The sequence below is a fragment of the Bacteroides sp. K03 genome (assembly GCF_019734355.1).
GTDB classification, from domain to species: Bacteria; Bacteroidota; Bacteroidia; order Bacteroidales; family Bacteroidaceae; genus Bacteroides; species Bacteroides nordii.
Genome location: NZ_JAASHC010000004.1, coordinates 172,787 through 230,457, shown reverse-complemented (window position 1 = coordinate 230,457; position 57,671 = coordinate 172,787). Strand labels below are relative to the sequence as shown.

Annotated in this window: 42 protein-coding genes and 1 tRNA gene (1 of these 43 cut by a window edge); 21 read left to right on the top strand and 22 right to left on the bottom strand. The window is 41.6% G+C overall.

The features are described from left to right. The first annotated feature begins 3 nt into the window (after nt 1–3). The 10 genes from HCG69_RS05590 (at nt 4) to HCG69_RS05545 (ending at nt 21,617) form a co-directional block, all read left to right on the top strand. Nucleotides 4–1,038, top strand: a complete 1,035-nt coding sequence (locus HCG69_RS05590) for a FecR family protein (RefSeq protein ID WP_221649220.1) — start codon at nt 4–6, stop codon at nt 1,036–1,038. A gap of 96 nt (nt 1,039–1,134) precedes the next feature. After that, complete coding sequence (locus HCG69_RS05585; protein WP_221649219.1) at nt 1,135–3,468, top strand: M60 family metallopeptidase; 2,334 nt, start codon at nt 1,135–1,137, stop codon at nt 3,466–3,468. 25 nt (nt 3,469–3,493) lie between these two features. Continuing rightward, nucleotides 3,494–4,663 carry a discoidin domain-containing protein gene (locus HCG69_RS05580; RefSeq protein WP_221649218.1) on the top strand — a complete coding sequence of 390 codons (1,170 nt, stop codon included), beginning with the start codon at nt 3,494–3,496 and terminating at the stop codon, nt 4,661–4,663. Between the two features lie 159 nt (nt 4,664–4,822). Then, on the top strand, nt 4,823–8,200 hold the full coding sequence (locus tag HCG69_RS05575) for a TonB-dependent receptor (RefSeq protein WP_221649217.1): 3,378 nt from the start codon (nt 4,823–4,825) through the stop codon (nt 8,198–8,200). A 14-nt stretch (nt 8,201–8,214) separates the two neighbouring features. Then, nucleotides 8,215–10,059 carry a RagB/SusD family nutrient uptake outer membrane protein gene (locus HCG69_RS05570; protein WP_221649216.1) on the top strand — a complete coding sequence of 615 codons (1,845 nt, stop codon included), beginning with the start codon at nt 8,215–8,217 and terminating at the stop codon, nt 10,057–10,059. Between the two features lie 143 nt (nt 10,060–10,202). Further along, nucleotides 10,203–14,660, top strand: coding sequence for a polysaccharide lyase family 8 super-sandwich domain-containing protein (locus HCG69_RS05565; protein WP_221649215.1), 4,458 nt, complete (start codon nt 10,203–10,205; stop codon nt 14,658–14,660). 85 nt (nt 14,661–14,745) lie between these two features. Beyond that, complete coding sequence (locus HCG69_RS05560; protein ID WP_221649214.1) at nt 14,746–16,095, top strand: glycoside hydrolase family 88 protein; 1,350 nt, start codon at nt 14,746–14,748, stop codon at nt 16,093–16,095. 683 nt (nt 16,096–16,778) lie between these two features. Continuing rightward, complete coding sequence (locus HCG69_RS05555) at nt 16,779–17,888, top strand: glycoside hydrolase family 105 protein (protein WP_221649213.1); 1,110 nt, start codon at nt 16,779–16,781, stop codon at nt 17,886–17,888. Nucleotides 17,889–17,930: 42 nt separating this feature from the next. Then, the gene (locus tag HCG69_RS05550) at nt 17,931–20,021 is read left to right on the top strand and encodes a glycoside hydrolase family 2 protein (RefSeq protein WP_255585462.1); all 2,091 of its coding nucleotides are present in this window, start codon (nt 17,931–17,933) and stop codon (nt 20,019–20,021) included. A 54-nt stretch (nt 20,022–20,075) separates the two neighbouring features. Next, nucleotides 20,076–21,617 (top strand): Gfo/Idh/MocA family protein, encoded by a 1,542-nt coding sequence (locus HCG69_RS05545; protein WP_007487418.1) that lies wholly within the window; start codon nt 20,076–20,078, stop codon nt 21,615–21,617. A 118-nt stretch (nt 21,618–21,735) separates the two neighbouring features. Here the strand turns inward: HCG69_RS05545 and HCG69_RS05540 are convergent, their stop codons facing one another. From HCG69_RS05540 to HCG69_RS05495, 10 genes are all read right to left on the bottom strand, one after another. Next, nucleotides 21,736–22,197, bottom strand: coding sequence for a low molecular weight protein-tyrosine-phosphatase (locus tag HCG69_RS05540; protein WP_221649211.1), 462 nt, complete (start codon nt 22,195–22,197; stop codon nt 21,736–21,738). Nucleotides 22,198–22,236: 39 nt separating this feature from the next. Then, nucleotides 22,237–24,036: a DUF4091 domain-containing protein gene (locus HCG69_RS05535; protein ID WP_221649210.1), complete on the bottom strand. Its 1,800-nt coding sequence runs from the start codon at nt 24,034–24,036 to the stop codon at nt 22,237–22,239. A 34-nt stretch (nt 24,037–24,070) separates the two neighbouring features. After that, nucleotides 24,071–26,527, bottom strand: a complete 2,457-nt coding sequence (priA, locus tag HCG69_RS05530; RefSeq protein ID WP_221649209.1) for a primosomal protein N' — start codon at nt 26,525–26,527, stop codon at nt 24,071–24,073. A gap of 242 nt (nt 26,528–26,769) precedes the next feature. Beyond that, the gene (locus HCG69_RS05525) at nt 26,770–27,354 is read right to left on the bottom strand and encodes a porin family protein (protein WP_221649208.1); all 585 of its coding nucleotides are present in this window, start codon (nt 27,352–27,354) and stop codon (nt 26,770–26,772) included. A 74-nt stretch (nt 27,355–27,428) separates the two neighbouring features. Further along, the gene (gldN, locus tag HCG69_RS05520; protein WP_221649207.1) at nt 27,429–28,541 is read right to left on the bottom strand and encodes a gliding motility protein GldN; all 1,113 of its coding nucleotides are present in this window, start codon (nt 28,539–28,541) and stop codon (nt 27,429–27,431) included. A gap of 27 nt (nt 28,542–28,568) precedes the next feature. Continuing rightward, a complete protein-coding gene (gldM, locus tag HCG69_RS05515) occupies nt 28,569–30,065 on the bottom strand; it encodes a gliding motility protein GldM (protein WP_221649206.1) in 1,497 nt (498 codons plus the stop codon). 12 nt (nt 30,066–30,077) lie between these two features. Further along, the gene (gene gldL, locus HCG69_RS05510) at nt 30,078–30,857 is read right to left on the bottom strand and encodes a gliding motility protein GldL (protein ID WP_221649205.1); all 780 of its coding nucleotides are present in this window, start codon (nt 30,855–30,857) and stop codon (nt 30,078–30,080) included. A 2-nt stretch (nt 30,858–30,859) separates the two neighbouring features. After that, nucleotides 30,860–32,296, bottom strand: a complete 1,437-nt coding sequence (locus HCG69_RS05505) for an SUMF1/EgtB/PvdO family nonheme iron enzyme (RefSeq protein WP_002558116.1) — start codon at nt 32,294–32,296, stop codon at nt 30,860–30,862. Nucleotides 32,297–32,310: 14 nt separating this feature from the next. Further along, nucleotides 32,311–33,276: a PorP/SprF family type IX secretion system membrane protein gene (locus HCG69_RS05500; RefSeq protein WP_002558117.1), complete on the bottom strand. Its 966-nt coding sequence runs from the start codon at nt 33,274–33,276 to the stop codon at nt 32,311–32,313. Between the two features lie 407 nt (nt 33,277–33,683). After that, a complete protein-coding gene (locus HCG69_RS05495; protein ID WP_221649204.1) occupies nt 33,684–35,117 on the bottom strand; it encodes an aspartate ammonia-lyase in 1,434 nt (477 codons plus the stop codon). Nucleotides 35,118–35,281: 164 nt separating this feature from the next. On the opposite strand from HCG69_RS05495, the gene HCG69_RS05490 reads away from it, so the two are divergent. The 4 genes from HCG69_RS05490 to HCG69_RS05475 all read left to right on the top strand — a co-directional run bounded on the left by HCG69_RS05490 (nt 35,282) and on the right by HCG69_RS05475 (nt 40,449). Then, nucleotides 35,282–36,592 (top strand): anaerobic C4-dicarboxylate transporter family protein, encoded by a 1,311-nt coding sequence (locus tag HCG69_RS05490; RefSeq protein ID WP_195448956.1) that lies wholly within the window; start codon nt 35,282–35,284, stop codon nt 36,590–36,592. Nucleotides 36,593–36,627: 35 nt separating this feature from the next. After that, nucleotides 36,628–37,689 carry an L-asparaginase 2 gene (gene ansB / locus HCG69_RS05485; protein WP_221649203.1) on the top strand — a complete coding sequence of 354 codons (1,062 nt, stop codon included), beginning with the start codon at nt 36,628–36,630 and terminating at the stop codon, nt 37,687–37,689. A 109-nt stretch (nt 37,690–37,798) separates the two neighbouring features. Then, on the top strand, nt 37,799–38,986 hold the full coding sequence (locus HCG69_RS05480; protein WP_002558130.1) for a porin: 1,188 nt from the start codon (nt 37,799–37,801) through the stop codon (nt 38,984–38,986). A 197-nt stretch (nt 38,987–39,183) separates the two neighbouring features. After that, on the top strand, nt 39,184–40,449 hold the full coding sequence (locus HCG69_RS05475; protein WP_221649202.1) for an ATP-binding protein: 1,266 nt from the start codon (nt 39,184–39,186) through the stop codon (nt 40,447–40,449). A gap of 290 nt (nt 40,450–40,739) precedes the next feature. On the opposite strand, the gene HCG69_RS05470 is transcribed toward HCG69_RS05475, so the two are convergent. From HCG69_RS05470 to HCG69_RS05455, 4 genes are all read right to left on the bottom strand, one after another. Beyond that, nucleotides 40,740–40,961: a DUF2795 domain-containing protein gene (locus HCG69_RS05470; protein ID WP_002558131.1), complete on the bottom strand. Its 222-nt coding sequence runs from the start codon at nt 40,959–40,961 to the stop codon at nt 40,740–40,742. Nucleotides 40,962–41,033: 72 nt separating this feature from the next. Further along, entirely contained in the window at nt 41,034–41,597 is a 564-nt protein-coding gene (locus tag HCG69_RS05465) for a cob(I)yrinic acid a,c-diamide adenosyltransferase (RefSeq protein ID WP_221649201.1), read from the bottom strand. A gap of 50 nt (nt 41,598–41,647) precedes the next feature. Beyond that, nucleotides 41,648–42,277: a hypothetical protein gene (locus HCG69_RS05460; RefSeq protein ID WP_221649200.1), complete on the bottom strand. Its 630-nt coding sequence runs from the start codon at nt 42,275–42,277 to the stop codon at nt 41,648–41,650. 142 nt (nt 42,278–42,419) lie between these two features. Next, nucleotides 42,420–43,106, bottom strand: a complete 687-nt coding sequence (locus HCG69_RS05455) for an energy transducer TonB (protein ID WP_221649199.1) — start codon at nt 43,104–43,106, stop codon at nt 42,420–42,422. Nucleotides 43,107–43,324: 218 nt separating this feature from the next. Here HCG69_RS05455 and HCG69_RS05450 point away from each other — a divergent pair, with 218 nt between their 5' ends. The 3 genes from HCG69_RS05450 to HCG69_RS05440 all read left to right on the top strand — a co-directional run bounded on the left by HCG69_RS05450 (nt 43,325) and on the right by HCG69_RS05440 (nt 45,502). Next, the gene (locus HCG69_RS05450) at nt 43,325–43,882 is read left to right on the top strand and encodes an NUDIX hydrolase (RefSeq protein ID WP_221649198.1); all 558 of its coding nucleotides are present in this window, start codon (nt 43,325–43,327) and stop codon (nt 43,880–43,882) included. 23 nt (nt 43,883–43,905) lie between these two features. Then, nucleotides 43,906–44,919 carry an energy transducer TonB gene (locus HCG69_RS05445; protein ID WP_221649197.1) on the top strand — a complete coding sequence of 338 codons (1,014 nt, stop codon included), beginning with the start codon at nt 43,906–43,908 and terminating at the stop codon, nt 44,917–44,919. A 103-nt stretch (nt 44,920–45,022) separates the two neighbouring features. Then, on the top strand, nt 45,023–45,502 hold the full coding sequence (locus HCG69_RS05440; protein ID WP_221649196.1) for a DUF3836 domain-containing protein: 480 nt from the start codon (nt 45,023–45,025) through the stop codon (nt 45,500–45,502). 217 nt (nt 45,503–45,719) lie between these two features. Here HCG69_RS05440 and HCG69_RS05435 read toward each other — a convergent pair whose 3' ends face one another. The 3 genes from HCG69_RS05435 to HCG69_RS05425 are packed head-to-tail and all read right to left on the bottom strand — an operon-like array spanning nt 45,720 to nt 49,675. Further along, a complete protein-coding gene (locus HCG69_RS05435) occupies nt 45,720–47,306 on the bottom strand; it encodes a hypothetical protein (RefSeq protein ID WP_221649195.1) in 1,587 nt (528 codons plus the stop codon). 3 nt (nt 47,307–47,309) lie between these two features. Next, entirely contained in the window at nt 47,310–48,344 is a 1,035-nt protein-coding gene (locus HCG69_RS05430) for an HlyD family secretion protein (protein WP_221649194.1), read from the bottom strand. Between the two features lie 11 nt (nt 48,345–48,355). Further along, the gene (locus HCG69_RS05425) at nt 48,356–49,675 is read right to left on the bottom strand and encodes a TolC family protein (RefSeq protein WP_221649193.1); all 1,320 of its coding nucleotides are present in this window, start codon (nt 49,673–49,675) and stop codon (nt 48,356–48,358) included. A gap of 383 nt (nt 49,676–50,058) precedes the next feature. Here HCG69_RS05425 and HCG69_RS05420 point away from each other — a divergent pair, with 383 nt between their 5' ends. Next, nucleotides 50,059–51,609 (top strand): alpha-galactosidase, encoded by a 1,551-nt coding sequence (locus tag HCG69_RS05420; protein WP_255585459.1) that lies wholly within the window; start codon nt 50,059–50,061, stop codon nt 51,607–51,609. A 70-nt stretch (nt 51,610–51,679) separates the two neighbouring features. On the opposite strand, the gene HCG69_RS05415 is transcribed toward HCG69_RS05420, so the two are convergent. Both HCG69_RS05415 and HCG69_RS05410 read right to left on the bottom strand, forming a co-directional pair. After that, nucleotides 51,680–52,054 (bottom strand): ASCH domain-containing protein, encoded by a 375-nt coding sequence (locus HCG69_RS05415; RefSeq protein ID WP_221649191.1) that lies wholly within the window; start codon nt 52,052–52,054, stop codon nt 51,680–51,682. 74 nt (nt 52,055–52,128) lie between these two features. Further along, nucleotides 52,129–52,212, bottom strand: a tRNA-Leu gene (locus HCG69_RS05410). A gap of 158 nt (nt 52,213–52,370) precedes the next feature. Here HCG69_RS05410 and HCG69_RS05405 point away from each other — a divergent pair. Together HCG69_RS05405 and HCG69_RS05400 are read left to right on the top strand one after the other, a co-directional pair. Next, nucleotides 52,371–53,453, top strand: coding sequence for a mannose-1-phosphate guanylyltransferase (locus HCG69_RS05405; RefSeq protein WP_025868293.1), 1,083 nt, complete (start codon nt 52,371–52,373; stop codon nt 53,451–53,453). Between the two features lie 162 nt (nt 53,454–53,615). Next, nucleotides 53,616–54,791 carry a DUF418 domain-containing protein gene (locus tag HCG69_RS05400; protein ID WP_221649190.1) on the top strand — a complete coding sequence of 392 codons (1,176 nt, stop codon included), beginning with the start codon at nt 53,616–53,618 and terminating at the stop codon, nt 54,789–54,791. Between the two features lie 64 nt (nt 54,792–54,855). On the opposite strand, the gene HCG69_RS05395 is transcribed toward HCG69_RS05400, so the two are convergent. From HCG69_RS05395 to HCG69_RS05385, 3 genes are all read right to left on the bottom strand, one after another. Next, nucleotides 54,856–55,254 (bottom strand): HIT family protein, encoded by a 399-nt coding sequence (locus tag HCG69_RS05395; protein WP_221649189.1) that lies wholly within the window; start codon nt 55,252–55,254, stop codon nt 54,856–54,858. 51 nt (nt 55,255–55,305) lie between these two features. Continuing rightward, the gene (greA, locus tag HCG69_RS05390) at nt 55,306–55,770 is read right to left on the bottom strand and encodes a transcription elongation factor GreA (RefSeq protein ID WP_007487469.1); all 465 of its coding nucleotides are present in this window, start codon (nt 55,768–55,770) and stop codon (nt 55,306–55,308) included. Nucleotides 55,771–55,950: 180 nt separating this feature from the next. After that, on the bottom strand, nt 55,951–57,102 hold the full coding sequence (locus tag HCG69_RS05385) for a thioredoxin-like domain-containing protein (RefSeq protein ID WP_221649188.1): 1,152 nt from the start codon (nt 57,100–57,102) through the stop codon (nt 55,951–55,953). 196 nt (nt 57,103–57,298) lie between these two features. Here HCG69_RS05385 and pnp point away from each other — a divergent pair, with 196 nt between their 5' ends. Beyond that, on the top strand, nt 57,299–57,671 hold the beginning of the coding sequence (pnp, locus tag HCG69_RS05380; RefSeq protein WP_221649187.1) for a polyribonucleotide nucleotidyltransferase. Its footprint extends 1,754 nt past the window's final position; 373 of the gene's 2,127 nt are visible here — the first part of the coding sequence; the start codon lies at nt 57,299–57,301; its stop codon lies off the right edge, out of view.

Below are 57,671 nucleotides of genomic sequence, written 5' to 3'. Positions count from 1 at the left end.
TATATGAAAAGGAACATCCCATGGGATTTAATTATCTCTAAATTAAAAGGCGAATTAACTGCCAGTGACGAACAACTCTTTGAAAAATGGTTGTCTGTTGCAGAACATAAAGGACTTTTTGAAGAACTTCAGGAAGTCTGGAAGCAGGTACGCGCCAAAGCTGTTGGTTATACGGTCGATACAGATTCATGCTGGAATGAATTAATGCGCCGTATGAATGAAAAAGAACAAACAGAGTCCTTGAACAAACCCAAAGATGAAGGTAATAAAACTACTGATAACAAGCATAAAGCTATAATTTTCATGCGTAAGTATGTAGCCGCAGCTTGTATTCTGGCCGTTTTATTTGCATCTGCCTCTTTTTATTTCGGCATAAAAGTAGGACGCCCGGAAGTAGCTCAACAAACTTATACCAATTGGGGAGGGAAATCAAAAATCGTATTGCCTGACGGAACAACTGCCTGGGCCCATTCCAAAACATCATTAAGCTATAATACCAACTTTAAGGTAAAAGAAAGAGTGGTAAATGTAACCGGGGAAGCCTATTTTGATGTAACTCACGATAAAAACAATCCCTTTATCGTACAAATGGACGGTGTTAGAGTTGTGGTGCATGGAACTAAATTTAATGTGGAGGCTTTTCCCGAGTCAGATAACATCTATGTCAGTTTACAAAAAGGGTCTGTTTCTTTAGAAACGGCAAAAGAGCAACGAATGTTACGTCCCGGTGAAATAGCAACTTATAATAAGCGCAATCAAGGAATACAAATTGAAAAAGGGAATGTAAATCTAGCGGTTTCCTGGGCTAATGATCAGATCATATTCCGGAATAAAAATTTAGAAGAGATTTCCCTATTTCTTTCAAAATGGTATAATGTGAAAATCAACCTTTCGCCTAAAATAAAAGATCAGTTCAGATACACATTTACGTTACGTCATGAACCTTTGGAAGAGATCTTGCGAATAATGTCACGTATACATCCGATAGAGTATTCGTTTGACGAAGAAAATGTAGTAACTATCGACAAGAAAAAATAATTCATTAATAAATTAACCGATTGCCGAAAAGGCCTAACTCGAGTAAAGCCTTAAACGACAAGCCATTAATTAACCTTTTTAATCTTTTAAAAAACGATGACTGACATTTATAAGAAAAAATGTAGGCTTTGTTCATTAGGTATATGGAACATAGCTTTGGTATTGTTTGTACTCTTATTCACATCTTGTAAGGATGATGACACAGATCCGGGACGTGAAGGTTGGATAAGAGTCTTACCTCTCGAATTAAATATCCCGGCCAGTGGAGGAAATCAGGATGTTTATCTTGTAGTTACGGACGATGTAGTTTTAACTGACATACAATATTCTGTTGTAGGTGAAGGTAAAGATTGGTGCTATCCGGAAATAAAAGATAATCTACTGAAAGTTACCATTGAACCTAACTACTATGAAGAACCACGCGCTACAGTTATCGCCCTTACTTACGGAGATCTAAGAAGAGAAATCCCTGTTAGTCAGGCAGCTTCTACCGGTTCAGAAGACATTAAAATCAAGGTAAGTGCAGCAGAGGCTACCACCGAAGAAGTCGTTGAAGAGCCACGTGGCATTATAAATACATTCGACGGTGACTATAGCAGTTACTTCAATTCTAAATTCGGTGCATATACCAATTGGCCATTCCTCATCACCTATACATTGGAAGATTGTACGGTATTGAATTACATTATTTATCATCCCCGTACCGATAACGGTACTAAATACGGAGCATTCAACGACTTTGAAATTTGGGTATCTACAGAAGAAAATCCTGAATTTGTGAAAGTAAAAGAATGCACAATGGAGACAAATTACACGACTGCTACCATACTAAATCTGGATGAGCCAGTAAAGAATGTGAAACAAGTACGATTTGTCATCAATGCCGCTCATAATAACCGCATCAGTTGTGCTGAAATGGAATTCTTCCGCGTAAGTGCAAACAAATATGATTATACCAAGGTATTTACTGATAATACTTGTTCGGAATTGCGTGAAGGTATTACCGAGACTGATATCAGAAAAATGCCGGGCGAAACATATAAAAAACTGGCAACTGCTTTGTTGAATGGTTCATATAACCCGGAATACAGAGTCGCCGAATATCGCCCGTATCAGAATCCATCTGTAATGGCAGCTGTAAATAAAACATCTACTTATAGTTTGCGTGATAATCCTACTGGTATCTATGTAGAACAAGGTGAAGAACTAACAGTACTTGTTGGTGATACAAAAGGTCAGAATATCTCTATGGTGGTACAAGATTTGACATTAGGTTATAATAGTAGCAAATCTTATGCATTAAAAGAAGGACAAAATACAGTAAAAGTATTATCCGGCGGTTTGATTTATATCCAGAATCTGACAGACGAAAAAATCCCATTGGTATTGGAAACAGAAGCAGACAAACAGGCTGCTGCTGCCAAAACAGTGAAGATTCACTTTCCATTCGCTAAAGTAAACGGTTATTTTAATGCACAGACCGGAACACAAGCCGAATTTGAAGAAGTATTGCGCAATGCCAAATATCAGGATATCGATGTCTTGGGCAAATATGTACACATTACCTGGACAGTGAACGATTACAAAGAAGCCAATACACCGATCCTGGAAGTAATGGAGCTGATGGATGAAGTCGTTCGTCTGGAATGGGATTTCATGGGACTGTTCAAATACAATAAACTATTTGGTAACCGCATGTACCTGCATGTGGAATACAACAGCAAGAATCCATATTCAGCAGCCAACCATACAGCCTACCTGCCAAGCTACAAAGGAGTATTCTGTACCACTACAGAATTGAAAAGCCGTGTTTGGGTATTAGGTCATGAGATTGGCCATAGTAACCAGACTCGTCCGGGATTGAAATGGACAGGTACTACTGAAGTCACCAATAATATCTATGCCAATTACGTCAGAGGTGCATTCGGAAAAGGCTCCAGATTAATGGATCAAGATAAGCCGGGTATGACCGTTTACGAAGAAGCCATTCAACGTATTATTGAAGCTGAACAGCCCCACTGCCTGGACAATGCATCTGATGAATATTACGTAAAACTGGTACCTTTCTGGCAATTGAAGCTTTACATCATGGATGTATTGGGACAAGAAGACTTCTATCGCGATTTGTATGAACATTATCGCACAACTCCGGATCTGGATACTTCAGTTGATACACAAGGTATCTTGCAATTAGACTTTGTTCGTCAGGTATGCAACAGAGCCAAAGTAGACTTCCTGGATTTCTTTGAAAAATGGGGGTTCCTCCGTCCCGTGGATAAAACGTTCAATGATTACGGTAACAAGAACTTCACAGTAACCCAGAAACAAATCGACGACCTGAAAGCGGAAATCCGGGCAAAGGGTTACAATAAAGCACCGGAAAATTTATACCTGATTACTGATGAGAACTTTGAATCGTATAAAAAATAAAATCTGAATCAAATTTTTTATAATAATGAAAACATTGAGATATATAACTAATAAATTGGCATTGGTGCTGACAGGAGTCTTACTCCTGTCAGGCATGGCAGCCTGCGATGACAAAGATGACAACACAGGTATAAAAGTGAACCGCATGATGGTAACGGATGTACCGGATGAAGTAATTTCTTTGATAGAAGGCGACACTTGGAATACGAAAGTCACTACATTGCCCGAAGGCGCGATAGATGCTGATGAATATACATACCGATACACTACCGGAAACGACAAGGTATTCACCGTTGATGAAAATGGCGTGATTACTGCTACCGGAATAGGTGAATCCGTGCTAACCGTATGGTCTGTTAACAATACAGATATGTGGACTACTTGCCTTGTAAAAGTGGAAAAACGTATTTATCCGGTTACCTCCATCACCATTCCCGAGAAGTATCAAAAGTACTATATGGGCGTGGAATCTACTTTCAATCTAGGTGGTATAGTGACTGTAAACCCAGACAATGCAACTACTCCTGATGTAGTTTATTCATCTTCCGACGCCATGATTGCAGAAGTAAATGAGTATGGTGAAGTGTATACCAAAGCTTTAGGAGATGTTACAATCACTGTAAAAGCCGTAGATGGAAGTAATGTAAGTGCAACTTGTGAGATTTATGTACGTGATATTGATCACTCAAACTTACTGGATCGCGCCAACTGGACTGTGACTACCTCTCATGATTATTTTGCTGACGGAGTAATAAATGGCGCTCCCGAATGTTTGATCGATGACGACGAAAAGAGTTGTCTGGCATTGGTTAAACCAGGAAAGCTTACAATAGGTAAAGATGAATCGGTTTTCTTTGTAATCGACATGCAGACTCCGCAAAACTTCGACTTCTTTGTATTACGTCACCGTACTTATCAAAATACAACCGCTAACCTCCGTGTTACAAAAGTATCTGTTTATGGAAGTAATGACGGAGAAAACTATACGGAAGTTATAAAAGAAGCTCCGATAGCCACTGCAGCTACAATTAGTAGTGTAACTGTCGATCTACCGGAAAATGTAAGTTACCGTTACTTCAAATTAACTTACGATGGATGGAGTAATAGCGGTAATACAATCCAAATCTCAGATTTCAATATTGGTAATAAGAAATTTATGGACTATACTCCCGAAGACCATTCACCTGAAAAATAACCTCGGAAGGAAAATCCCCCTCCAGTGAACTTCAAGGGTGGTGTCAACCCATTGCCCACCCTTGAATATTCAATCAATGATTAAGGGAATGAGTAGGCTTAAATCTTTTAGGCCAAGGCTCTTATTGCACTTCATAGTTAACTTATAATTTCAAAAAATATGAATTTAAAGCACTTTGCATTTTTATTATTACTGTTCGTTTGTATTAATTTAGGAGCACAAACGAAGGAGAAGCAGATTAGTATCAGTTTCTCAAACATACCACTATCCGAAGCTATGGCTCGTATAGAGAAAGCAAGCGGATATACCTTCTTTTATGATGCAAAACAGACTAATCTTCAACAGAAAGTTAGTTTACATGCTGATAAGGAACCCATTTCTATTGCCTTGAAAAAAATGTTTTCCAAGACTGATTTAAATTTCGAAGTAACAAGTACACAGATTGCTTTGTTTCCTAAGAAAGAGATCAAAAAACCGGGGCAAGCAGTCACCATTCAAGGTAAAGTGGTGGACGAAACAGGTGAACCTATCATTGGTGCCAATGTGGTAGTAGACGGAACGACTAATGGGGTAATTACCGACTTAGACGGTAATTATACCCTATCGGCTCCATACAACGCAGATTTGAAAGTCTCTTATATTGGATATACTACACAAGTAGTAAAAGCCGGTCGTACATCGGTGGTGAAACTGAAAGAAGACTCAAAAGTATTGGATGAGGTAGTTGTAGTAGGTTATGGAACAATGAAGAAACAAGACCTGACAGGTGCCGTAAATTCATTGAAAGGTGCCGATTTAGAAAAGGAACAACACCAGACAATTCAAGATATGCTTCGTACCGGAGTGTCCGGTTTATCTGTAGGAGTAGAAACTGATACTAAAGGTAATAGTGCCATGATGATCCGTGGAAAAGGAACTATCGGTGCTTCTACAAATCCTTTGCTGGTTTTAGACGGAGTAATCTACAGTGGAGAAATGACTGATATTAATCCGAACGATATTGAACGTATCGATGTATTAAAGGATGCCAGTTCAGCTGCTGTATATGGTGCACAAGCGGCCAATGGCGTTGTATTGATTACTACTAAAAAAGGTGGTGGCAAAAAACCAACTATCAATTTTAACGCAACATGGGGAGCTTCTTTCCTTACGTCTGTACCAGAAGTATATACAGGACAGGATTTTGTAAATTTCCGTCAAGACGGGATAAAGAGTATCTACTCTCAATCAGGTAAACCTTCAAATTACTATGATAACCCTTCCAATCTGACAAATACCGAATTAGCCCAATGGATGGACGGAGCATCAGGAAATCCAACAGAAGTATGGCTGAACCGCTTGGAGATGACCGGCACAGAAATTGAGAATTACATGGCTGGAAAGACAGTAGACTGGAGAGACCAGATTTATCAGAAAGCTGCTTTACGACAAGACTATACTGTTAGTATTTCCGGTAAGAAAGAAGATATGTCTTACTATTCTTCTTTAAATTATCTGAAAAACGAAAGTAATACACGTGGATCCGGATATAGTGCAATTCGTGCTCGTGTAAATCTGGAAAATAAAGTACAGTCATTCCTTACTTACGGTATAAATACACAATTTACCGCACGTGATGAAGGATATATCGGAACTACCTCCGGTTACTATAATGCATTGTCGCCCTACGGAAGCCTGTATGAAGACGACGGAACAACTTTGAAATATTATCCAAATGATAATAATAATGGTATCAACCCTCTGCTGGAACAGGCATATAAAAGCAAAATTAATAATATATATAATCTTAACTCTTCAATATATCTGAAAGTTAATCTGCCTTTGGGTTTCTCATTGCAAACTACTTATTCACCACGATTTGAATGGACAAATAAGTTGGAACATACCTCTGCCGATTATCCAAGTTCTACAGATAATGGAAAATCATCCCGTCAGAATATCACAGATTTCTACTGGCAATGGGATAATATGTTGAAATGGAATAAGGAATTTGGTAAACACTCATTTGACTTTACGGGATTAGTAAACTGGGAAAAATTCCAACGTTGGAATAATACAATGGAAAATTCACATTATCAACCCAGCGATAATCTGGGATTCCATGGTATTGGTTATGGCACAGACCCTGTAACAAAAGCGGATGATATCTATCGTACAGGCGCAGCTCTAATGGGACGTTTGCATTATGCATATGCCCAACGTTATATGGTCACAGCTACAATTCGTCGCGACGGTTATTCAGCTTTTGGTATGAGTAATCCTTATGCAGTATTCCCCTCTGTCGCTTTAGGTTGGGTATTCTCTGAAGAGAAATTCCTTAATAAACCGAGTTGGTTTGAGTATGGAAAACTTCGTTTCTCATGGGGTAAGAATGGTAATCGCAGCGTTGGAACTTATGATGCACTAATGAACCTGGATCCTCGTAAATATTTCTATATTGACCCCGTTACCGGTTCAGTGGTCGACATTAATACGTTCTATTGCTATCGCATGGCAAACAGTGACCTGAAATGGGAAACAACCGTATCCTGGAATGGTGGATTAGACTTCTCTTTCTTAGGCGGCCGTCTCTCAGGAAGCGTGGATGTGTATAAGAAAAAAACAACCGATTTGCTGAACGATCGTCAATTGCCAAGTCTGATTGGTTACAGTAGTGTGAAAGCCAATATCGGAGAAATACAAAATACGGGTATAGAATTATCCTTGAGTTCTACTAATATCCGTACAGCCAATTTAACGTGGCGTACTACTTTCAACTTAGCTTACAACAAAAATAAAATCAATCATCTGTATGGTATCATGGAAGATATCAAAGATGAAAATGGCAACGTAATCGGACAGAAAGAGGCAGATGATATCCAGAACAAGTATTTCATCGGACATGCATTGGATGAAATCTGGGGATATAAGTTTATAGGAGTATGGCAACAAGACGAAGCTGAAGAAGCAGCTAAATATAAACAAATCCCCGGAGACCCCAAAATACTGGATGTTGACGGAAACTATAAATATGATAATGATGATAAAGTGTTCCAGGGAAATGAAACACCGAAAGTACGTTGGAACATGCGCAATGAATTCACTATCTTCAAAAACTGGAATGTATCATTCAGTATGTACTCTTATCTGGGACATAAAAAGTCTCTTGACTATTTTACCAACAACAATGCACTTTTGACTGTGACAAACTCTATTAAACGTCAATATTGGACACCTGACAATCCTATTAATGACTATCCGCGTCTGAGAGCAACTTCTCCGGGTGGAATCTCCTACTCGATCTATAAAAATAGTTCATTCCTTCGTCTGGATAACATTACGGTAGGTTATACCTTCCCAAAAGAGATGTTGAAACGTGCTAAAATCGAGGCTCTGAATTTGAATCTGACAATGAAAAACGTAGGATACATCACTGGTTTCCCAGTATATGACCCGGAATATCAATCGAAAGTACCTACAGGTACTCCTAACCAAACGATAACCGGTAACCCCAATATACCGAGAACTATTTACTTTGGTATCAACTTAACCTTATAAAAACTTGTACATTTATGAAACTAATAAATAAGAATACAATCATTTCGGGTATGTTTGGATTTACCCTGTTGGTCAGCAGTTGTTCGGACTGGTTGGATCCAAAACCTTTATCATTCTTTACACCGGAAAATTCATTTAATTCATATGAAGGAATAAAAACCGGTGCTGACATGTTGAATCGTGACGTTCGTTACTTCGATTTTTATCCTACTTCAGGTTCAGCAGACCCATGTATCTTATCTGAATATTTCTTCTCGGATATGGGAGTCAATGCGCGTACCGATGCTTCAAATGCACCAATGGATCTGATAACTCAAATTACCCCAAGCGCTACTCTAACAGGAAATGGCAGCCAGATTAATAACTATTGGACTTACCTGTATAAAGGAATTAAAGATGCCAATACGTTGATAACACGTGCCGAAGATGTGGAATTTGAATCGGAAGCACAAAAAAAGGAAATTTTGGGTACGTTGTATTTCCATAGAGCTTTCCGTTATTACCGCTTGGTACATCAGTACGGCGATATTCCGTTTATAACCGAAGAAATCACAGTGCCTCGATACGACTTCTACACTACCAAACGTGAAGCGATCTTGCGTCAACTAAAAAACGATCTGGACGGAACAGTGGAATACATGTCTAACAATGTTTATATCGGACAAGTGAGCCAAGCAGCTGCTTATCATTTACTGACCAAAATAAACCTGGCTTTAGGTGAATTTGATGATGCAGTAAAAAGCGCTTCTGCAGTAATAAATGACGGGGTGCATTCTTTGATGAAAGAAAGATTTGGAGTAGATAAGAATGATGCTACTAAAGATGTGGTATGGGATTTACATCAATCGGCCAACAAACGCCTGCCGGAAAACAAAGAGGTACTCTATATCGTATTGGATGATTATGATATGAAAGAAGCACGTTCTGCTGCCGGTTTGGAAATCAAACGCCAGTTACTTCCGTGGTATTCAGCAGCAGGTATGATTATGACACCTGACGGTGAACAGGGATTTGTGGATAATGACGAAAAGAAGAATCCTTATTTGCTGCAATATGGACGTGGTGTATGTACCTTGCGTTCTACCTGGTATCATCAAAGTATGATTTGGACACTGGACGACACAGACTACCGCCATAAAGAAGGTAATTGGATAAAAATGACCGATTTGAAGTATAACAATCCGGCTTTGGTTGGCAAGAAATGGTATGATCAGCCTTTGCGCATGTACGACGATAACGGTAAATCATTAGTATCCGATACAATTCGTTGCTGGGCAGGATGGCCTCACTACAAAAGTAATATAGCAGACCAAAAAGAATCATGGTGGCGTGGCGGATGGGCCGACTGGTATGTATTCCGTTTGGCAGAAACTTATTTATTGCGTGCAGAAGCTTATACCTGGTTAAATAAAAAGGATCTGGCAGTTGCCGACCTGAATGAGGTCCGCCAAAGAGCCGGTGCAAGAGCTTTAGACCAAAGTGAAGTAAGTATCCGTCAGATCCTGGACGAACGTGCCCGTGAGCTCTTTTATGAAGAGCCACGTAAATGCGAGCTTACACGTATCGCCTATATCTATGCACAGACAGGTATTCAGGCAGATAATGGTAAAACTTACTCAGTGAAGAACTTTACGACAGACAATTTCTTCTATGATCACATTATGTCCGTTACGGATTTCTATAACAAAGGGGTAACAGCTAAAAATGGTCGTACATATACTATAGCACCCTATCATGTACGCTGGCCTATCGCTTTGACAGCTACCTCCACCAATGTAGAAGGACACATCAATCAAACCCCTGGATATGCCGGTTCAGAAAACAATATAGAACCGCTGGATATCTCGTTTGATGAATAAACTATAAAAATCTATCTCTCTATGAATATTTAACCAGAATATCCTCGCGTCTCTTTTGTCGGCCGGCATCAGGTCGTAGAGGATATTCTCTTTACACAAGTTTGTTAACGACATTCTAAATTCTCTTATAAATTTAACTTATTATGAAACACTTACTTACTACTCTTTCATTAGGGGCCTTGCTGCTTATGGGTGGGCCTACTACTGTACAAGCAGAGAAAGTCACCGTGCCATTAACAGAAGATGGTGCATGGTCTTTTAACTCTCAGCCCAGTGCCGTTTATTACAACGGAAAAACTTATTTTACCTGGATTAGTTCCAGTAAGGCATTAGTTGTTGCGTCTTACGATCACACAACAGGAGAAACCAAAGAAAAGGTTGTATCTACCGGTTATTCGGATGATTTCTCGTCTCCTGCTATTACAGTAAGAGGAAATGGGCAGTTACTACTTTTCAGTTCAGACAATAAGAAAGAAAATGGCTTCTATAGTTGGTATTCCACCAATGCGGAAGACATTACAGAGTGGTCCAGTTCTCAAAAACAGACTGGATATGGAATCAGCTCCACTACTCCTCACATGATGGGAAATGATCTGGTCGTATTCTGGCGTTCAAAAAACAATATAGGTTACTCTCTATTTGCAAATGTAGCCGATAAAACCGGAAATTTACCTACAGTTAAAACAAGAGCAGGATTTATCGGCTCTGATATCGGAAATGTATACGCAAACCGCGACGAAGTTCCGCAAATGCGTACTTGCCAAGCTGCAGATGGCACTATACACATGGTTGTTACACACTTAGGCACCGGTCTGACTTATAAAAACAGCACAGTTCATTATCTGAAGATTAATAAAAATGCCGCAGGAGACAAATTAGAATTCAAAAAGGCGGATGGCACTGCGATCTCCGGTATGAATGTCACCGAGTCTAAAAGTAGTGAACTGGATGTTATTGCCAAAGGAGAGGATACCAACAAGGTATGGGCATATGATATTGCACTCGATGCCAACGGTAATCCGGTAGTATTGTACGATGCTTTCACAGCCGCAGCAGATGGTACTACAACAGGACACACCTACTATTATGCCCGCTGGAATGGAACTGCATGGGAAAGTACAGCAATTACCACCGGAGACGGAGTTCCTATGAGCGAATACAAAGCGGTTGAGGGAAATACTTTTAAAGCCAAATCTTACCAAGCCGGAGGTATCTGCTTCGGAGCAAATGATTTGAATACTGTTTACCTGTCAAAGAAGGCAGCGGAAGGTGCTTTTGAAATCTACCGTTACGAAACCACAGATAATGGTGCTACCTGGACAGAGAAGGAGGTCATTACTTCGGGAACTCCTGCAGGTGAACTGAATATCCGCCCGATAGCCATTAAAGATGCTCCTGCTGATGTATTCTGGATGCAGGGTATGTATGACAATCCTACTAACTATAAAACTTCCATCTCCTGTGCCGGAGAAGGAGTAGCAACTACTGGAATCTTCTTTGGACAGGACTCTTATGAATTCGTAGCCAACGAAACGACGAACCTTGACGTAAGATTTGCTCCGCTATTCGCTACAGACAAAGAGTATACGCTCGAATCAAGCAATACGGGAGTGGTAGAAATTACCGCAGATGGTAAAGTGCTTTGTAAAGCTACCGGTGAGGCAACAATCACAGCCAAATTGAAGAACAATGCTTCTGTAAGTACCACTTGCAAGGTTACAGTATTGGGAGAATCTGTCTATAAGACTTTCATCAATCGTATTATTACAGATGTTGTTGCAAGTAAAATCTCCACTATTGACCAACTCGATAAAAACGTAGCTTCTTATCTGACACAATTGCAAGACGACGGTTCATTCCCTGATATAGACTATGCATCTGACGCTCGCACGGACTGGCCGCCAATGCAACATCTTGACAGATTGCTCGCCATGGGATTGGCTTATACCCAAACCGAAAGCAAGTATTATGGCAACGATGAGCTGAAAGCTAAGATGGACTTAATGCTTACCTACTGGCATAGCAAACAACCAAGTTCCAACAACTGGTATCAGAATCAAATCGGTGAACCGCAACGTATGGGACAATACCTGATTATTATGCAGAACTTAGGCAAAGAGAAAATCTCTGAAGATCTGTTCAATAAATCTATCGCCCGTTTGAAAAATAAAGGCGGAAGCCCCAGCTCTCAGACAGGAGCAAACCGTGTAGACGTAGCTTTGCACTGGATGTATCGCGCTTGCTTGACAGAAGATGACAACCTGATGCGTGAAGCAATGGATCAGATCTACTCTACCATTGAATATACTACTGGTGCAGAAGGTATCCAGTATGATAACTCATTTGCTCAACACGGACACCAATTACATATCGGCGCATACGGCGATGTATTCCTGGATGGTATCACCAAAGCTTGCAGCTATGCAGCCGGCACTCGTTTTACAGTAACCGGACAACAGCTGGACATCCTGAGCAGTCTGGTAAATACGTACATAGGTACCATTCGTGGTGGATATATGTCATATAACGTAATCGGCCGTTCTTCTACCCGCCCCGGTGCAACCAAGAAGGGAACAGGTATCATCGAACGCATGATCGCATTAGATCCTGCCAATACCGATAAATATGAGAAAACCATCGCACGTATCAATGGAACTCAACAACCGTCTTATGGTTTGGAACCCCGAAGCACACATTTCTTCCGCGGTGACTACACACTTCACCAGCGTCCGGAGTATACAGTAGACTTGCGCCTGGTTTCTACCCGTACGGCACGCAATGAATATCTGAAGGACAACGGCGAAGGTATCAAGCAATACTTCATGTCGGATGGATCTACCGCAATCATGGTAAAAGGAAACGAATACTATAACATCTTCCCGGTATGGAATTATGCAAAAGTACCTGGTGTAACTTGTCCGGAATTCACAGAGATACCGCAAGCCAGCACCTATATCAAGATGGGACAGTCGGCATTTGCAGGTGGTGTTACAGACAGCCTGTGCAGTGTATCTGCTTACAAGTACATAGACAATGAATTTAATATAAATTCATCGGCTAATAAGGCATGGTTCTTCTTCGACAAAGAGATTGTTTGTCTGGGCAACAGCATCAAGTCTGCTTCTGAATTCCAGATGAACACAACTGTCAACCAGTGTTTGCTGGATGGCGATGTAGTGATTTCTTCCAATGGTAACGAATCTACCTTACAGGCAGGAGATTACAATTACGAAGATAATCTGGACTGGGCATTCCACGGAAACGTAGGTTACTATTTCCCACAGAAGGGCAAATTGCAACTGAACGCAGGTGAAAGAACCGGTAACTGGTATGACATCAACACCAACTATGCCGATGAAACAGTGAAGAACAATGTCTTTACTTTATCTTTCAACCATGGCACTCAACCAACTGACGGATCATATGCTTATATCATCGTTCCGGGCATCAGCAAGGATGATGCAAAGGCTTATAAGAGCGATAACATCGAGATTATCATCAACACTGACTCTGTACAGGCTGTTTACCACAAAGAGCTGAAAATGTACGGATTAGTATTCTACAAATCAGCAGGTTTCAGCAAGCATGGTTTGACAGTAGAAGCTGACGCGGGTTGCGTAGTATTGGTGAAGGATGCCGATAAAGCAGAAACAGTAGTATATATCTCCGATCCGACAAATGGTAGCAGCCCGATCAACTTAGGCATCGAAACTCCGGCAGTGAAAGGCAGACGTCTTGTTACTTATCAGAGTGAAGCTCCTTATCAAGGCCGTTCTATGAAGTTCGTGGTAAATGAAAACACACCTGCCTCAACCGGTAGAGATGTTTTGGCAGACCGTTCTGCATGGACCATTACTACTTCTTTGGCAGGCCCGGCAGATGCAACTGTAGGAGGAGACGATCCTAAGAATATGATTGACGACAGCACCGTAACATCCTTCTTGTTTGTGAAACCGGGAAAGACTTTCTCTGGTATCGTAGCACCGGCAGATTATATTCCTTCGTTCACGATTGATATGCAGACTCCGCAGGAAATGGAATATTTCGTTTATCGCCACCGTGATTATAGCAATACTACAACAGGTCTGAGAGCCAATCGCATATCTTTCTATGGCAAGAACAATGAAGCGGATGAATTCACTCCCGTTCTGGAGAATATAACCCTGGATACTTCTGTAGCCGAAAACAAGATATTGCTGCCCAATAAAGTATCTTTCCGTTATATTAAAGTAGCGATTACAGATTACGACAAAACGAACAGCAGCACCATCCAGGTTTCTGACTTTAACATCGGTAAGAAAACACTGATGGATATCCCGGAAAGCGGTGACCCGACTGGCATTACAGAAGTAAAAGCCGGCAACAGCGACTTTGCCGTATCAGTTTATCCGAATCCGGTGAAACAAGGAGAACAGGTACAGATCATCGCAGGTAATACTCAGGGCATCGAATTCAAACTGTATGATACAACAGGTAGCGTTCGGGCACAAGGTAATACCACAACTATTGATACCAACAGTCTGTCACAAGGTATTTATATCCTGCATGTGACAGATAAAGCTGCCGGTCAGAAAGCCACAGCTAAGTTTATAGTACATTAATTCCTTCTTTTCAGATGTCCGCAACAGCCTCCTTCCCCCAAAGGAGGTGTTGCGGATTTTTTTTATACTCTAACACCCTCTATTTATGAAGAAAAGCATATATGTATCAGGACTGCTCCTCCTACTCTCCTTAGGATGTAATGTAACAGTCGCCAACGGTAGCCATACTCCTCCCAGCTACACAGACGTTGAAAGCCAAGTGAAACGGGTGGCAAGCTGGCAGATAGATAACTTCCGCTATTCGGCTTCAGGAAACCTGCACGACAATGGCATAGCCTCCTGGGCACATTCAGTATTATACATCGGCCTGTCCGAGTGGGCGACACTGAGAGAAGAAGAGAGCGGGGCCTATTGGGAGTGGTTGTCCGGTATCGGCACCCAAAGTAACTGGAAGATGAACGGTATTTATCCTTATCATGCGGATGAGTTCTGCATCGGTCAGTTCTTCGCTGCCATGTATGGCAAACACAAACAAGATAAGATGATTGCCGGAACCCTGGAACGTATGGAACGGGTGATGTCCGATACCCGTAATACTTCTATGAGTTACCGGAACAAGGAGGCATGGACGTGGTGTGATGCCCTGTTTATGGCACCTCCCTTGTATGCCCGGATGAGTGTTTTAAAGAATGATACCCGCTATTTTGAATTCATGGACAAAGAGTTCAGAAAAACCTACGACTACTTATTCGATAAAACCGAAAAACTATTTTATAGAGACGACAGCTATTTCAACAAGACGGAAGCCAACGGCAAAAAGGTATTTTGGGGCAGAGGTAACGGCTGGGCAATAGCCGGAATCACCAATATTCTGAAAACACTGCCTGCGGATTCCGAATATAGAAGTTATTACGAAAGTATCTTCCGTTCATTGGCACAAAGTCTCATCAAATTACAGGATGGAAAAGGAGCATGGCATGCCAGCTTACTGGACCCGGACAGCTATCCGGCACCCGAAACAAGTTGTACGGCTCTCATTACGTATGCCCTGATTTACGGACTGAACAACGGGCTGTTGACACAACAGGAAGCGTATGAACCTGCAATAAAAGCATGGAATGTATTGTGTGAAGCGATACACGAAAATGGAAAATTAGGCTGGGTACAACCTATCGGGCAGGACCCGAAGAATGTAACCAAAGATATGACAGCTACTTTCGGCGTAGGAGCTTTTTTACTGGCAGCTACCGAAATGTATAAGCTGACAAAAGGAGGCGGTACGGGGATAGAGGAAGAAGAAACGGACGAAGATCTCCTTTCTTACCCGGAAACAAGAGTTACCATCTATAATGAACAGGGATTCAAAGTGGCTAACGAGTTATCGAGAAATCGCACTTGTAAAGCAATCATACAAAATAATAATCTACCCAAAGGACTGTATGTGATAGTTCTACGGAATGGTGGTAAAAAGAAAGTCATCAAATACTTATACTGATCGTAAATAGATCCAGTTTTGAGCTTAATGGCGTTTGTCATTGCTATCAGTCTCTTTCTCCGGTATTGATAAAGCTCTATCTCGTAGAGTAACGTATGAAGCCTCGGTGTGTAGTCTTGTTTTAGATGTACATGTAAAGCAGCATGAGATGCACATGTCGTGCTGTCCCACATGCACATGTCGTACTGTTTTACATGTACATCTAAAACAAGACTACACACCGGGGAAAGGAGCGTTCCTTTCTGAGAAAGACAAAGTACAACACCGGGCAACGGTAACAATGCCGTCTACGGATACTTCCTCCATCGAAAAGATAGGATCATAATCTTCGTCACTGTACGGTTTTGAGTGTATTTCACCACAGAGTAACACGGAGTTCCACAGAGTTTAAATCTTTTTTAAAACGCATAAACGCAGATTTTCACAAAAGGGAACAAATGTATGATAAATAACTACAGTCTTTTAAGCTGTGTTAATCCGCGTTTCATCAGATAAATAATACTCTGTGAAACTCTGTGCTACTCTGTGGTAAGTTCAGTTCATGTCCGATCAGTAATGAATCAATGAAAATTGAAGATACCAACATAGGGTAAACGCCATTTTTAGTGTCTAAAAAGAAAGTGGGTAGTAATACTAAATGATAATCCCACAGTTAAAGTAGAATCATTAATTAAATCAATTTCATGAAAAAAGGTTTTATGGTCCTTGTCGCCTATCTGATCGGAACTGTAGCATCGGCACAGGTACCTTTCACAAAGGCAACCACCAAAGAAGTGATGAAAAGAGTAGCTGATTGGCAGATAGCCAATCCCAACAACGGAGCTGAGCACGACGACCTGGACTGGACGCACGCGGCCCTCTACATGGGCATGATAGACTGGGCAGAAATAGCTGAACAGGAAGACGGTAACGATACCTACTACAAATGGTTATTGAAGATAGGGCGGAAGAATCATTTCCAGGTAGGGAAATGGATGTACCACGCCGATTTCATTGCGGTGGGACAACCCTTTATCGACTTATACAAGAAGTACAAACAGGAAAAAATGATCATGCCGGTAATGGCCCGCGCCAACTGGGTGGTAGAACATCCTGCAAAAACGACCCTGGAACTGGATTACAGAAAGTTAGAGACACTGGACCGCTGGGCATGGTGCGATGCCCTTTTCATGGCACCTCCCGTATATGCAAAACTCTACGCCCTCACAGGAGAGAAAAAATACATAAAGTTCATGAATAAAGAATACAAGGCTACTTACGACTATCTTTTCGATAAAGAGGAAAACTTATTTTACCGTGACCGCCGCTACTTCGGAAAAAAGGAAGCCAACGGAAAGAAGGTTTTCTGGGGACGTGGCAACGGTTGGGTACTCGGAGGTCTTGCCGAAATACTTCAGGCACTCCCTAAAAAAGACAAGAATCGTGACTTTTATGCAAAATTATTTGTTACTTTGTGCACGCGTGTAGCAGAGTTACAGAGTCCGGACGGATATTGGCATGCCAGCCTGCTCGACCCCGCTTCTTACCCTTCGCCCGAAACCAGTGCCACCGGCTTTATTGTCTATGCCTTGGCATATGGAGTGAACGAGGGATTGCTGGATAAAGAAACCTTCGCGCCTGTTATCACAAAAGGTTGGCAGGCCATGTTGGATGCCGTAGCACCGGATGGCAAATTAGGTTATGTACAACCCATCGGAGCAGATCCGCGTAAAGTGACCCGCGATATGACCGAGGTGTACGGAGTCGGTGCATTTTTATTGGCCGGCAGTCAAATTTACAAGATGGCAAACTAATAATCATACTATACAGTGAAGAAACATATTTATACCTATTTATTGCTCATCGCTTGCTTATGTAGCTACCCGTCTCTCTTGCACGCCCGTGAGACAATAAGTTTCAATCAAGGCTGGTTATTCAAAAAAGGCCCTTTTTCAAGTGAACCGGCAAAGGTTGTCTCCCAATGGAATTCTAAATGGGAGGAAGTAGAAATTCCTCATACCTGGAATGCTAAAGATATGCAGGTGAAAGTGAACTCCTTTTACGAAGGAACAGGATACTATAAAAAGAACTATTATGCGGACAAGAGTTTGCAGAGCAAACGAATATTCTTACGATTTGAAGGAGTAGGAACCTGTACCGAAGTTTATGTAAACGGGAAACTGGTGGGTACGCACAAAGGTGCATATTCCGCTTTCGCCACAGAGATAGGAACAGCTCTAAAATATGGTGAAGATAACGAGATTCTTGTAAAAACTGATAACACAGCCCGCCCGGATGTTATCCCGGTCAATCACAGTCTTTTTGGAGTATATGGAGGTATGTATCGCCCCGTGTGGCTGATCGTTACGGAACAAAGTAACATAACAGTTATGGATTGTGCTTCGCCCGGTGTCTATATCACACAAAAAAATGTGTCGCATCAATCGGCAGATATTACCGTAAAAGTGAAACTGGACAATGGCAGTCTGAAACCGGAATCTTTGGTACTCCAAAATACAATTTACACACAGGAGGGAAAGAAAGTAGCTTCTGACGATCAAGCCATTGAGCTTACTCCGCAAGGAACTCAAAGTTATTACACTACTTTTAAACTCAAGAAACCTCATTTATGGCAAGGCCGCAAAGACCCTTATTTATACAAAGTTGTTTCCCGTCTGTTGGCCGATGGTAAAGTGATTGATGAAGTGACCCAGCCATTGGGAGTACGCAAATACGAGATCATAGCCGGCAAAGGCTTCTATCTGAACGGAGAGAAATATCCGATGTATGGAGTGACAAGACATCAGGACTGGTGGGGCCTGGGAAGTGCTCTTAAAAATGAGCAACACGATTTTGACCTGGCTACTATCATGGATGTAGGAGCTACTACCGTTCGTTTTGCCCATTACCAACAATCCGATTATCTCTATTCCCGTTGTGATAGTCTTGGATTGATTATCTGGGCAGAAATACCTTTCGTTAACCGTGTAACCGGCTATGAAGCAGAAAACGCACAGACGCAATTGCGCGAACTGATCAGGCAGAGTTTCAACCATCCTTCCATTTACGTATGGGGACTCCATAATGAAGTATACCAACCACATGAATATACGGCTTCATTAACACAAGCCTTACATGATTTGGCTAAAACGGAAGATCCCGACAGGTACACAGTCTCAGTAAACGGATATGGGCATGCAGAACATCCTGTAAACCAAAACGCCGACATACAGGGGATGAACCGTTATTTCGGTTGGTACGAAAAGAAGGTTCAGGATATTAAGCCCTGGATAGAAAATATGGAAAAAGAGTATCCCTGGCAAAAGCTAATGCTTACGGAATACGGAGCAGATGCCAATATCGAACATCAAACCGAATATCTGGGAGACGCCCTGAACTGGACCAAACCTTTCTATCCGGAAACCTTTCAGACAAAAACACACGAATACCAGTGGAGTGTGATAGCTGAGCATCCATCTATCATTGCATCCTACCTTTGGAATACGTTTGATTTCGCTGTCCCGATGTGGGGACGCGGCGGAGTACCTGCACGTAATTTAAAAGGACTGGTTACTTTTGACCGGAAAATAAAAAAAGATTCTTACTTTTGGTACAAAGCTAATTGGAGTAAAGATCCGGTGTTGTATCTTACACAACGCAGAAACACCGAACGCGAGAAGAAAGTAACTTCAGTTACTATATATTCCAATATAGGTACTCCGAAAGTATATCTTAACGGCCAAGAGTTGAATGGTATACGAAAAGGATATACAGACGTACATTACGTCTTTGATGAAGTAACCCTGAATAATGGCAAGAATACATTAACAGCTATTGTCCAGTACAAAGGTAAAGAATATAAAGACGAAATTGAATGGAACTATACCGGTGAGAAAAAACGGGAAGCAGACTCCTATGTTAATAAAAGTGTACACGCCGGTTGGTAATACACAAAGTATCAAACTTGTTTTGCCACATTTTTAAACTATAAATTATATATCATGAAAGGATTAAAGTTTTTATTATTGGGTGTTTGTGTAGCTTTTGCCGCATGCTCTGCCCAGTCACCATCCGTACAAGTATCGGATAAAGGAACCCACTGGAGCTGGGATAAAGGAACCATCGTAGTGGAAACCCCGGAACGTCCCGCAGGACAGACCAGTGTAGTCGGGCTGACTACTCCGAAAATGGATGTCGTTCGCGTTGGTTTTGTAGGATTGGGCATGCGTGGCCCTGGTGCAGTAGAGCGTTTCACCCACATTCCGGGTACACAGATTGTAGCCCTTTGTGATTACGAACAGGAACGTGCTGAAAAATGCCAGCAGTATCTGAAAAAAGCTTCTATGCCTAAAGCGGCTGTTTACTCGGGTGAAAAAGGATACGAAGAGTTGTGTAAACGTGACGATATAGACCTGGTTTATATTGCTACCGATTGGTTACATCACTTCCCGGTTGCTATCTGTGCTATGGAAAATGGTAAGAATGTAGCCATTGAAGTTCCTTCGGCTATGAACCTGGAAGAGTGCTGGGCATTGATCGACATGTCAGAAAAGACACGCAAACACTGCATGATTCTGGAAAACTGCTGTTATGACTGGTTTGAAATGAATACATTGAATATGGCTCAGCAAGGAGTATTCGGAGAAGTACTTCGTGCCCAAGGTGCTTATATTCATAATCTGGAGCCATTCTGGGATCATTATTGGAAGAACGGAGAAGCTGACAAGTTAGGCTGGCGCCTGGACTACAATATGAAACACCGGGGCGATGTATACGCTACTCATGGCCTTGGCCCTGTAGCTCAGGCACTGGATATACACCGTGGAGACCGTATGAAGACATTGGTTGCCATGGATACCAAATCGGCAGTAGGCAAAGCACTGGTAGAAGAAAGAACCGGTGAGGCCTGCAACAACTTCCGCAATGGTGACCACACTACAACACTCATTCGTACAGAGAATGGAAAAGTGATCGAAATACAGCACAATGTAATGACTCCGCAACCTTACAACCGTTTATATCAGCTTACAGGAACCAAAGGCTTTGCTAACAAATACCCGGTACAGGGTTATGCACTGGATGCCAAGCAAATGAGTGCTTCGGGAGTAGAACCCAAAGTGGACGACCTTAGCTCTCATAGCTTCCTGCCCAAAGATGAGATGAACGCTTTAGTAGAGAAATACCAGCACCCTATTCTGAAGAAATATGGCGAAATGGCTAAAGAAGTAGGCGGACATGGCGGTATGGACTTCATCATGGACAGCCGTCTGGTATACTGTCTGCAAAATGGCTTGCCACTGGATATGGATGTATATGATATGGCAGAATGGTGTTGCCTGGCAGAACTGGGAGAATTGTCTATGGATAACAATTGTGCTGCAGTTGCTTTCCCTGACTTTACCCGTGGCGAATGGAATAAAGTACAAGGTTATAAACACGCTTATGCCAGCCCTGAAGACGAAGCTGCCACTATGGAAAAGGCCAAAGCTTTCACAGAAAAACTGAAAGAACAGGGAGCCAAAGAGTGGGCTGAAGAGAAATAAAAGAAGTTTATAGCTTCTAATCATAAAGAGAGCCATCCTCAATCTGTCCGGGCAGGTTGAAGATGGCTCTTCTTTTAACCGATAAGCATTACAAATGCAAAGGTACACTAAGTATATTCTACCGTAGATTATTCAGTAACCCGCTACAGGCATCTTCAAGAACATCAATCACATACTCAAAACCTTCAGCACCTCCATAATACGGATCAGGGACGTGATCGGCAGGAATACGGGTACAATATTCCGTCATACGATGAATTTTCTTCTGCTCTTCCGGGCCCGGGGCACGCTCGTTCAAATCATCAATGTTCCGGTCGTCCATTCCGATTATAAGATCGAAATTATAAAAATCTTCAGTACGTACCGGACGGGAACGGTGAACCAGATTGTAACCACGACGGGCGGCATGAGCACGCATCCGGCTATCCGGCAACTCTCCCTGATGATAAGATAAAATACCGGCAGAGTCTATCACAAACTCCTCTTCCAGCCCAGCTTCTTTCAGAAGATGCAACATCACTCCTTCGGCTGTAGAGGAACGGCATATATTACCGAGGCAAACAAACAATATCTTCTTCATTAATTCAATCCAATTTATAATAAGGGGTTCTTTCTCACACTACAATGAGTTCAAAATCTCATTCGCCCTATTTACAGTTACAGCAGCTGGTGTCTCCGGAAAATCAGCCAGACGGAAAGCAGACAACATCTTCTCTATCTTTTTCCAGCCTGCTTTGTTACCTTTCTCTAAAAATTCTTTACGGAGCAGAGTTATCTTTTCATGTGCCTGAATCCCTTCAATCAACTTTTCGAACCGGATGGAACTACGCGCACCGGGATATACCAGATACGTATCACCACCTGCCCAGGTACGGAAACGGGAATCGAGCAAAGGTTCGAGCGGCCAGCTATTGTATGCCCACCGCAGATAACCATTCAAATGTTTCTGTGCTGAATAGAAGCTCATCCAGGCAGCCTCAGCCGGATCAGAAAAGGTAAATGTATTGGGATAAGCCTCAGCACAGGAGGTATAATAAGTGGTCGGTTTGTTCTCCGAAGCGCGACGCATACGCACATCCACCGGAAACTCCTGTCCGATACTGATGCAGTAATCATAAAGAGCCGGTTCAATCTCTGCATGATAATTACCTGCCAAAGACACTTTGAACTCCGGATCGGCTTTGCGAATCACTGCCAATGTCTTTTGCATCACGTCCATCGGACGTTCATCCATAGCAATCGTGCAAATATCAAACCATCCTTTTTCCCGTAAATGCTTCGAAAAGGAGGATAACATAGCCACCCACATCTCTTCGTACTCTTTATCTCCGGGAACCGTCTTCACCGCTTGCAGCGTATTGGAAGCCTGGTCAAAATATTGAAATGAGAGTTCCCAAGGCACCATTGAATAACAATTTATCTGCCGGTTGATCCCCGTACTCATCATAAACTCTACCCAGCGGTCGAACACTGTATAATCAAAGCTCCAGGTACCATCTGCCTTTTTCATCCAGGTCACCATCGTTTCAAAAAAATCTTCTGTCTGTCCGTTCCAGGGTTTGTGCATTATACTGGCGGTAATAATCTTCTGCCCGGCATCTGCCAACATTTTCATCAACGGCCGCATGACATCCAGATGTTCCTGACTCCAAAGCGGTACCTGATAATAACGGGCCACAGCAAACGGATTTTGCCAAAGATCGAGATGGTAAGCCCACTGGGAAGGAACAGGCAATACCCGGTTGGACACCTGAATTTCTAACCGAAGCTTACCCAGCAATTGTTCACCATCTTTAATCAGTAAATCTCCTTTATAAACTCCGGGAGCTACCGATTGCGGTACCTGACATTTCACCCAAACAGGTTGTGTAGTCATAGGCAGAAGTTGCATATCCTGTATGGTATGATCTATTGGATCTGCCACCAACAAAGAATCAAATAAAGAATGATCGGGACGATATCCGCAACCACCTTTCTTATCCTTATTCAGTTCATCCGTCATTACATAACGGACAAAGCCAAGGTTACAGGCATCAGCAGGAATCAGGTCACCTTTGTTATTCTTCAAATCAGTAAGGCTACAATTCAACTCTTTTACCTCGCTACCCGTCCATACAACGGCCTGCGCATTTACTCTTTCACCACGCCAGGCACTTAACCGAAGGGTGTTTTGCTGTTTTAACCCCGGCACAACATGTTTTGCATAACGTACATCTGTGGTTCCCCAGGAAGTATGCGGAGATTTAACCGCAGCCCATTCCTGCGCCGAGGACTGCACCGGGTCCGGCAACTCTATATAAGAGTTCACCGGGTAAGGAGCTTGTCCGGTTGGCACCCCACACTGGGTTGTTCCTTGCTGAGCAAAGGAGATTCCCGTGCCCAACATACAAGAAAATAAAAATACCGTAATTCGCTTCATAGTTTCTATTCTAAGGGTAAATAAATATATAAATCTACATAGGATCGACATCGTAGTACACTATCAATGATTTGAAACGCTCATCTTCAATCATTTCACGCTGTACTTGCAGGAGTAACTCCCGCGCACGGCTCATAGGAGCATTATACTCTATCTTCACAACGATCTTCTTTATAAAAAAAGTCTGAATACGTCCTACCGGAGGTTTATCCGGACCTAACACCCGTGCCCCGAATACCGAACGCAGTTTTCCTGCCATTACATCAGCCGTTTGTTCCAGCATTGCTTCATTCCGGTTTTTCAGGTATACATAGACCAACCGGTAATAAGGAGGATAATGGAACATCTGTCTTTCGGCAAGCTGCCCGTTTACCATTTGTTCATAATCATTCGCCATCACCTGTGAGATAATAGGATGATCTATACTTTTGGTCTGCAATACAACACGGCCTTGCTTATTTCTTCTTCCGGCACGTCCGGATACTTGCGCCATCAACTGAAAGGCCCGTTCATAGGAACGAAAATCCGGATAATTCAACATGGTATCCGCATTCAGAATTCCCACCACACTGACATGATCAAAATCCAATCCCTTGGACACCATCTGTGTACCGATAAGAATATCCGTTTTTCCCTGTTCAAAGTCGGCTATAATCTTTTCATAAGCAGAGCGGGTACGAGTGGTATCCAAATCCATACGCGCCACAGCCGCCTGAGGAAAAGCTATTTTTATATCATCTTCTATTTTCTCTGTACCAAATCCTCTATTAACCAGCTCTGTTCCGTCACAGGCAGGACAGGAACGGGGCAACTGATAAGTATACCCACAATAATGGCAAGTCAACTGGTTGATACCCTTATGATAAGTCAGACTGACATCACAATTCTTACATTTAGGTACCCACCCACAAGTGCGGCATTCAATCATCGGAGCAAACCCACGACGGTTCTGAAACAGAATAACCTGCTCTTTTTGCTCCAGTGCCTCACGTATGTATTGAAGAAGCAACGGAGAGAATTGCCCTACCATCCGCTTCTTACGATGCAGTTCCTTTATATCAACGGGAATAATCTCCGGCAACCTGATTTCTTTGTATCGCTCTTTCAACTCAACCAAACCGTATTTGCCGGTAGTAGCATTATACCAGGTTTCCACTGAAGGAGTAGCAGTACCCAATAAAACTTTCGCACCATACAAAGAAGACAAGACAATTGCCGCATTACGGGCATGGTAACGAGGTGCAGGGTCTTGTTGCTTATAGGTATTCTCATGTTCCTCATCCACTATCACCAAGCCAAGGTTCCGAAACGGAAGAAAAACCGAAGAACGTACTCCCAATATAATATCGTATCCTTCATTACCCAATTGCTTTTGCCAGATTTCCACACGTTCCGCATCCGGAAACTTTGAATGGTAAATCCCCAAACGAGCACCAAATACCCGTTTCAAGCGTTCGGTAATCTGAGTAGTAAGTGCTATTTCCGGCAACAGATAAAGAACCTGTTTTCCCTGCCGGATCATTTCATTAATCAAATGAATATATACTTCTGTCTTTCCACTGGAAGTAACACCATGCAGCAAACAGACATTCTTATCACGAAACTGCTCTGTTATCTCATCATGTGCACGCTGTTGGTGTTCATTCAACGGATTGAGAGATACCACATTGTTGACCTGAACATTTAAACGCCCGATTTCACAAGAATACACCTCAAAAATCTTCTTCTCCACCAATCCATTCAACACAGCGGGAGAAACACCGGCACGTTCCAGCAATTCTTTCTTAGACACCTCCCTCACAGGGGTATTGCCTAACACCCCCGAAAGTTCTACATATTTCATCAACAAAGCCAACTGCTTGGGCGCCCGGGAGAGAATGTCAAACAGAATATGCAGGCGTCTTTCATCGGGAATACCTGCCAGACGAACACGAACCTCGATTTTGGGTTTATAGGTTCGCCGAAGTTCCTCCTTCACAAAAAGAGCCTCTTTATCAAGCAAGGATTTAATAACAGTAAGAATGTTTTTAATACCACTCTCCTTCTCCAGCTTGGTGACGCATTGCTCCGGTTCTTTAGACAATAAATCAAGGATGAGTTGTTCTTTCTCAGACAAACGTCCTTCTGCCTCAAAATCCGGATTATACTCTACAATCGTCTCACTCTCGAGTTTAAGCCCTGAGGGCAGAGCAGCTTTGTACACATCTCCCTGTGTACAGAGATAGTAATCCGCCAACCATTCCCAAAATTTAAACTGTACCGGCAGTAAAACAGGATCAGTATCAAGTATAGCAGATATTTCTTTTACTTCATACTCAACGGGGGCATAAAAATGTACATTACAAACAATAGCTGTATAAAACTTCTTCCGTCCGAAAGGAACCACAACCCGACACCCCGGCTGAATATTTTCCGCACCCTCATCGGGGAGAGAATACGTAAAGCTCCGGGGAAGCGGCAGTGGCAATATGACATCAACATATTTTTTCATTACGAGGACAAAGATAATGCAAACCGGGAGCAGAATAAAATGAACCCGTTCCTTTTTTATGCCAAGATGCAGTTTATCTCCGCTTTGGAGCAGAGATACAAAGCAGAGAAACGTATGAAAAGTGAGTTAAAGGGCTCAATTGACTACTTTAAACAAAAACGCGGATTAACGCAAATTTACACAGATTAAACATACTATCTGCGTAAATTTGCGTTAATCCGCGTTATATAATAATAGCTATTTTAGAAAAGATAAGCAGCAGAAATCTGCCAAGTCTTGGTTTTATAACTATCTGCTTTAAAGACACTATCAAAACCATCTTTCCATGTTACATCACCTGATTTTCCTAAAGGAATGTTATAGTTAAAACCTATCTGCAAATGCTTAATTAACTTCAAGCCGGCACCTACATTGACACCTACCATTGCACGTCTCTTGTCATAACCATTTTCATTGCCTTTGAAATCAAAATAAAAATCAGGACCTGCAGCGAGATAAATTCCCAGCAAACTTCCCAAACCTATATTATACTTCAGATTCACAGGAATATCCAATCCATATTGCTTTACAGCGTCGTTATCAGCCTTAATACCTTTCTGAGAGAACAACAGCGAACCATCGATTCCCAGTCCTACAACAGGAATTGTAAATTCAGCCATGGGACCGATAAAGAAACCTGCCATATTATCTGATTTCAGAAGTTTATCATCAAAAGTCACTTTTGCAACATTCACACCACCTTTAACACCCCACTTAAGTTGTGCCTGGGCAGGCATAGCCATACCTATACATACAGCTACCAATAATACACTTATAATTCTTTTCATAATCAAATTGTGTTTAAAATTCGGGACAAAGATATGTATTTAAAATTAAAAAACACAAATTAGGACTATTTTGTTCATCGTCTTTGTCTGCGAACTGAAGCTTTAGGAGCAGCCGCCTCACGTTTAGAACCTTGACGAGCGCTGGAAGTACTCGTTGTTTTCTCACGCCCTTTCTTTTTTGAATTCGTTTTTACAGTTTCCTCAGGTTGAGCAGTAGCTTCCTGCTCCACTGCTGCCTCTTCGGCAGCCGCTTTTGCAGTTTTCTTCGCAGAAACTTTTTCTTTGATAGCTGGTTTGGTAACTGTAGAAAGTGTATCCGATCCATACAAATGTTTTTCAAAACTGGCCAGTTCTGTTTCTATCCTCTTCTGCTCCTTCATCATTGCACTATCGGTCTTACAATATTCGGCCAAAGGACGATTCTGTAAATTGGTAGTTTTATAGATCTCCCCGTTATATTGACGGGTAACAAAGAAATCATCCATACTACGGTTGGCCACATTATTAAAGTTGCTGGCCATCACCATAGCTCCATTCAAATAAGGAGCAATATCTTTATAGTTCACCCAGAACATAGGTAATTTTACCCGTTCCGAACTAAAATCTTCTGAGCGATGATATACCGGACAAAGAGCTGTTATCACCGAACCGTAAGTAGAAGAACGCTGGTCAAAATACCACACTTCCTTCACAAAATAACTCAATATATCACCAGAAGGTATATCACTGTTTTCTATAACCAATACACTATCCCGACGATCTTTCAGTTTTCTCTGTTCGTAATAGATGCTGAAACGGTCAAGCACATCCTTGAACTTGATCTCATTATCAGCTGTCAATCGCTCTGTGCCATCCAACGTATATTCATACGCCGGAATCTTCTTTTGCCCCAACAATTTAAAGATCAACGAGAAAAGATTCATTCTGTCTCCCATTGGTTCTACCGGATAATAAAGTGCTCCGTTCTCTTCTTTCGTCATATCCAATGTACGATAAATCTCACGTGTCCATACCACATCTTGCGGAAGTGATTTGGAACCAGGATATCTGGTCTGAGCACGGACAGAGAGTTCGTTGGCACTCTTATTCTCTTCCTGAGCAGCGCGGGCCTTCGGTTGTGCCCATGTGGGAAGTATCCCTAACAACATGGTAACTCCAACAGCTATAATAATTTTACGTTTCATCATTCGTAACTCGTAATTTGTAATTCGTTATTAATTCACTATCACTTCCAGTGTCGTTGGCAATGAACGTTCTACACCGTCCGGCCCTTTAGCACGTACCCGTGAGATATAAAAGCGTTTTCCACGTGACAAGCGACGGAACATATCTTTCTGCCGGGACGAGAAACTGGCACCGGATGAAACTTCCGGTACAGCATTACCCATATTATCAAAGAAAGTAGTTTCGAAGCCTAATACCTGGAAATTAATATTCAGCAATCCATCATCAATAGCAGCAATAATACCGTCCGTATTCATCAGCACAGCTTTTGGCAAACCACTTCCGCCGCGATAACGTTTCATATTACCATTGGCATCCTTATACTCTATAAACGGAGAAGGATCGGGCAATTGGCGCACCCGGTACGAATAATCGCCCATAACCTGTGTACGTCCATCTACTGTTGCCGTAACACGTATCACGGCCTCTTTTCCGATAGCTGTAGGGCGTGCCACATAGCCACCGCCTACCCGTTGCAGTGTTCCATTGCCGTTTGCAATACTCGCCTGTACCTGTCCGCTGGGAACCCCCGGTACAGAAATACTGATCGGGTTGTCATATCCGGCATACAACACATTCATCAAAGTAGCCGAAACAGTAGCAGAAGGTTCTACCACATTATATTTCTGAGAGAAATCACGACGCAATATATCGCCATTCCCCCGGTTCAATTCCATATATCCTTGAAGAGTAAACTCACCGGTAGTATTACAAACCGTCTCATAAAATCCATGAGCATCTTCGGGCAATTGTTTGTCACCAATGTAGATAGCAGGACGTTGGGTAGAGTCTACTGCTGCCAGAATAATCTGTGCACTCAATTTACCACCACGCACCACATTCTGCGAACTGGGAATCACGTAAGCATTAATCTGATTCACACGCACATCATGTACATCAATGTCTTTTGTCAGCGTATGTAATACTTCACCTTCAGCATAACGTATATCGCTCTGCAATTTTGTAAGCAGAGTAGCTGCAGCAGCCACCGGAGTACCTTCAAAAAGACGGGGAATGTTCAGCGTAAGGTTATCGCTGATGATTTTCTTCTGTACCGGATCTTCTATCTGTGCCAGAATTTCGGTTTTATATTTACTGATCCACGAAGCCAATTCTTTTCCTTTGCCCGTACGGGGGGAAAACATCACATAAGAAGCTGCTTCCAGGTCTTCCTGGCTTGATTCATTAATCTTCGCTTTCAGGTCTCCCACGAAAACATAGAGTGAGTCGGACATCCGCTTTACATGCATTGCTTTATCATACCACGGCCCCACCTTTTCAGGGTTTTTCTCCATAGACTCCGCCAATGCATTGTACAGTGAACGGTTCTGTTCGGAGGAATTGGATGTAGTACGCGTCAGACTTTCATCCACAAGGGTAAAGCCACGCAACACATCCGAGGAGACGTTGAGTGCCAGCAATGCCATAAGAACGATATACATAAGGTTTATCATCTTCTGGCGCGGTGTCTGTGATCCAAAGCTCATAATTGTTCTTTTTTATTTTGAAGTCATAGCCTGCAACATACGGGCATACACTTCGTTGAGTTCTTCAATCTGACGGGCCATTCTGCGAGTTTGTTCATGTACCTGGTCAATGGTTCCTATCTGTGTACTTACACTACGCAACTGCATTTCGTAAATAGCATTGATACCTGCAAGGTTTTTACTCAACAGATTCATTTGTTCCGTATCCTGAGAAATAGTCTGTGCCTGTTCCGTACAACGGGAAAGCATTTCAGTCATCGCCTTCAACTGCTCCAGATAAGCAGCAGTAGCTTCTTCCATCTCCGGAGTAACAGGTGCATTATTCACCGGATCAGCAACAGACTGAACAGGTGACACCGGAGCACCTGCCTGTACAGGCGCACCACCTTGTACCACTACTATCGAAGGACTTCCTCCGGCTGCAGCTACATTCCCTCCGGCCATAGCACCGGCATTCATCGGCATTACTCCCTGTTGGGGTAAAGTATCACCGGTAACCACCGCACCAGCGGGCATAGCACCCACTACCATGGGTTCTCCGGTATCCTCTTCTTTCCGCTTCACACCCGAAAGATCGAAAGCAGAAAGGAAGAATATCAATACCTCAGTACCCATCCCGGCAAACAACATAAAGTTGGCCCCCGGCAAGTGAGTTAATTTAAAGAGCGTACCCATGATTACTACCGATGCTCCCCAGTTGTAAGCGTAGTTCATGATTGTCTGTCCCTTGGGAGTAGACATAAAATCCTGTATTTTCTGCCGCAAACTTCTCTTATTATCTCTATTTGCCATAATTATCTTCCTTTCTTATTATAACCAACCTGTGTACGTACGCATCGGAAACCGATATAGGAACGCTGTTCGTTTTGATATTCTGAAGTTCGGGCATCCGAACGAATAAATGCATTGACATCTTTCCATGAACCACCACGAACCACTTTCTTCTTCATCCTGTAGGGATCTTCTATAGCAGCATTGTACCGCAAATCCGGATTGACATCGCTCATTGACATCACGCCCGACTCTGTATATACTGTCGATGTCCATTCAGAGACATTACCTGCCATATCATAAAGTCCGTTCACATTGGGTGAATATGCTCCTACCCGGGTAGTAATCAGGTTACCGTCTTTCGTATAGTCTCCCTTACCGGGTTTATAGTTAGCTTTGTAGCATCCCTTCTCATCTTTCGTCTCTTCGTCAGACCACGGGTATTTATTGCCATCACGTCCGCGTGCTGCAAATTCCCATTCGGCCTCTGTCGGGAGGCGATAACGCTGTATGAACCGGGCTTGTCCTTTGAGTCCGGCAAGCAAATAATTGGTACGCCACACACAGAAAGCATTTGCCTGTTCCCAGCTGATACCCACAATCGGATTGTCATTATAACTTGGATGATTGAAATACAAACGCATATATGACTCATGGTTCGCATTCGGGAAGTCATTTACCCAGCACGTTGTATCGGGATAGATATTAATGATGTAACTGTTCAGAAAATCCCATTCGCTGGAGAGCGGACGCGTAATCGTACGATTCACAATACGACCGTCATCATCAATGTAAGCCGTATCCTTAGAAATCATAATCACCTCATCCGGATTGGCAGGAATATCTGTATTCTTATTGCGTTCCGTAGGATTCAGACGGTTACGGCGCTTAGCAGCCTCCACATAGTCATAAACTTCATAGTAATAGTTCATTTGTGAAGCGTCCAGCATCATCGTCCCATCCACCGGATGTTTCCTATAGACACTCTGGATAGCCATCTGCTCATCTTCTGTGGCTTTTCTCCATGGAATAGGTTTCGACCAGTTAAGATAAGGTTTGATAGGATTGCCTTCCCGGTCTTCTTCTATTTTATAAAGTTCATTGCCTCCGTATGCCGGATCAGCAAGACGTTCACGAATAATAGAATCGCGCACCCAGTATACAAACTGTTTGTATTTGGCCACGGAAACCTCCGTCTCATCCATCCAGAAAGACTCCACCGATATTTCTTTTGTCGGTACGGGAGCACCCCAAAGCGAATCCTGTTCTTCGGGACCCATCTTCAGAGAACCTCGTTTTATCAGCACCATGCCATAAGGGGCGGGTTCGTTCCATGCCGTAGTACTGACACCTGTCACCTCTCCGCCAGGTGCGCCGGAGCCTCCTCCTACCATGCGTCCCATACACGAAGAAAGCAAAGCGACCAGCAACGTCACTGCTATACAGTTTTTACTTCTCATTCTTTTCTTCACAATTATAAGATTCGTATACTCTTATGTTTATTCTTACTTTTCTTAAATAAATTGATATCCATCGCATAACTTACTACCAGATCATGGCTCCCGTTTCCGATCCCAATTTTCGAGGTATAAGCTTCGTAAGCATATCCTACTGTTACTCCACGAATCGTAGCTCCCAAACTGATTGTAACAGAAACTCCCGGCGAATAGGTGAGCCCACCAACAAATACTCTTTCGTTAAAAGTGTACAATACACGACCTGTCATATCGAGTCTTACCGAAGTTAAATTACTCTGTAATAAGAGCGATGGTTGTATGGAAACTAACGGATTACGAGTCTGAATATTGTATCCTCCCGTGAAATAAAGCATTGGATCAACCTTAAATTCATTGGTCGTACCGCTCTCTTGTGTCCCGAATTCTACGGTTGGTGAGGTTAAATGTTGCCCAGAGAAACCGACATAAAATTTCGGATGCGAATAAAATCCACCTATCCCCAAATCAAGCCCCATACCACTTTGTTGCTGGGTAGGAAAAGCCGGATCATCCTGTTGGTCTTCTCCGAGATAAATATTTGCAGGATCAAAGGAGACATTGATAAAGCCCACCTGTAAACCAATGCCCAACCTTCCTTTCCGTATTTGGTGCTTATAAGAATACTGCAGCCAGACACGTTGATTTCTAAAGAGTCCGATACCCTCATTGAAAAAACCCGCTCCTACTCCATGCTTTTTATTGAACAGCGAAAAAGGCATGTCAGCACCAAAATACATACTACGCGGAGCATGGGTGAAGTTCATCATTTGCATAGAGTATGTACCGGAAATATTGAGTTTATCAGTCTGTCCTGCCCACGCAGGGTTATAAAAGCCCTTCAAATCCCAGTATTGAGTGAAGTGCACATCAAACTGCGCCTTGACTTTCAAAGAAGAGAACAAAGCCAGGGTAGTGAGGATACATATAAAAAGAAACCGGTTCATCAGTATAAAGAACTATAAAACCGAAAAAAAATTGTGTGAAAGGAGTAAATCATTTGATAATGTGATGTGATGGCAATGTCTTGAAAATTAACAGTTGACTCTTCTTTTAGATGTATACATATAGACTATATACTTTTTCTGTTCAAATATATACCGATATAATGTACTGTATATCTTATTCCTGCACCAATAAACAGTACTACCCTATTACAAAAACGCCCGGATGTTCTTCATCAAAACATCCGGATGTTTTATACAACAACATGGGGATGTTTTATAGAAGAACATCCCCATGTTTTGCTTATTCAAATCAGTTACTCCACCTCCTTAAAAGCTATTACATATTTGCAGAAAAGCTTATTGCTTATACATGGAATAACCTACACTCTCGTTTACTGTATAAAGCCTTATTTATTCGGCTTTATATCCAGCTTTACCGGTTTAATCATATTTTCCGGTTTCAAAATAGTATCGAGGTCTTTCTTAGAGAGAATATCATGCTCCAACACCAGTTCATAAACACCTTTTCCGGTTTCAAGAGCCTCTTTGGCAATCTTCGTAGAATTCTTGTAACCAATCACCGGATTGAGTGCAGTAACCACACCGATACTGTCGTGCACATGACGACGGCAGGTTTCTTCGTTGGCCGTGATACCATCAATGCACAAAGTACGCAAAGTATCAAATCCATTCATCAACAGATCGGCTGATTCAAAGCAACACTGTGCCATGACTGGCTCCATAGCATTGAGCTCCATTTGTGCAGCTTCACCACTCATGGCTACACAAAGATCATTACCTATTACTTTATAAGCTACCTGATTCATTACTTCAGGAATCACCGGATTTACCTTACCCGGCATAATAGACGAACCGGGTTGCATGGCGGGAAGGTTAATCTCACCCAATCCGCAACGCGGACCGGAAGCCAATAAACGCAGGTCATTACAAATCTTATTCATTTTGACGGCAACACGTCGCATGGCTGACGAATACCCTACCATAGAGGAAGTATCCGAAGTAGCCCCTACCAGATCATCGGCCAGTTTTATATCCAGTCCGGTTATTTTCCGCAAGGCTTCAATGCATTTTTCTGCATATCCAGGCTCAGCCGTTATGCCGGTTCCGATAGCAGTAGCTCCCATATTTACCGTCAGGAAATCCTGAGCCGCAAAATCCAGATTTTTAATTTCATCCCGAAGAATACTTGCAAAACCATTGAAGGTCTGCCCTAAAGTCATCGGTACGGCATCTTCCAGCTGGGTACGCCCCATTTTAATGATATGTGCAAACTCTCCGGCTTTCTTTTGGAAAGCTTCAATAAGTTCATTAAAATGTTTCATTAGTTTGAGATGAGTATAATACAGACCAATATGAATAGCTGTAGGATAAGCATCATTGGTAGATTGCGAACGGTTGACATGATCATTGGGCGAGCAATACTGATACTCTCCCCGCTTATGCCCCATCAACTCAAGGGCACGGTTGGCAATCACCTCATTGGCATTCATATTGGTAGTAGTTCCGGCACCTCCCTGAATCATATCTACCGGAAACTGCTCGTGATGCTTACCTTCAAGAATTTCTTTACATGCTTTCAGGATAACATCTGTTTGTTCTTTGGTCAGCAGATGAAGTTCATAGTTGGCAACCGCTGCTCCCATTTTAGTTATAGCAAGCGCATTTATGAACAAAGGATATTCATTGAGATGAAATTTGCTGATCTGAAAATTCTCAATGCCTCTTAATGTCTGTACACCATACAAAGCACTCTCCGGTACTTCACGACTTCCTATCAAATCACTTTCAGTACGGGTTTCTTTTGATAAATTCTGTTCCATAATATCTCTTTTTTAACAATGACGTTTTATTAGTTTCTGCTATAATAACCAAACCCGGCTCTTATTGTTTTAATAAATATGCGAAAACTATTCAACTTATTTTTTGTTGTTTTATCATATTAGCAGATTTCTGTTATCTTTACCCGACCTTAAAAAAGAAAGATATGATTTTACAATTAGCATTTGTACTAACAGCTATTATTATCGGAGCTCGCCTGGGCGGCATCGGATTAGGAGTAATGGGAGGTGTCGGATTAGCGATACTTACTTTCGTATTCGGTCTGCAACCGACTGCGCCTCCTATTGATGTGATGTTGATGATTGCTGCTGTTATCTCAGCAGCCTCCTGTATGCAAGCAGCCGGAGGACTCGATTACATGGTAAAATTAGCCGAAAAGTTGCTACGCAAAAACCCTTCGCATGTCACGATCCTCAGCCCGATTGTGACGTATCTGTTCACTTTCGTTGCAGGAACAGGACACGTAGCCTATTCGGTCCTGCCGGTTATTGCAGAGGTTGCCACTGAAACCAAGATACGCCCGGAAAGGCCGCTCGGTATAGCTGTCATTGCTTCACAACAGGCTATTACGGCAAGTCCTATTTCTGCTGCTACAGTTGCTCTGTTGGGACTATTGGCCGGATTTGATATCACTCTGTTTGATATTCTGAAAATAACAATCCCGGCTACAATCATAGGTGTACTGGTAGGCGCTTTTTTCTCCATGCGGGTAGGTAAAGAACTGATAGACGATCCGGAATATCAAAAGCGCGTTGCAGAAGGACTGATAAAAGAGCACAAAGTGGAAATCAAAGATGTACAGAACAAACGCCATGCGCTGGTTTCGGTACTCATTTTCATATTAGCCACCGTGTTTATTGTATTCTTCGGCTCATTCGAGGGAATGCGCCCTTCATTCCTTATCGACGGAGAAATCGTCACATTAGGTATGTCTTCCATCATAGAGATTGTCATGCTCTCGGCAGCTGCCCTTATTCTTTTGTTTACCAAGACTGACGGCCTCAAAGCTACACAAGGTTCTGTTTTCCCGGCAGGAATGCAAGCGGTAATCGCTATCTTCGGAATAGCATGGATGGGTGATACATTCCTCCAGGGGAATATGGGCGAACTAACCCAATCCATCGAAGGAGTTGTGCGCGAAATGCCCTGGTTATTTGGTATCGCACTATTCGTCATGTCTATCCTGCTTTACAGCCAGGCTGCCACTGTACGTGCACTGATGCCACTGGGTATTGCACTGGGTATCTCGCCCTATATGCTGATAGCCATGTTCCCGGCGGTGAATGGATATTTCTTCATTCCGAATTACCCTACTGTGGTAGCAGCTATCAATTTTGACCGCACGGGCACAACAAAAATAGGTAAATATGTGTTGAATCATTCCTTTATGATGCCCGGCATTGTATCTACAGTGGTAGCAATCGTATTGGGACTCTTGTTCATACAAATTTATTAAACCGATATATTATTAACCTAAACAACCATTTAGTCATGAAAGAATTAAAAAAACTGAGTCTGGTAGTAGTCTCGTTACTATTCTCCGTCACCCTGGCTTTTGCTGCGGGAAAACCTAATATCCATATTCTTGCCACAGGCGGAACCATTGCCGGAACAGGGACATCGGCTACTTCAACCAACTACACCGCCGGGCAAGTAGCAATCAGTACTCTGCTGGATGCAGTACCCGGGTTGAACGACATAGCCAATGTTACCGGCGAACAGATCGTAAAAATCGGTTCGCAGGATATGAATGATGCTGTGTGGTTAACACTTGCAAAAAAAATAAACGAATTGCTGAGACGTCCGGATATAGACGGTATCGTCATCACTCACGGAACGGACACAATGGAAGAAACTGCCTATTTCCTTAACCTGACGGTGAAAAGCTTTAAACCTGTTGTACTGGTAGGCGCCATGCGTCCTTCCACTGCATTGAGTGCTGATGGTCCGTTGAATATATACAATGCCGTAGTTACTGCCGGTGCCAAAGAATCAAGTGGCAAGGGAGTATTGGTTGCAATGAATGGCCTTATCCTCGGAGCAGAAAGTGTACAAAAGATGAACACCATTGATGTACAGACTTTCCAGGCTCCTAACTCCGGTGCGTTGGGATACATCTTCAATGGAAAAGTATTCTACAACCAGTCACCTCTGAAAAAACATACGATGCAGTCCGTTTTTGATGTGACTTACCTGGAGTCACTTCCCAAAGTAGGGATCGTTTATAGTTATTCGAATATAGAAGCTGATATGGTGACTCCTTTACTGAACAACGGATACAAAGGTATTATTCATGCCGGTGTAGGTAACGGAAATATCCACAAAAATATCTTTCCGATACTGACGGAAGCCCGCAAAAAGGGAATTCTGGTAGTCCGCTCTTCCAGAGTACCTACCGGCCCGACTACTCTGGACGCAGAGGTAGATGATGCTCAATATCAATTTGTTGCTTCTCAGGAGCTGAATCCACAAAAGGCACGTGTGTTGTTGATGCTTGCATTGACAAAAACGAACGACTGGAAACAGATTCAGAAATACTTTAATGAATACTAAAAAATTAGTGATTAATGATTAGTGATAAGTGATAAGCAGCTGCGCTTTTACGCCGCATGGCACTAATCACTTATCACTAATCACTAACCGCTAATTCACCGATCCGATTATGAAAAAAATAATGTTTATACTGCTCATCATGGGCAGTATCCAGGGGATATATGCCCAAAAGACAGAGAAGAGTAAGAAATTTATGGTTGATAAAACACTATTCGAAGAACTGACGGATGTCAAAAAGAAATCGGATAAGTTCAACCTTTACCTCAATATGCAGGGAAGCTTCGATGCGAACTTCCGGGACGGATTTGAAGAAGGTGCTTTCAAAATGCGCCAGCTCCGTATCGAGATGAAAGGAAATATCAATGACTGGCTTTCGTATCGCTATCGCCAGCGACTGAACCGCTCCAACGAAGGAGGTGGTATGATTGACAATATACCTACCTCTATAGACTACGCCGGAATAGGTATTAAGCTGAATGATCAGTTCAATCTCTTTGCCGGTAAACAGTGTGCTGCTTATGGGGGTATTGAATTCGACTTGAATCCGATAGACATCTACGAGTACAGTGACATGATTGAAAATATGAGTAACTTCATGACCGGATTGAACATCGGTTATAATCTTACTTCGACCCAACAACTCAATCTGCAGATATTGAACAGCCGCAACGGTTCATTCGACAGTACCTATGGTATCACAGAAAATGAAGAGGGGCAACGGCCTGATCTACGCTCCGGTAAATTGCCACTGGTGTACACATTGAACTGGAATGGTAATTTCAATGATGTATTCAAGACCCGCTGGTCGGCCTCCGTCCTGAGTGAAGCTAAAAGTAAGAATATGTATTATTATGCACTGGGTAATGAGCTGAATCTGGATAAATTCAACATGTTCCTCGACTTTATGTATTCTCACGAAGATATAGACCGGAATGGTACAATCACCGGAATAGTAGGACGTCCGGACGGTCATAATGCTTTTGATGCCGGATACCTCTCTGTTGTAACCAAGCTGAACTATCGGTTCTGCCCCAAATGGAATGCGTTTGTAAAAGGTATGTACGAAACAGCCTCTGTCACCAAAAGTACGGAAGGAATAGCCAGAGGTAATTATCGCACTTCATGGGGATACCTCACCGGTATAGAGTATTATCCGATGAAAACCAATCTGCACTTCTTCCTCACCTATGTGGGACGAACCTATAATTTCACTTCCCGTGCCAAAGTACTGGGACAAGAAGATTACAGCACCAACCGTGTATCCGTAGGATTTATCTGGCAGATGCCGGTATTTTAATCACATATATTATTAATTGATAAAATCGGCTTAACCTATGTATAAGCCGATTTTATTTTATCCGTATCATGAATCACATAAGTCCATTTTTAAGTGATCTTATTCCGTAGATAAAATAGAAATTCATCATTTTTATTTTGCGTACAAAACAGAAATGCACTATCTTTGTTATGACAATAGAATAAAAATAAGAAAATATGAACAAGAATATCCTGAAAACGGTTATTGCGGATAATCAAATGGAAGTCCCCAAACACAAGGTAATCCCTCGCGATTTCACCTTTGAAGGATTTGGGAACTACGTCTTTGTGGGTATTCGGCGAGCAGGAAAATCTTACCTGCTCTATCAACGGATGCAAGAGTTACTCGCACAAGGCGTGCAGTGGGATGAAATGCTTTATATCAATTTTGAGGATGAACGCCTTACCGGAATGGTGGCAGAGGATTTAAATTTGCTATTGGAAGTCCATTTGGAAATGTACGGAAAGAAACCGATTCTATTTCTTGATGAAATACAAAACGTTCCCGGATGGGAAAAGTTTGCCCGCCGTATGTCTGATAGCAAACATCGGGTTTATATCACAGGAAGCAATGCTAAAATGCTGAGCCAAGATATTCAAACTACTTTAGGCGGCCGCTATATTCCTATTGATGTTTATCCATACTCTTTTAAAGAATTTCTAATCGCAAACAATGTTCCCGTCACCGGCAATCATCTGTTATCAACAGAAGGCAAAGCCGAAATATTGCGAAAGTTCAATGATTATTTCTATTTTGGCGGCTTCCCTGAAGGAGCAGAATTTTCGGTAAAACGGGATTACCTGACCAGTGTTTATCAGAAAATCTACTTGGGAGATATTGCAGCCCGTCATACAATAGATAACACATTTGCCTTACGTATCATATTCAAAAAACTGGCTGAAAGCGTAAAACAGCCTTTGTCATTTACCCGGATAGCAAACATTGTATCATCAACCGGAGCAAAAGTAGGAACGCAGACAGTCATTAACTATATGGAGTATGCTAAAGATGCATGGTTAATCAATCCCGTCCAAAACATAGCAGGTAAATTAGCCGACAAAGAGACTTCGCCTAAATATTATTTCACAGACAACGGCATTCTGAACCTCTTTTTATTGGACGGAAACACTTCTTTGCTGGAGAATATGGTAGCCATTAATTTATTGCGTAAACACGGGAGAAATGATGCCATTTATTTCTACAACCAGAATATTGAAGTTGATTTCTATATTCCCGATGATTACACAGCAATCCAGGTCTGTTACAACCTCGATAACAACGAGGGTACATTTGATCGGGAGGTAAAAGCTCTGCTGAAAATTACCGAAGTATTAGAATGCAGGCACCTCTTTATTATTACTCGTGATACGGAGCAAACGATAGAGATGAACGGTAAAACTATTGAAGTTGTTCCAATATGGAAATGGTTACTCAGTTTATAATAATAAAAAGCAGAGAAAGAACAGAGAACAGCTGGAAGAATCTATGATTGCTCTTTGCAAATCTCATCAGAAATAACAATCGTCTCTATTTGTTTTTTGAAATCAACATTTAAATCATCATATCAGAATTTACTTCTCATACCGGAATTCAAAAACTTGTTCATTACCAATAATAGAGATGTTTTGCAGCATAATATATTTTTAAATAAGACTATAAAACACCAGCGCGACAAACAATTCCTCATTGTTTATCGCGCTGATATTTAATTATTTAATTTATTTGTAAATTGCTAATATTCCTCTTCGTTAAAAAAGAAATCTTCCTTACTTGGATAATCCGGCCAAATATCTTCTATACTCTCATAGATTTCGCCCTCATCTTCCATTTCTTGCAAATTTTCTATCACTTCAAGAGGAGCTCCCGAACGCATGGCATAATCAATTAGTTCATCCTTAGTTGCCGGCCAAGGAGCATCTTCCAGTTTTGATGCTAATTCCAATGTCCAATACATAAGCTATAAGTATTTAAATTGTGAATATTAATCTTAGATTCTCATTTTTCGGCAAAAGTATAACAAAATATTTCACTTGCAACTATTATTCCAAAATATTTCTTCTTTTCCTTCGTTAAAATTGATTTTTCGTGATAAAACGAAGAAATAATCTGATAATCTGTTTACATAAGCTAACAAATCAGAAGAAATTGTACAGGTTTCGGATAAAGCAAGTATCCGACGTTCTGCACGACGGCAAACCGTACGGCAAATATGAGCAACAGCAGCACCAGTAGCACCTCCTGGCAACACAAAAGAGTGCAGAGGGGGAAGAATTTCGTCTGCAGCATCTATCTCATGCTCAATCTGCTCTACATCATCAGGAGTGATGACACTAACTCTATTTAGTTGAACTTTTTCCTGATCGGTAGCCAAATGAGAACCGACAGCAAACAATTTATTTTGAACTTTCTGTAGAAACGTCCTGTCACGTTCAGCATTCAGGTACGTTATCAACAATCCAATATTTGAATTCAATTCGTCTATTGTACCATAAGCTTCCAGACGGATATGAGTCTTCGGAACACGTGTGCCACCAATCAATCCGGTAGTACCCAGATCACCGGTCTTTGTATATACAAGGCTCTTTTTCATAATCTTTATTTTATGAGTGATTCTTTTCTATGGTTAACACACAAAGATAATCAGAAGTTGACTACATAGTGCTGTTTTATCTTTGTTTTATCAAAGAAAAGAATTCCCACATCATAAAGGTCAAATGTAATGCCTACTTTATCATCAGCTTTCAAGCGTTTCCAAAGTTGTTTCATCGTTCCGGAATAATGTATGCCACCGATGACAAAAACACTTTGCTGCGTAGAACGGGCCGCACAAATGCGAAATACCTCTTCTACAAAAGATGGATCCTTCACCTTATGGATATAGAGGAAATCAACCGGTACTCCTGCCTCCAGAAATAACTCGGAAAGTTCCGAAGCAAATGTATAATCGGCCGTTGTTTTTCCGGATTGCAGATAGAGCGAGGAGGAAGAAGGCACACCTGCGTCTACAATTGTATCAGGCTGTACCCTGTTGACCAGGCGGAACAACAGCCGCTTCACTTTTCGGGGTTCACTTTTCCAACCCTTATCGTGATTCCGTTTCTGCTTCTTTTCTTCTGCTTCCAGTTCTTTATAAGCATAGTAAGGAGCTTTCTCATAAATGAGGCAAGTAATCAGCTCAAAAGCAAAGGGGGAATGTACTCCGTATCCACAGCGGTGGCGAATGCGGGAAAGCCAGATAAAAGGACGTTTCAAAGTCAGTATAAGATTCATCGTTTGCTATATTGGAATTTTCATGCAAAGATATAGTTTTTTCGTTTATCAACCAGCCTGAGCCCCAATAGACTCTAAGCAAAAAAATGAGCCGGCTCGTTTGCAACCGGGCCGACTCATTTATTAAATCAATTGGAAAATCCTACTGTAATCTGAATGTCACAGGCACAGTGTATTTCACTCTGACCGCTTGGTTTCTCTGCATTCCGGGAGTCCATTTCGGCATAGCTTTAATAACACGAAGCGCTTCTTTATCCAGATAAGGATCTACACTGCGTACTACTACAGGGTCGGTAATTGTTCCATCTCTGTCAACAACAAACTGGATAATTACTTTTCCCTGAATCCCTTGTTCCTGAGGGACCACAGGATACTTAATGTTTTTGTTCAGGTATTGGAACAATGCTCCGTCTCCACCCGGAAACGCCGGCATCTTTTCAACAAGAACAAAAAGATCATCTTCGACTGGCTCGTTTTCTGGTTCTACCACAACCGGTTTGTATTTTATCACAACCGGGTCCCTTAGATCCTCAGAGCCTATAATCACTGCATCTGCTTCCAAATCGGTATCATCAACTATTTCGAGCAATTCTGCCACTTTCATAGCGGGTGGTGGAGGCGGTTCCAGCTTCTCTTCAGGATACGTAATAGGGAGAAGTGTCTCAACGAAAACGGGGTCATCGGCGAGCGAGCCGGTAGCAACTTTGATGTCATGTTGTGTCCATTCGAACGTAACGAACATGAAAGCAAGCACTACAACAAAACCCACAAGCAACCAAGTGCCGCGTTGGCTCTCAATCGCTGCTCTTTTGGATTTCTTTACTTCCATAAAAAATGAATTTAAGTAATTAATAATAGAAAATATATATAGTATATACTATCTCTTGCTCAGATTACTTAACGCGCTTTTTTATTTGTTGTGAATATAGCATTTTTACCGATAGGGTGTTCATTGTCAAATGATTATTTAAGAAATAAGTGCGTTATTTTCTTAAAATTAAGCTAAAAACAGTATCTTTGCCTCAGAGAATATAAACTTTTGATTTTATGGAGACAAAAAACAAAGCCTGGAAAACCCTCAGCAGTGAATATATCTTCCGCCGTCCCTGGCTTACCGTACGTCAAGATGAGTTTCTGTTACCCACAGGTAACCGTATTCCGGAGTATTATATTCTGGAATATCCGGATTGGGTAAATATGATTGCGATCACCCGCGACGGGCGCTTTGTTTTTGTACGCCAATACAGACCCGGAATTGCCCGGACATGTTATGAACTATGCGCAGGAGTATGTGAGAAAGAAGATGCTTCTCCACTCATTTCAGCACAACGCGAACTGCTGGAAGAGACAGGATACGGTAATGGAAACTGGCAGGAATATATGGTAATTTCTCCGAATCCCAGTACACATACCAATATCACATATTGCTTTTTAGCCACAGACGTGGAACTCATTTCATCGCAGCATCTCGAAGATACCGAAGATCTGACAGTGCATCTGTTCACACTGGAAGAGGTGAAACAATTGCTACTGAACAACGAAATAATTCAATCATTGCATGCTGCACCGCTTTGGAAGTACATAGCAGAACAACGACTTACCTGAAAACGCCTCAACGAATAGCAGATATGAAAAAAACAATCACGACACTCTTGCTCCTGTTACTCTCACTCCGTATGACGGGACAAATTGACTACCTGGAACCTATCAAAGACTACTCTAAGTATAAGAGTGAATTAAGCGGATATTATAGCAATGTACTCTCACTGCTGAGTACAGGACTGAGTAAAAAGCCCTATGCCTGTTATGCAGTGATCCCCTCCTTTTCGCCGGAATATGCAGTATCAGCAGAAACCAAAAATGGTAAGTATTATCTGATTTCAAATACATTGTCTCAAAATAGCTGGCAGGCTGAAAAAAGTACAATAAAAGTAAATACAAAATCTACGGAAATAAGCAAAACACTCTATCAGGCATTAGGCGAACTCCTGCAGATGACTACCCATCAAATTCAGGACATGGACGGTTCAACAACAGGACTGGATGGAACGACTTATTATTTTAGTACTACCAATAACAAGGGAGAGGTACTGACCGGGAAAAAATGGTCGCCGGACAGAGCCACATTAATGGGGCGCCTGGTACAGATCTATGAATCAGTTTATGCACTGTCGACAGGGAAAGCTATCCCGGAAAGCCTTATTATAAGCGATGCCCGGATCTTACTAAAAGATTTACAGGAGAGAAATAAAGCCTTTCCTGACGAATATAAGCAACCCAAATATGCCGGTATCTTTCCAACCGGCCTGTGGCAAAGCATAGAATCGGGCAGAGAGCTGGAATCTGTTCCTGAGTTTCCTGATTATACACCCGAGAGTTATACAGCAAAACATCTGATATATCCCCCTGCCCTATTGGCTAAAGCGGCAAAAGGATACGCCTTATGTCAATTCACAATCAGCAGAGAAGGAGAGGTCATTAATGCACACATATTGAAATACTCCCATTCTGAGTTTGCAAACGAAGCACTGAGAATTGTCAAGAGTATGCCTAAAGCGGTTCCAGCTATGTCTGAAGGCAGTCCGGTGGCATGTAACTATGTACTTTATATCCCTTTTCGTCCCACACTTGCCCGCCATTAACAAAAAGATAACGTAACGATAACAATGCGATAACATACTAATAAGTTTGAGCGCCCTACCTTTGCAACATCAAAAGGAACAAAAACTTAAAAAAATAAATAGTATGAACGCAACAGTTATTCTTTCAGCAGTAATGGCAATGGCCACATCAGTAGCTTCAGTATCAAACTTCGCCTACAACAGTGAAATTAATAATGGCAAAGTAGAATCGCAAACTGTATACGAAGTACAAAACCAGAAGTATCTGCAACCTCATCTAAAGTATAACTATACGTATGACGAGCAGAATCGCCTCATACAAAAAGAAGTGCTGAAATGGAATAAGCAAGCGCAAAAATATGATAAAGACCGCTGCCTGACCATAACATACGGTACTGATGAGACAGCCGTTGAATATGCCTCCTGGAATGCCGGAACAAAAACCTATTCAAATATTAAAGAAAAAGCCGTATATCGTGGAAATGGAATGGGAATGGCCGAAAACTATCAGAGTTATGCATGGAATGAGCGGCAGAACGAATGGGATCTGATAGTAGAACATGCTACACTCAGTTGGGAGGAGGCACTACTAACGATGAAATAAAAAGATCCGGGAAAAAGACAATTTGTCCTGATTTAAGAATAGGAAATCACAGATCGTCTTGTTCCTCGTAGAAGAACAGGTCGTTTCTCTACGAGGAACGAGGCGATCTCCGTAGAGAAACGACCTGTTTCTCTACGGAGAAAAATAAGAGCTAATAATACGCTATATATCAACCTGTTACAAAACCGCTCATTTTATTACAATTTGTCACAATACATTACCTCCACATTCCACTCGTTCTCAGCTCATGTTTTATGAATCTACGGATAACCCGATAGCGCGGATGCACCACATGAAGCGGACGAACAGAATTCTCACTGATCCAGAAAAGAAAGAGGCAAAGCAAGCTTATCATCGTAAGCCATCCATATAGTTCTTTCATTGAAACCATTAACGCCTGTTGCTGTAATGCTCCATAAAGTTCACCTGCCGGTAACTGATTGGCTAAAGGGTTGACACGGTCTAAGGTAGTCCCCAGTAACATTGCATTTTTTTTCAATACCACATTCAAAGCGTGCCCAAGGATAGCCGTACCCAACACTCCGCCAAACCCCGCACTGACAAAACTCTGTATCGTAATTGCCTGAAAGAAGTTCTGAAAAGGTACGCGGGACAAGGCAGTAAGAAAACATATGGCTATAATAACGTAGCCGAAACTACGCAAAAACAAAGGCATTATCAGAGCCTCTTTAGGCAGATTATAATCAATCGTAAAATATAAAATCATCAAATAACCGGTAATAGCCATAAAGGCAATGACCGTCATCGTCCTATAACACCATTTGTTACGCGAAAAGGTGTAAAAAGTAAATACACTGCCTGCAACAGTTCCCAAAAGAAGCACCCAGTTGAGTGAAATAACATTTAACGAGTCATAACCAAGTACCGCTTCCATATAAATATGCTCAAATAGATGAGAGGGTGCCAGCAATACATCAACAATGATATAAAACAGAAAAGTCATATACACAACTTTATATCGCCAGGTTGCCAGAGCAATGAACGGATGACGTATGAAAGAAGCACGAAACAGATTTAACAGCAAAAGCACAACACCTGCCCCTGTAGCTGCCCGTATATAAACGGATTCATACCAATCATAATACTCACCATACACACATACAAAAATGATACACAGCACAATGCTCCCCCACATAATAGCACCCAGCCAGTCGATGCCATAAAGAGGAAGTTTAGGCATGGAACGAAAATTGCGAAAGATAACCATGGTTATTAACATTATCAACAAAAGTAGTGCGATCACCACCCAATGCATATACTCCCACTTAGCCCAGAATGCTGTATAAACAGTTAACAACCCCGAGAGTTGCATGCATCCTTGTACCAACAGATAGATAAAACAGAAAAAGACAGAAAGATCACGCTTAGGGGTAAGCCAAAGCTGGATGGTAGAGTTACACTCAAACGTTGCCCACATTCTGAATATACCCGCAATGAAACAGACAAAAACAAGCAATGGAACACTATGTGTATGCATACATATCAAATTGCAGATAATGATAACAATGCAACAGGTAAGAAAAGCCGTTTTAGAAGGAAAACGAAATTTCAGCCGGAACATGATGTTGAATGTCAATCCCATCCCCACCAAAGAAGCATATCCTGCCATCATTATATCTTGTTGCATCAAAGCCGTAGAACCGACCATCTCGCTAACAGCTGCCAGATAAACTCCACCGGAAAACTGGAAGATGATAACGAAAACAATAATAATCCACGGTTTCAGCTTCTCCGGAACGAAGTCACGAATAGCCGGAATAGAAAAAGGACCTGTTTCGTGCATAGATTAATAGTTAACAATACATTCTACATTCATACCAGCGCGTAGACGCTTCATATCCTCCGGCCTGTTGTCTTTGGAAAATTCGATACGAACCGGAATCCGTTGTTCTACTTTTACAAAATTACCAGCTGAGTTGTCTTGCGGAATAAGAGAAAAACTGGCTCCAGTAGCCTGTGAAACAGATTTCACCAAACCTTTGAATACAATACCCGGTATGGCATCTACTTCAATATCGACTTTGTATCCTTCGTTAATATGTGCTGTCTGTGTTTCTTTATAATTTGCTACCACCCATTTGTCCTTTTCATCTACCAGATCTACCAGCGTTTGTCCCGGCTGTACCAATTGTCCTTCCTGTATCTCCTTCCGCCCGGTTGTCCCGTCACAAGGTGCCAGAATCACAGTATATGAAAGATTCAGCCGGGCCAGATTCAAGGCAGCTTCTGCTACTTTAATACCGGCATCGGTCTGCTCCAAACGACGGGTTTGTTCCTGATTAACAAGTGCAGTAGATTGTTTCTGACGGAGCAAAAGTTCATAACGCGCCTTTGAGGCTGCATATTCTGTCTGAATGGCATCATACTGCTGACGGGTTACAGCATCCTGCGCCAGCAAATTCTTATAACGATTGTATTCCCGCCCGGCGTTGTCCAACCGTATTTTAGCTTCCTGAACACTGGCGTCGGATACAGCAATATTATTCTGAGTAGTATGTATAGTCGAAGTCACTACCGTCTTTCCGGATAAAGCATTCTGGTAATCGGCTTCTGCCTGTGCCAGTCTGAAACGGAATTCAGAATCTTCAATCACAACCAATGTATCACCTTTGTGCACGGTCTGGTATTCTGTGAAATAGATTTTCTTAATAAACCCCTGCACCCGGCTATTGACCGGTACAATGTGTTGACGCACTTGGGCATTATCGGTAAATTCTACATTACCCAGATGTACAAAACGGGCACAAACCCATACAAGCCCGATTATTAACAGAACGATAACAACAACATTAAAAGTCAGCTTTTTAGTTTTCTTATTCATAATCACATTTTTTAGAGAGTTCCGGAAATATAAAGAAGTTTGTAATAGTTGAAAACGATATTAATCTGAGCATTCACCAGCTGTAATTCAGCCGCCAGTTTTGCATTACTGGCATCCAGCATATCGGTAATGAGTGCCATATCATTTTTGTATCGGTTACTGACTACCGCATAATTCTGGAGGGCCAGTTCTACGCTCTTTTGCTGAGTATTCAGCTCTACATAAGACTCCAGATACTTGACATGATCAGCCTTTACCGCCAACTCGGTTTGTTCTTTGGCATCTTCGTATTGCTCACGAACGCGCTGAACAGAATATTTACTACGGGATACCGATTTATTCGTTTTATATAGAGAAGCAAAGTTATACTTCACTCCTACCCCCACGTACCAATAATTGAAGTTCTTATTGATAGGTGGTACTTCAATGATGATAGGTCCATCAAAACGATTGCCAGCAAACAAAGCGATTTTGGGAATTCGCTCAGATCTTATTATTTTATCCTGACGTTGGGTTATCTGCATGGCAAGTGACATTTGTTTCAACGTGGGAGAATTAACACAGGCAGTAGCAGTCCAGCTCTCTGTACTCTCCACCGGAAGTACACGCGATAAAATAGTAGTATCCGGACTTACTCTGATAGCAGAGGGTAAGCCCAAAGTCGTAGTCAGGTTATTATTCAAAATTGTTATTGTATTCTGAATTTGTGTATGGGTAAGTTGCAGATTGGACAATAACAATTCATACCGCGTTATATCATTTTTCAGGACAATTCCCTCACTCTCTTTCACATGGAGATCTTTAAGTACCTGCTTGGTCTGTTCTATATTCTTTTCATATACCTGCAACATATTTTGCTGCTTAAACAAGTCCAGATAATATCCCACCAACAAAAAGTGAACGTTATTACGATTGGATTCCAGACTCAAATTAGCATTTTCTTCCTGCAAACGTGCAATAGCTATCCCATTGGAGATGGCACCACCCGTATAAATAGCTTGGGAAGCTTCGATTGCAAAGTTATTACCATAATGTGGCATTGGTGCATTAAAACCGTTAGAGAAATCACGGTCCATCATACGCCCATCACCCAGATAACTAAAAGATAAAGAGGCGTCAATCTCCGGTAGACGGGCATTTTTTGCGACTCGAACCCCTTCACGTGCCTCATTTATTCCGGTGGCATACGGACGCAACGATTTACTATTCTGGTCGGCCAGTGAAAACATTTCATCAATGGATATCACCTGCCTGACCTCTTCCTGGGCATACGTACCCATAGAACATAACGGCGTACATAACGCCATTATGAACAAAGAAAATTTGCTCATACGTGTATTACTTATGAATTTAAAATATGAAAAATAAAAAAAAAGGGAAATTAAGTAAAGGGATTACTTAATCGGAATTTTCTCTTCCCCACTTGTGGAAAAGTGCAAGCTTGATTAATACATCATTAAGAAAAGATGAATGCGGCGTTTTAAATTGCTGTTTCATTTATTACGTGGAACTTTATATCCCATCCGGGTGCAAAGGTACAAAAAAAGACGAAACTTAAAAAATGACATTAAAAAGAAAATAGCAGTTCAACAATGACAAAACAAAAAAATAGTAACTTTGCAGATAATGTAAGCATTGGCAATAATAAATGAATGTATCTATGAAATTCCTACACATCAGTAGTTTATCACTCTTCTTGCTAAGTACCATAACGATGGGGGCTATGGCCCAGATCAACCAATTGGATCCACCAGTTATGGGTTGGAGTTCATGGAACACCTATCGTATTCATATCAACGAAGCGTTGATCAAGAAACAGGCCGATGCAATGGTCAGCCAAGGTCTGAAAGAAGCCGGCTATCTGTATGTAAATGTAGACGATGGTTTCTTTGGCTGGCGTGATGAAAACGGAAAGTTACAAACACATCCCGAACGTTTCCCCAATGGCTTAAAGTGTGTAGCCGACTATATTCACGCCAAAGGTTTAAAGGCGGGCATTTATTCCGATGCCGGAAGCAATACCTGTGGTTCTATTTGGGACAAAGACCCCAATGGTGTTGGTGTAGGATTGTATGGACACGAAAAACAGGATGCTGACCTGTTCTTCAACGAATGGGGTTTCGATTTTATTAAAATAGACTACTGTGGTGCAGGACAGTCGTTGGCACTGGAAGAACAGAAGCGCTATACCGAAATTCGGCAGGCTATTGATGCGGTTTGCAACCGGAATATTTCATTAAATATCTGTCGCTGGGCATTTCCCGGTACATGGGCCAAAGACCTTGCCCGCTCGTGGCGTATCAGTGCAGATATCAATCCCAAATGGGAATCCATCAAATATATTATCGGCAAAAACCTGTATTTATCTGCGTATGCCGGAGGCGGACATTACAACGATATGGATATGCTGGAAATTGGTCGCGGACTGAAACCGGAAGAGGAGGAGGTACACTTCGGTATGTGGTGTATCATGAGTTCACCGCTACTTATCGGTTGTGACCTAACAACAATCCCCGAATCTTCTCTGGAATTATTGAAAAACAGAGAACTCATTGCACTCAATCAGGATCCGTTAGGTTTGCAAGCCTATGTAGTGCAGCATCAGAATGGGGGGTATATACTGACGAAAGATATTGAACAAAAGCGGGGCAAGGTACGTGCAGTAGCATTCTATAATCCTTCTGACACAATTTGCTCTTTCTCGATACCGACGGCATTGCTCGAATTGGGCGGAAAAATAAAAGTACGTGATTTAATAAAATGTCAATCAGCCGGTACCATTACCAATAAGTTGATATACGAGCTGCCTCCTCATAGTGTGAAAATACTTCGTCTGGAAGCCGAACAACGCCTGGAACCCACCCGTTATGAGGCGGAATGGGCATATCTGCCATGCTATAACGATCTGGCAACGCATCCAAGGAACATCCTATATGCACCATTCAAAGAAGCATCAGGAGGTATGATTGTACGTTATCTGGGCGGACAGGCAGAGAATTATGCCGAATGGAACGAAGTATACAGTGAAAAAGGTGGCCGGTATAAATTACATATTTCTTATGTCCCGGGTACAGACCGCAAACTGGAAGTCGAAGTAAATGGCAAAAAAACGATGCTAAAGGATCTACAAACCGATGAGTCAAAAGGTATGGCAATCATCACATTACCTGTAGAATTAAAAGCCGGAAATAATGTAATACGTATGTGCAGTCCCTACTGCTGGGCACCGGATATAGATTGTTTCACGCTAGAGAAAGACATCTAAACAGGATTAAACCGTAAAATAGCATCAAGGATTATTCCATAATTTAAAGGAAAAAATCCTTGTGCTTCTTTTAAACTACCCTGAACCACTCACATACCAATTCGGTTTCTCCCGTAAACTTTTCACCAAGCTTCTCAGATTGTGTAGAATAATATTCGGTGTGAATAGTCAACCAATTGCACAAACTACTGTCCCCCTCTTCAATAGCAAATGCTTCCGTTATATTTTGAAATTGTACTATTTCCATTCTCTCTATCCTCACAACACATTCTTCATTCCCAGATGAATCTAATATGGAAACATAGTCACCCACTTTGCTCATTTCCTTTAAATTCATACGGTAATAAGCATATAAAGACGAGGTAACAATTTTTTCTCCTGACAATACCTTTCCTGCTAATTCATCTGTATTACCACCAAATTGTATCTTATGTTTTATTTCCACTTCTAAAAGCACTAAATATTACGAAGGGGTAGAAAAGAAAAGCGGAGAAAGTTTTTCAACTTTCTCCGCTTCAGTACCCAGACCCGGGGTCGAACCGGGATGGAAGTGAATCCACTGGTGTTTGAGACCAGCGCGTCTACCGATTCCGCCATCTGGGCATTTGGTTTCAATTGCGGTGCAAAGATACGTCTTTTTTCTAAACCTACAAGCTTTTTGATAAAAAAAGGAGGAAAAAATTATAAAACATCCCTTAAACACTTCTCTGTTCAAAGAATAAACCGTAAATTAGCAGAAACTTTTAAAAACAGTCAATATCATGACAGGTAAAGATAATTATTGTGTAATTATGGGAGGTGGCATTGGCAGCCGCTTCTGGCCATTTAGTCGCAAAACTCTGCCTAAACAATTTCTGGATTTCTTTGGTACCGGACGCTCTTTGTTACAACAAACTTTTGACCGCTTTAACAAAGTAATCCCCACGGAAAATATACTCATCGTAACCAATGCAATGTATGCGGACCTGGTGAAAGAACAGCTTCCTGAATTGAATCCGGATCAAATTTTACTTGAACCGGCAAGAAGAAATACCGCTCCCTGTATCGCGTGGGCTTCCTATCATATTCGTGCATTAAACCCAAATGCTAACATAGTAGTAGCTCCTTCAGACCATTTGATACTAAAAGAAGGTGAGTTTCTGGAAGCAATTGAAAAAGGACTCGACTTTGTAGCACATTCAGACAAACTACTCACATTAGGCATTAAACCGAACCGACCGGAAACAGGTTACGGATATATTCAGATAGCCGAACAGGATGGAGAGAATTTCTACAAAGTAAAAACTTTTACAGAAAAACCAGAACTCGAACTGGCTAAAGTTTTTGTAGAAAGTGGTGAGTTTTATTGGAACTCCGGATTATTCATGTGGAACGTTAATACCATTATCAAAGCCAGCGAAATATTATTACCCGAATTAGCATCAAAGCTGGGAGCAGGAAAAGATTTCTACGGAACTCCCGAAGAAACTTCTTTTATTGAAGAGAACTTCCCTGCTTGTCCCAATGTATCTATTGACTTTGGGGTAATGGAAAAAGCAGATAATGTTTATGTGTCACTTGGGGACTTTGGTTGGTCGGATTTAGGAACATGGGGATCATTGTATGACCTCTCTCCGAAAGACGAGAACAACAATGTCACTTTGAAAAGCGAATCATTAATATATAACAGCAAAAACAATATAGTTGTCTTGCCTGAAGGAAAACTGGCAGTCATTGAAGGACTTGAAGGTTTCCTGGTTGCTGAATCAGAAAACGTATTGCTCATCTGCAAAAAAGACGAAGAACATGCTATACGAAAATATGTCAATGACGCCCAGATAAAAATGGGAGATGACTATATCTAAATAAAGGAAGGGGCTAAAAAGCCCCTTTTTTTTATCAAGTATATACTCTATCTCAGTTTTGGCAAAAGATATATAGATATTAACAACTATTCCTTTATCTTTGTCGAAAAATCTCTTACCATTCCGGATATGTCCGGTTTATAGAATAACACCAACTGAGAAATGGACAAAACTCTTCAAAACTCTCACAGACTCAATGTAGTAGATGCACTACGTGGTTTTGCCTTATTGGCTATTGTATTATTGCACAACTTAGAGCATTACAATATTTATTTTATTCCCGAAGTTCAACCCGACTGGCTACAAACGCTGGACAAAGGGATATGGAATACTCTGTTCTTCATATTTGCAGGAAAAGCCTATGCAACATTCTCACTCCTTTTTGGATTTAGTTTCTACATTCAATACCACAATGCCGAAAAGCGGGGAATAGATTTCCGTGGACGTTTTGCCTGGCGCATGATCTTGCTATTCTTGTTTTCACAATTGCATGCACTATTTTATAATGGCGACATCTTATTGCTTTACTCCATCGTTGGACTCACATTGATTCCCGTTTGCAGACTAAAAGATAAAACGGTCTTCTGGATTGCACTGATTCTGCTACTCCAACCTTTTGAATGGGGACGAATGATCTATGCACTATTAAACCCCGATTACATAATAAGCGCAGATAAGTTCATGCCTTATGCCCTACTTGCCAAAGAGGCTACCAGTCACGGAACTTTTCTTGAGGTTTTAAACAATAATATATGGAACGGACAATTATACAGTAATATCTGGCAGGTAGAAAATGGACGTCTATTCCAAACAGCCGCTTTATTTATGTTCGGGATGTTACTGGGACGCAGGAAATACTTTATCAAAAGTACATCTACAATCCGTACCTGGAAGCATATACTCAAACTATCTATCATCACTTTTATTCCACTACATATCCTTCGTGTTTTTGCTCCGGCATACATCCATAATCAGTCTGTACTAACGCCCTTCAACATAGCCATTCCATCGCTGGCAAATTTTACTTTCATGCTTATTTTAATCTCTGCATTTACATTGTTATGGTTTAAGAAAGGCGACGGATATAAATGGCAGCAGATAGTTATTCCCTATGGACGAATGAGCCTGACTAACTATATCTCACAGTCCATCATAGGCGTTTGTATTTATTATGGTTTTGGATTAGGACTTTATGCATCTACCGGAGCAACCGCAACGCTATTCATCGGATTATTCATATTTACGATCCAGCTGATGTTCAGTCGCTACTGGCTGGAACACCATAAACAAGGACCACTTGAGTTTTTATGGCGCAAAGGTACATGGATAAAGATATAAAAACAACAAAGCGCACTATCCACCCGGACAATGCGCTTTTCCATTATTTAGAAGAAGAAGGTATTTATTTCACCCATGCCTGATGAATGCTTCCGGCTATTTCCTTAAACTCTTCATCAGATAATTTTAGTTTCGGATTGGAGATTATCATATCCGATTCCTTATTGATAGGAATAAGATGAATATGAGCATGAGGAACCTCCAAACCCATAACAGCTACCCCCACACGTTTACAAGGAACAGCTTTCTCTATAGCACGAGCTACCGATTTGGCAAAGACATGCATGGCTGCCAGGTCATCATCACTCAAATCGAAAATATAATCAATCTCTTGCTTGGGGATAACCAACGTATGCCCTTTCACCAGCGGATTGATATCAAGGAAAGCAAAAAAACGTTCATCTTCTGCCACCTTATAACAGGGAATTTCACCTGCGATAATTCTACTGAATATTGTTGCCATAACCTAAATATATAAAATAAGGCAAGCCCTTATAACGGACCTGCCTTAGTGTTAAAATGAAATGTTTACTACCTCCAGACTGATTTTACCTTGTGGCACCTGAATCTCAGCAACATCCCCCACTTTCTTGCCAAGTAGTCCCTGAGCAATTGGGGTACTTACGGAAATCTTTCCTTCTTTCAGGTTAGCTTCACTTTCGGATACAATGGTATAAGTCATCTTCATACCATTCTTTGTATTCTTCAGTTCTACTTTATTCAAAATCTGTACTGAATCTGTTTTCAGTTTTGACTCATCAATAATCTTCGCGTCTGCAATAATTGCCTTCAGCTTATTGATTTTCATCTCAAGCATACCTTGCGCCTCTTTTGCAGCATCATACTCTGCATTTTCTGACAAGTCACCTTTATCACGTGCTTCGGCTATTGCCGCAGAAATCTTAGGGCGCTCTACTGTTTCCAGCTCTTTTAGTTCTGCCATTAATTTCTTGTAACCTTCTTCTGACATATAAGCCATGATGTTTTTCCTCCTTTAATTTAAACGGTCATATAAAACAAAAAAGAATTCCAACATGAGCCATGCTGGAACCCTCTTTTCATTATTTCTTTTGCAAAGATAGGCTTTTAAATGATACGCGTCAAGCAAAAACCAATGCTATGTAACATATTTAAATGAAATCTTCTAATTTATAACAACTTAAAGCAATGATTTGATCGCACTATCCAGGTCTTTTACATCTTCACCACGTGCACTCAGTTCATTATTCCGGTTCACAAGAAAGAGAGCAGGCACCTGACGAACATTGTATAACGCAGCAACACTGGAATATATTCCATTACCGTCACGCACACAAACCCAAGGCAGATTGTCGGCTGATGTTTTCCAGAAATGCTCATCTGCATCCAAAGACACCTGATAAATTTCAAATCCCTGATTTGCATATTTATTATAAAGCTCACGCAACATCAGATTGTGGGGAGCACCTGCCTGAGTCTGATAAACAGAAAAATCCAGCAAGACAACCTTCCCCTTTAGTTCGCTGAGTTTACGAACATTTCCTTTTATATCCCGCAAACTAATATCAATTACGCCGGTTTCGGCTATCTTATCCTCAGGTATTTCAATCGTTTTCTGCTTAGGAGCACGCGTATTCTTCATGCCCTTTATAACAATGTTATACAGATTCTTGGAACGGATAGCATGAGGATAGGAATTATTCAAACTGGTAGCCACCGCCGCAAAACACTTAATATCGTCTTTACTATTCAATGGATCGAAAATAAGATAGTCATTCAACTTCTGAAACAATGCAAAATAAGCAGCAGCTGTATTGGGAGCAGCAAAAATATAGTTTACTTTCACGTCGTCCTTATAATTCTTGAGCAACACAGACAAACTATCTTCAAAAACATCATGCCCCAATTTATTGGAACGGGCAGCTGCCAGTAACACATTCACTTGATTCTGCAAATGAGCCTGCTTCAAACTTAACTCTTTAATTTTCTGACTGTTTTCAGAGCCTTCTACCGTATAGGAAGCAGCAAAATCAACATAAGGCGCCTTTATCTCAATGGTCTCTGTTGAATCAACTGAAAAATTAATAACTTTGTCGTCTACACGCAACCGGTAAAACTCAGGAGATTCCGGACGAGCTTGCCGAAAACTGAACGAACCATTCCCCTTCAACTTCACTGAATCCAAAGGTATAATACCCTCAAGAGCTGATGATTCCAGATAAAGCATTTTACCATTGGCATCCGAAACCACCCCATTCACTTTAAACTGGGGGCCGGAATTACAAGAGCTCAAAGCTAAGGCAGCAAGTGCTACAAAAGTTATTTTTTTCATATCTATGCATGTTATTTTTCGAACTGCAAATATAGTTCTTTTCGAGACTCGTCAAAGCATTTTGTTCTGTTCTTCACCCTTTTTTTGAAAAAAAACCAAATAAGCAATAACTTTTTATCTCATTCCCACGATATTAGAACGATAAATATATATCTTTGCAGGAATTTTGAAAGAAAATATAGATAAAACAATTTTTATGATCAACCCAATTGTTAAGACGATCGAGCTGGGAGATGGCAGAACCATCACGCTCGAAACGGGAAAGCTGGCAAAACAGGCAGACGGTTCTGTAATGCTTCGCATGGGTAACACCATGTTACTTGCTACTGTTTGTGCCGCTAAAGATGCAGTTCCCGGAACAGATTTTATGCCGCTTCAGGTAGAGTACAAAGAAAAATTTGCAGCATTTGGCCGCTTTCCTGGTGGTTTTACAAAAAGAGAAGGAAGAGCTTCCGATTATGAGATTCTTACTTGCCGCTTAGTAGACCGTGCTCTCCGCCCCCTATTCCCCGATAATTATCACGCAGAAGTTTATGTAAATATTATCCTGTTCTCAGCAGATGGTGTTG

What these genes read in the sequence shown, in the direction of transcription:
- HCG69_RS05590 (WP_221649220.1), top strand. Translation starts at nt 4, where the DNA reads ATGAAAAGGAACATCCCATGGGATTTAATTATCTCTAAATTAAAAGGC.
- HCG69_RS05585 (WP_221649219.1), top strand. Translation starts at nt 1,135, where the DNA reads ATGACTGACATTTATAAGAAAAAATGTAGGCTTTGTTCATTAGGTATA.
- HCG69_RS05580 (WP_221649218.1), top strand. Translation starts at nt 3,494, where the DNA reads ATGAAAACATTGAGATATATAACTAATAAATTGGCATTGGTGCTGACA.
- HCG69_RS05575 (WP_221649217.1), top strand. Translation starts at nt 4,823, where the DNA reads ATGAATTTAAAGCACTTTGCATTTTTATTATTACTGTTCGTTTGTATT.
- HCG69_RS05570 (WP_221649216.1), top strand. Translation starts at nt 8,215, where the DNA reads ATGAAACTAATAAATAAGAATACAATCATTTCGGGTATGTTTGGATTT.
- HCG69_RS05565 (WP_221649215.1), top strand. Translation starts at nt 10,203, where the DNA reads ATGAAACACTTACTTACTACTCTTTCATTAGGGGCCTTGCTGCTTATG.
- HCG69_RS05560 (WP_221649214.1), top strand. Translation starts at nt 14,746, where the DNA reads ATGAAGAAAAGCATATATGTATCAGGACTGCTCCTCCTACTCTCCTTA.
- HCG69_RS05555 (WP_221649213.1), top strand. Translation starts at nt 16,779, where the DNA reads ATGAAAAAAGGTTTTATGGTCCTTGTCGCCTATCTGATCGGAACTGTA.
- HCG69_RS05545 (WP_007487418.1), top strand. Translation starts at nt 20,076, where the DNA reads ATGAAAGGATTAAAGTTTTTATTATTGGGTGTTTGTGTAGCTTTTGCC.
- HCG69_RS05540 (WP_221649211.1), bottom strand. Translation starts at nt 22,197, where the DNA reads ATGAAGAAGATATTGTTTGTTTGCCTCGGTAATATATGCCGTTCCTCT.
- HCG69_RS05535 (WP_221649210.1), bottom strand. Translation starts at nt 24,036, where the DNA reads ATGAAGCGAATTACGGTATTTTTATTTTCTTGTATGTTGGGCACGGGA.
- priA (WP_221649209.1), bottom strand. Translation starts at nt 26,527, where the DNA reads ATGAAAAAATATGTTGATGTCATATTGCCACTGCCGCTTCCCCGGAGC.
- HCG69_RS05525 (WP_221649208.1), bottom strand. Translation starts at nt 27,354, where the DNA reads ATGAAAAGAATTATAAGTGTATTATTGGTAGCTGTATGTATAGGTATG.
- gldN (WP_221649207.1), bottom strand. Translation starts at nt 28,541, where the DNA reads ATGATGAAACGTAAAATTATTATAGCTGTTGGAGTTACCATGTTGTTA.
- gldM (WP_221649206.1), bottom strand. Translation starts at nt 30,065, where the DNA reads ATGAGCTTTGGATCACAGACACCGCGCCAGAAGATGATAAACCTTATG.
- gldL (WP_221649205.1), bottom strand. Translation starts at nt 30,857, where the DNA reads ATGGCAAATAGAGATAATAAGAGAAGTTTGCGGCAGAAAATACAGGAT.
- HCG69_RS05505 (WP_002558116.1), bottom strand. Translation starts at nt 32,296, where the DNA reads ATGAGAAGTAAAAACTGTATAGCAGTGACGTTGCTGGTCGCTTTGCTT.
- HCG69_RS05500 (WP_002558117.1), bottom strand. Translation starts at nt 33,276, where the DNA reads ATGAACCGGTTTCTTTTTATATGTATCCTCACTACCCTGGCTTTGTTC.
- HCG69_RS05495 (WP_221649204.1), bottom strand. Translation starts at nt 35,117, where the DNA reads ATGGAACAGAATTTATCAAAAGAAACCCGTACTGAAAGTGATTTGATA.
- HCG69_RS05490 (WP_195448956.1), top strand. Translation starts at nt 35,282, where the DNA reads ATGATTTTACAATTAGCATTTGTACTAACAGCTATTATTATCGGAGCT.
- ansB (WP_221649203.1), top strand. Translation starts at nt 36,628, where the DNA reads ATGAAAGAATTAAAAAAACTGAGTCTGGTAGTAGTCTCGTTACTATTC.
- HCG69_RS05480 (WP_002558130.1), top strand. Translation starts at nt 37,799, where the DNA reads ATGAAAAAAATAATGTTTATACTGCTCATCATGGGCAGTATCCAGGGG.
- HCG69_RS05475 (WP_221649202.1), top strand. Translation starts at nt 39,184, where the DNA reads ATGAACAAGAATATCCTGAAAACGGTTATTGCGGATAATCAAATGGAA.
- HCG69_RS05470 (WP_002558131.1), bottom strand. Translation starts at nt 40,961, where the DNA reads ATGTATTGGACATTGGAATTAGCATCAAAACTGGAAGATGCTCCTTGG.
- HCG69_RS05465 (WP_221649201.1), bottom strand. Translation starts at nt 41,597, where the DNA reads ATGAAAAAGAGCCTTGTATATACAAAGACCGGTGATCTGGGTACTACC.
- HCG69_RS05460 (WP_221649200.1), bottom strand. Translation starts at nt 42,277, where the DNA reads ATGAATCTTATACTGACTTTGAAACGTCCTTTTATCTGGCTTTCCCGC.
- HCG69_RS05455 (WP_221649199.1), bottom strand. Translation starts at nt 43,106, where the DNA reads ATGGAAGTAAAGAAATCCAAAAGAGCAGCGATTGAGAGCCAACGCGGC.
- HCG69_RS05450 (WP_221649198.1), top strand. Translation starts at nt 43,325, where the DNA reads ATGGAGACAAAAAACAAAGCCTGGAAAACCCTCAGCAGTGAATATATC.
- HCG69_RS05445 (WP_221649197.1), top strand. Translation starts at nt 43,906, where the DNA reads ATGAAAAAAACAATCACGACACTCTTGCTCCTGTTACTCTCACTCCGT.
- HCG69_RS05440 (WP_221649196.1), top strand. Translation starts at nt 45,023, where the DNA reads ATGAACGCAACAGTTATTCTTTCAGCAGTAATGGCAATGGCCACATCA.
- HCG69_RS05435 (WP_221649195.1), bottom strand. Translation starts at nt 47,306, where the DNA reads ATGCACGAAACAGGTCCTTTTTCTATTCCGGCTATTCGTGACTTCGTT.
- HCG69_RS05430 (WP_221649194.1), bottom strand. Translation starts at nt 48,344, where the DNA reads ATGAATAAGAAAACTAAAAAGCTGACTTTTAATGTTGTTGTTATCGTT.
- HCG69_RS05425 (WP_221649193.1), bottom strand. Translation starts at nt 49,675, where the DNA reads ATGAGCAAATTTTCTTTGTTCATAATGGCGTTATGTACGCCGTTATGT.
- HCG69_RS05420 (WP_255585459.1), top strand. Translation starts at nt 50,059, where the DNA reads ATGGGGGCTATGGCCCAGATCAACCAATTGGATCCACCAGTTATGGGT.
- HCG69_RS05405 (WP_025868293.1), top strand. Translation starts at nt 52,371, where the DNA reads ATGACAGGTAAAGATAATTATTGTGTAATTATGGGAGGTGGCATTGGC.
- HCG69_RS05400 (WP_221649190.1), top strand. Translation starts at nt 53,616, where the DNA reads ATGGACAAAACTCTTCAAAACTCTCACAGACTCAATGTAGTAGATGCA.
- HCG69_RS05395 (WP_221649189.1), bottom strand. Translation starts at nt 55,254, where the DNA reads ATGGCAACAATATTCAGTAGAATTATCGCAGGTGAAATTCCCTGTTAT.
- greA (WP_007487469.1), bottom strand. Translation starts at nt 55,770, where the DNA reads ATGGCTTATATGTCAGAAGAAGGTTACAAGAAATTAATGGCAGAACTA.
- HCG69_RS05385 (WP_221649188.1), bottom strand. Translation starts at nt 57,102, where the DNA reads ATGAAAAAAATAACTTTTGTAGCACTTGCTGCCTTAGCTTTGAGCTCT.